Origin of the sequence: Arthrobacter pityocampae (assembly GCF_002927275.1) — a bacterium.
Taxonomy (GTDB): domain Bacteria; phylum Actinomycetota; class Actinomycetes; order Actinomycetales; family Micrococcaceae; genus Arthrobacter_D; species Arthrobacter_D pityocampae.
The window spans coordinates 1-55425 of sequence record NZ_PRKW01000003.1; the positions used below are offsets into that span (position 1 = coordinate 1).

Sequence of the window (55425 nt, forward strand, 5' to 3'; positions counted from 1 at the left end):
CAATTCAACCAATCAACAAACAATCGGTATCAACAAACTTGGCACACTATTGAGTTCTCAAACAACAGGAACAACCGATTACTCACGAAACCCGGCCCACAACATGCGACCCATTCGGCTTCGTTTTCCCTCGCCGTTATGTTTACAGCTTATTTCACTTTCATTTCCCCTGTCAAATCCGCTTCCCGGCCTGATAACCGTGAAAACACAAAAGACAGAACAATCCCATGACAAATAGAAGGCCTAATCCGGTACCGCCCGAGAGCGCACGAACCGACCAAAACAATTGGAAGGGGTTGGCAGCCCTCACCGGGGCAACTCAGAAAACACTACACCCACCACCACCCCCGAGCAAACCCAACCAGTGTCTACCCGATCACGCCCGACAGCAGGAGAGCCGGCACACCCTCGTAGGGCGTACCGGCTCTCCTGCTGAAGGCCGCGTGCGTCAGGCGACGTCCACCATGGCGAGATTCCGCTTGCCGCGGCGCACCAGGAGGTAGCGACCGTGGAGCAGGTCCTTCTCGCCGACGGTGTGGTCGACATCGGTGATCTTCGTGTTGTTCACGTACGCCCCACCCTCCCCGACCGTGCGGCGGGCGGCGGAGTTGCTCGCGGACAGACCGGACGCGACCAGCAGCTCGATGATGCCCAGCCCGTCGCGGGACAGGGCGGCGGAGTCCAGTTCGGCCGTGGCCGCCTCGAGGGTCGCGAGGTCGAGGGACCGGAGATCGCCCTGGCCGAAGAGGGCCGCGGAGGCGGCGATCACCTTCTCGGTCGCATCGACGCCGTGCACCAACGATGTGACGTCGTAGGCCAGGGCTCGCTGCGCGGACCGCTCGTGCGGCCGGTCGGCGGTCGCCTGCTCGAGCGCCTCGATGTCCGCCCGGCTGCGGAAGGTGAAGATGCGCAGTCGCTCGGTCACGTCGGCGTCCGAGGTGTTGAGCCAGAACTGGAACATCGCGTACGGGCTGGTCATGGCGGGATCGAGCCAGATGGCATTGCCCTCGCTCTTGCCGAACTTCGTGCCGTCCGAGTTGGTGATCAGGGGTGTGCCGATGGCGTGGACACTCCTGCCCTCCACCTTCCGGACCAGATCGGTGCCGCTGGTGAGGTTGCCCCACTGGTCGGACCCGCCGGTCTGCAGGACGCAGTCGTAGTCGCGGTACAGCTGCAGGAAGTCCATGCCCTGCAGAATCTGGTAGCTGAATTCGGCGTAGCTGATTCCCTCGTCGGAGTTCAGCCGCTTGGCGACCGTCTCCTTCTTGATCATCGTGCCCACGCGGAAGTACTTCCCGACGTCGCGCAGGAAGTCGATGGCGCTCATGGGGGCGGTCCAGTCGAGGTTGTTCACCACCCGTGCCGCGGCGTCACCCTCGAAGTCGAGGAAGCGTCGTACCTGGGCCTCGAGGTATCCGACCCACTCGGCGACGGTCTCCTTCGTGTTCATGGTGCGCTCCGCCGTCGGGCGCGGGTCGCCGACCAGACCGGTGGAACCGCCGACCAGGCCGAGAGGGCGGTGGCCTGCCAGCTGGAGCCGGCGCATCGTCAGCAGCTGCACCAGATTGCCGAGGTGGAGACTCGGGGCGGTGGGGTCGAACCCGCAGTAGAACGTGATGGGCGGCCCGCCCAGCAGTTCCTTCAGCTCCCCCTCATCAGTGGAGACATGGATCAGACCACGCCACACGAGCTCGTCGTAGATGCCGTCGAAGGACGGATCGTTGCGCTGGCCTGCGAGGCCACTGACCGGGATCTCTGTTTGCTGGGACACGAGTCCAAATTATCAGTCGGCGATACCGGCGGGCATCCGGCCGCCGGAGATGACGCGGAGGCGCTGCGTGGGGCGGGTCATCGCGACGTAGAGGTCGCCGACCCTCGCGGTCGCGGAGTCGAGCATCTCCTGCGGCTCGAGGATCACCACGCCGTCGAACTCCAGGCCCTTCGATTCGCGCGGACTGATGACCACGATGTCCTGGCCCGGCCCGCCCGCACCGGAACCGACGCGGTCCCGGTAGGTGGGCGCCAAGGCGTCCCGGACCGCGGTGAGCAGGTAATCCGGCGCGATGACGGCGAGCAGTCCGCCGTCGATGGCTGCCAGTTCCTCCGGCATGGCCTGCACCAGGGCGGTCACGGCGTCGCCCACCGTGTCCAGGACCGGCGGGAAACGTCCCTCGCGCACGGCCTTCGGGGCGGACACGACGAGCCCTGCCGCGTTGGCCATGCGGACGGCGGCCTCCGCGATCTGCGCGGGGGTCCGGTAGTTGACGGTGAGTTCCTCGAGCTGCCAGCGATCCCGCACGAAGGGTTCGAGGGCCTGCTGCCAGGACCTCGACCCGGCTGCCGAGCTGGTCTGCGCGATGTCCCCGACGATGGTGAAGGACTTCAGCGGGCAGCGCCGCATCAGCAGCCGCCACTGCATCGGGGAGAGCTCCTGGGCCTCGTCGACCACGATGTGCCCGTAGGCCCAGGTGCGGTCGACGGAGGCGCGCTCGGCGGCCGACAGCCGCGTGGCGGTCACGGCGTTGTGCTGCGCGAGGTCCTCGGCGGTCAGCACGCCGTCCACCCCGGAATCCTCCAGGGAGGCGTTGACGTTCTCGAGGGCACGCTCCGCATTGGCGAGATCCCGCTTCTGCTCCTGGTCGCGGGCCGCGGTGTCTCGACCGGCCGAGGGGTCGAGATCGCCGAGCAGTTCCGCGGCCTCGTCGAGCAGCGGCACATCCGCCTCGGTCCAGGGTGCCCCGACGGGCCGGGTGAGGACGGCCAGCTCGTCCTCGTCCAGGTGGGGGGCCGCCGCACGCAGCAGTTCCGGGCGGGCGAACAGCTCGGACACCAGCTTCTGCGGCGTCAGGGGCATCCAGGCGAGATTGAGGGCGATCCTCACGTCGCGGGAACTGCGGACGTCCTCGGCGAGGTACGAGCGGTCGGCGTTGTTGCCGCCGCCGGAGGATTCCTCCAGCTTGTCCAGCAGCTGCTCGGTGAGCTCGCGCAGCAGGATCTTGACGAAGGTGACCCGCGCTTCGTTGTGCGGCTTCCCGGTGGCCCGGGCCCGCTCGCGGGCGCGGGAGACCTGACGCGGGGTGAGGGTGAGCATGGTGCCCTCGACGTTCAGTCGCTTGTTCTCCGCGGGCACGCGCTCCCGGTTCGCGACGGCGTTGCGGATCACCTGCGCCATCTCCAGCCGGCCCTTGAGGGCCGCCGCGGTCTCGTCCGCCTCCTGCACGGTATGAACGCCGGGCATGAGGGTGCCGATGCCCGCCATGACGACGCCGGTCTCGCCGAGCGAGGGCAGGACGCGCTCGATGTACTTCATGAAGGCGTCGGTGGGACCGACGAGCAGCACACCGGCGGACTTCAGCCGGTCGCGGTGCGTGTAGAGGAGATAGGCGGCGCGGTGGAGCGCGACCGCCGTCTTGCCGGTACCCGGGCCGCCCTGGACCACGGTCACACCGGGCAGCGGTGCCCTGATGATGCGATCCTGCTCCGCCTGGATGGTCCCCACGATGTCGGACATCTGGCCGGTGCGCCGCGTGTTCAGCGCGGCGAGCAGGGCGCCTTCGCCCTGCAGGGAGTCGTCGTCGCCGAGGAGGTCCGCATCGAGGACGTCGTCCTCGATGGCGACGACGTCGCGCCGCGAGAGGATCAGGTGCCGGCGACGACGCACGCCCATGCGTTCGAAGGCCGTCGCCTGGTAGAACGTGCCGGCCTCGGGGGCCCGCCAGTCGACCATGAGCTGGCGGAGGTCCTCGTCGGAGAGTCCGATCCGGCCGATATACCGCTGGTCGCCGTCGTCGAGATCGAGGCGCCCGAAGACGAGGCGGTCGTCGACGGCGTTGAGCTGGGCGAGGCGGTCCTCGTACATGGTCGCGAAGGCGTCCCGCTCGGAGCGGTTCTGGTGGGATCCGGCCGCCTGCGTGCGCCGCACTTCGGCGAGCTGCCGGGCCTTCTCCGCTCGGAGTTCGTCGAGACGGTGGTACAGGCCATCGACGTAGCCGCGCTCGTGCTCCAGCTCGGCCTTGGCCTGGGAGGTCTCGTGCATCGGACATTTCCTTCCATCAAAGGCAGACCGTCAATCCTAGCGGAGTGGACGCTACACGGTTTCGAGCGCGTGCACCCGTCGGCCCGCCAGGGCGGCGCGTCCGGTGAGATCCGCGAGTTCCAGGACCACGCCGCACCCGACGACGACGGCGCCGGCCTGTTCGAGCAACGCACCCGCGGCGGCGAGTGTTCCCCCGGTGGCGAGGACGTCGTCGAGCAGGAGGACGCGCGTCCCGGCGGGCAGGTCCGCCTGGTGGATCTCGAGGGAGGCCTGGCCGTATTCGAGGTCGTAGGACTCCCGGTACACCGCGCGGGGCAGCTTGCCCGCCTTGCGGACGGTGACGACGCCAGTGCCGGTCGCGTAGCCGACGGCGGCGGCCAGGAGGAAACCGCGGGCCTCGACCCCGGCGACGGCGTCGAACTGGCCCGCGAAGGCGTCGGCGAGCGCGTCGACGACCGCGCGGAAGGCCTGCGCGTCGGAGAACACCGGTGTGAGGTCCCTGAACATGATGCCGGGCGACGGGAAGTCGGGGACCCGCGCGCAGAGGCGGTCGACGGCGTCCCGGGCGTGAGCGGCCCGTCCGGACGCGTCGGGGGTCCGGGCCGGGAGGCGGTCCGTTTCGCTGATAATCACGGATCAACCTTACGGGCTGCGCGGGGCTTCCCCGGACGGTAGCGGGAGACGGTGGGCTCGTCCGGCAGCCAGAAGCGCCACGGGTACTCCTCCGTCCCGGCCACGCCGCTCACGCCGACGCGCGGTCCGCGGAGGACCGCCGTCGCGGGCAGGTCCGGCAGGACCAGCCGGAAGGGGTCCGCGAGGACGTCCGCGCCGTCCTTCCGCCGGTCGAGGCCGAGCGCCTGTGCGAGGCGGGCCGGCCCCCGGGCGAGGTCGAGGTCCGTGGCCGGGTGCGAGCGCCGGTCGCGGGCGAGGCCCGCGCCGTCGACGACCTCCCCCGCCCGCAGGAGCAGTCCGGTGGCCCATCCCTCGTCGCCGCACACGATGTTGGCGCAGTAGTGCATGCCGTAGGTGAAGTACACGTAGAGGTGCCCTGCGGGCCCGAACATCGTCGCATTGCGTGCGGTCCTGCCACGGAACGCGTGCGAGCCCGGGTCATCCGGGCCGAGGTACGCCTCGACCTCCGTGATGCGGACGGTGACGTCGCCGTCGTCGGTGCTGTGCGTCAGGTGCGCGCCCAGCAGCGAGGGGGCGACGTCGAGGGCGCTGCCGCCCAGCCGCGCGCGGAGATCCGGGGCTGTCGCGTTCTGGTGGTTCACGCTTCGACCGTAGCAAAGGCCGCTCCGGCGCTCCCCACCGTCGTGTCCGAATCCCGCTAGGACGGTGCCCGTCAGGGTGGCAGGATGACGGCATGGACTTCTGGCAGCGCTACAGGGCGATCGACGCCCGGGACGCCCGCTTCGACGGGCAGTTCGTGACCGGCGTCTCCAGTACGGGGATCTACTGCCGGCCCTCCTGCCCCGCCCGGACGCCGAAGCCCGGCAACGTCACCTTCTTCCGCACCTCGGCCGCCGCGCACGACGCCGGGTACCGCGCCTGCAAGCGGTGCCTGCCCGAGGCCGTTCCGGGGGACCCGGAGTGGAATCTGCGCAGTGACGCCGCGGCCCGGGCCATGCGGCTCATCGCCGACGGCGAGGTGGACCGCGCCGGTGTGCCCGGCCTGGCGGCGCGGCTCGGATACTCCACCCGGCAGCTCAACCGCATTCTCAAGGAGGAACTCGGGGCCGGTGCGCTCGCGCTGGCCCGCGCCCACCGCGCCCAGACGGCGCGGACCCTCCTCACCGGCACGACGCTGCGTTTCGCGGACGTGGCGTTCGCCGCGGGCTTCGGGAGCATCCGTCAGTTCAACGACACCGTCCAGCAGGTCTTCGACCTCACCCCCGGGCAGCTGCGGGACGCTTCGCCACGGCGGGCCGGGACGAACGGCCCGCCCACTGATGGATCCGGTGGGCCGCTCCGGCTCTCACTGTCCCTGCCCGCGCGACTGCCGTACGACAACGGCATCTTCCGCTTCCTCGCTGCCCGTGCCGTCGCAGGCCCGGAGCTCGGTACGGCCAGCAGCTATGAACGCCTGCTCCGCCTGCCGGCCGGACCGGCCTGGTTCAGGGCGGAGGCCGTCGTGCCGCAGGGGGACGGGAGGGCCGCCCTGCCCGTGACGGTCTCGGTGGCGGGGCTCGGGGACCTCCCGACGCTGCTCGGCCGTATCCGGCGCTTGTTCGACCTCGACGCCGACCCCGTGGCGGTCGACACCGCACTGTCCAGCGACGCCCGGTTCGCGGACCTGGTCGCGGAGAAGCCGGGCCTGCGTCTTCCCGGGTCGCTGGATCCCGAGGAGACACTGATCCGGGCGATCGCGGGCCAGCAGGTCACGGTGGCCGCCTCGACGACGGCCCTCGGCCGCCTCGCCACAGCGTGCCCCGCCATCAGCGTTCCGGGCACAGGACTGGACCGGATCTTCCCCTCGGCCGAGGATCTCACCGAGGCGCCCGGGCCGCTCCTGCGGGGGCCACGCCGCCGTGATGCTGCCCTGCGCGCGGCCGCCGGGAAGCTCGCCGCCGGGGGGCTCGCACTCGGCATCGGCTCCGACCCTGCCGAGCTGCGGGAGGACCTCCTGCGGCTGGACGGCGTGGGCCCCTGGACGGCGGACTACGTCGTCATGCGGGTGCTCGGCCACCCGGACATCCACCCGCCGGGCGACGCCGCCGTCCGCACCGGGTGGGCACGGCTCACGCAGGCGTCCGCGAGCGCCTCCCCCGCGACCCTCGAGGCGGCCATGGCCGGCCTCCGGCCCTGGCGCTCCTACGCAACCCTGCATCTGTGGCGGACCGCCGCGTCACCACCAGGGGCCGAAGGAGCCGTCGATGACGCGGCCTGAGGACCTTCCCACGCACCCTGGACCGACCCACCGAACGGATACTTCCGCCATGAACGCAACCCTCACCCCGCCGGCCGTCCTGAAGGGCGCCACCACGGAGACCGTCGACACGCCCGATGGCCCCTTCAGCGTCATCGAGGCGGAAGGGGCGGTCCTCTCGTCCGGCTGGACCTCCCTCCCGGAAGACCTGATCGGGCAGATCCACCCGAGCCTCCGGGCGGCCCGCTTCGACCCGGCGGCGTCCGCGATGGGCCCCATCCTCGAGGCCGTGGGCCGCTACTACGACGGCGACGTCGACGCCATCACGGCGGTGCAGGTGCGCCAGGTCTCGGGGCCCTTCCGCGCCCACGCCTGGGACGTCCTGCGCACCGTCGCCCCCGGAGCACCGGTCACCTACCTCGAGTACGCCGCCCGGGCGGGCAATCCGTCCGCGGTCCGCGCCGCGGCGGGAGCATGCGCCAGGAACGCGGCGGCGCTCTTCGTCCCCTGCCACCGGGTCATCAGGACGGACGGCTCCCTGGGCGGCTTCCGCTGGGGACTGCCCCTCAAGCAGCGGCTCCTCGACCGGGAGGCGAGCCGGGTGCCCGCGAGGTGACCGGCGAACGTCAGGCGTGGGCGACCAGCCGCTGCCGGGCCGCCATGTCGCGGTAGAGGTCGCTGCTCTCGAGGAGCTCGTCGTGCGTGCCGACGGCGGCGACCCGCCCCTGGTCCAGCACCACGATCTGGTCGAAGTCCGCCACCGTGGACAGGCGGTGGGCGACGACGACGACGGTGCGGTTCCGCGAGGCCTCCCCGAGGGTCTGCTGGAGCAGCTGCTCGGTCCGCGAATCGACGGCCGACGTCGGCTCGTCCATCAGCAGGACGGGACGGTCGGCGAGGATCACCCGGGCCCACGCCAGGCGCTGCCGCTGGCCACCCGAGAGCCGGATCCCGTCCTCCCCCAGGTTGAGGTCCAGGCCGTCGTCCGACCGGTCCCCCAGCGCGTCGAGGCCGACCGCCGCGAGCACGCGGCGCAGGTCGTCGTCCGTGGCGTGCGGTGCTGCGAGCCGGAGGTTGTCCGCCAGGGTGCCACTGAGGACGGGTGCCTCCTGCTCGACGAGGCCGATGCGCGAGCGCAGGTCGGAGCGCGGAATGCCGGGCAGGGCGACGCCGTCGAGCAGGATGCCGCCCGACGTCGGCTCGTAGAACCGCTCCAGCAGCGCCAGCACCGTGGACTTGCCGGCGCCGGAAGGACCCACGAGGGCCGTCCTGCTCCGCGCGGGGACGGTGAAGCTGACGCCGTCGAGGACCGGCCGGCCTGCATCGTCCGGCCCGTGCCCCTCCGAGGTGCCTGTCACCGCGGGCGACACGGGCGATCTCGGTTGGTCCGCCGAGGCTGGTGGTCCGTCCGCGGCGTCCGCGCCGTTCCCGCCGTCGTCGTCGCCGTAGGAGAAGCTGACGTCGCGCAGTTCTATGCTGCTGCCGTGGGCCGCCCGGGTCGCGGGCGCGGGCCGTTCCGGGCGCTCCTCGTCCGCCCGTTCCGGATCGAGCCGGGCGATCTCCTGGATGCGGTCCAGCGCCGCAAGACCGGACTGGATCTGCACGAACGCGCTCATGGCGGATCCGATGGGCATCACGAGCAGGAACAGGTACAGGATGAAGGCGATCAGGTCGCCGAGCAGCAGTTCACCCGCGGCCACCTGGATCCCGCCGACGGTCAGGACGACGATGAAGGCGCCCTGGATGCAGATGGACATGATCGGCTGGACGGCGGCCTGCAGGCGGGCCATGGCGATGCCGGCGTCGTAGGCCCTGGTCGCTTCGACGTCGATCACCGCGGCCTCGCGCTGCTCGGCGACCGACGCCTTGATGGTGCGGATGCCGGAGAGGCCCCGCTCGACGGCGGCGGTCATGGAGCCGACGGCGTCCTGGACGTCGCGGCTGCGCTTGCGGATGAGGCGCCCGAGGAACACGACGCCGCCCGCGCCCACCAGGACGGCGGTCAGCGTGATCCCGAACAGCAGGGGGTCGATGAGGACCATGAGGACGACGGCGGCGCAGAACATGAGGACGGACGAGACGATCTCGAAGAGGCCGGAGGTGATGACGCTGCGCATGAGGGTCGTGTCGGAGCCGACCCGCGAGATGAGGTCGCCGACGCGCCGGCGGTCGAACTCCCGCACGGGCAGCGCGAGCAGCTGCCCCACGAGGGAGCGGCGCACCCCGAGGACCACGGATTCCGCGGTCCGCTGGAGGAGATAGGACTGCGCCGCCCCGAAGACGGCCCCGGACAGGGTGACGGCCACCAGGAGCCAGACGAAGATCGTGGCGGGGCGGCTCGCGGAGACGGCGTTGACGAGCTGCTGGACCATGAGCGGCTGCGCGATCGACAGGCCCGTCGAGACGAGGGAGACGACGGCGACCAGGACGAGGACGCGCACGTGCCCCCGCAGGTAGGGGAAGAATTCCCGGAGCGTGGCGCGCGGGGCGGTGGGCTGCATGCTCACACGATGCGCCGGGCGGTGCACCGTGTCAAAGCACTTCGCGACGGGCGTAGCGGACCGTCCGACGAGCTACGCCCTGAGGCGACGACGCGCTAGCTGGTCCGACCGTCGACCTCCGGGGACCCGGCGTCGTCGTCGTGCTCCTCCCCGACCCGACCCTCGTGGACACGCTTCAGCGAGCTGCCCTCGAGGTAGGTGGGCACGGGAGGGTCCTTCTCGTCATCCCATGTCATGGCCCGCGGTCGTCGGTCTTGCCGGTGAGGTGGCGAGCCGTGGATGAGGGTGTGCACAGCCAGGGAGCCGCTCGCGATTCGTTGGGTGACTCGGCGCCGTGACCTGTCGTAGGCGGCCAACGCGCTCCCGACGTCGTCGTGGGCCTCGAGATGCTGCACCAGGGACATCGCGTCGAGAATCGCTTCATTGGCACCGCGCCCGAGATCGGGCGTCATGGCGTGGGCTGCATCACCGATGAGGGCCACGTTTCCCTGGTGATACCGCGGCAGCCGTCGCGCCAGATGATGGATCTCGTGCCGGAGGATGCTCCCCTCGCTGATGCGTGCAACAGTCGCCGCCACCGCCCCGCCCCAGTGCCCGAACAGCCGTCGAAGCTCCTCGAGGTCCGACGGCGCCGGCGCGAGCCCTGCCGATGGCAGCGTAGCCGTCGCGTACCAGTTCGTCCCCCCGCCCGGTCGGCTACTGATCCCGAAGCGGCGTCGCCGACCCCAGGACTCGGTCAGGCCCGACGTCGACACCTCCGCCGTTCCCCGCCACACGGTGGTGCCGGTCGAGGCCGCGCGGTACGCAGGACCGAACAACTGCTGGCGGAGGGCGCTGTGGACGCCGTCGGCCCCTACGACGACGGCGGCCTCGCCGCAGGCGGCTGAAAGGTCGCGTGCCGCCAGAGGGTGACCGAGAACGAGTGCGGTGCTCGGCAGCGAGTCCCGGAGAAGGCCGATGAGGTCCGCCCGCTCGATCAGGACGGAACCGGAGGCGGGCCACGACGGTGGTGAGAGAGGAAGACCTGTGCGCGTGCGCAGTCGGAGACCGGTGAGCGGGAGCGCCAAGGCATCGATACCCGGGCCGAGGCTGAGCGAGCGGAGCTCCCGCACTGTGGCCCGGTGCAGGACGACCGCCGTCCCTGAGGTGCGCACCTCCGCCTCCTGCTCCAGGACCTGCACCGCCCACCCCGCACGGTGCAGACGGACCGCGACCGCAAGTCCTGCAATGCCCGCGCCCACGACCGTCGCCTTCACCATGCCGAGACCGTACTACATTTGTAGTACGGTCTCACAACAGATGTAGTTTCATCGGGTGGAACGTCGAGAACTGCTCTGTACGGCCGCGGTGTCCCTGCTCGCATCGGGCGGACCGCGTGCCCTCACACACCGTGCCGTGGACCGCAGGGCAGGCGTGCCGCTCGGTTCGACGTCGAATCTGTTCAGGACGCAGGAGGCACTGGTGGGTGCTGTTGTCGACTTCCTGGTGCAGGTGGACTACCGCGGGCTGAGACATCTCCGACGCGAGACCCCGACAGGCGCGAACGATCTGGCGACGGCGCTCGCCCGCTTCGCCTCGGCAGCCCGGACCACCGGGCGGGAGCACGCGCGGGCCCGGCACGCACTTCTGGTGCACGCCTCGGACGCCCCGTCATCCGCAGCAGTCCTCGCTGAGGGCCGACTGCGCCTTGTCGCATGGGGTACGGACGCGCTGCGATCCATCGGCGCCACGCGTCCGGAGGAGAAGTCCGCCCTCATCGTCGGGATGATCGACGGAATGATCAGCGCCACGGTCTTCATGAATCTCCCCATCGAGGAGTCCGCCCTGGCCTCCGCCATCAAGGCCATCATCACGGACCCCTGAGTAGTCTTTTCCAATTCTCGAGTAGTGGATAAACAAGTACACAGTAGTAACTACTTAGTTTTCTCAGTCACGCTGATAATTCACACGTAGTTGCTGCTCGTGCTTCCTTGTCTCATGATTCGTAGGTTGGGTTCTGTACGACTGGATACTTTGCGCGAGGGGACCGCGCCTTCTGCATTCATTGGAAAGTGATCGCAGTATCCGCGGCCTCCGATGCGGCTCCGAACAACCTGAGCGGAAAAGACCGATCCGACCATTCGGATGTCGGTTCCCGACCACGTTCCGCAGAGCGCTGCAGTACGCCAGTGCCATCGATTCCGCGCAGATCCCCTCGTCGTACTCGACGTCGAGCTCGATGGACACATCGAGGGGCGCTACCGAGCGCCGGATCCGCGCCAGGACACATCAGAAGGAACAACAGGTACACATGAACAAGCGCACAGGGCTACTCGCCCTCGCCGTCACTGCCGGTCTCAGCACGTTCTCCACCGCACCCGCGTTCGCCACAGGGGGCATGACCGACCCGGTCCAGCAGGTATGCGACGAAGGGACGAGCGGCAAGCAGGACGTCACCGGGGCACGCCCCACGCTCACCATCACTGCCCCGGAGGGCCAACTGATCGCGAGCTACTGCGTCAAGGCCGGTTCCTCCAATCAGGGTGACGGTCCTGAGACCGTCGTCCTCACTCCCGCCGAGTCCCAGGTGACGATCAGCCACTCCACCGGGAAGGACATCTCCCACTACTCCTACACGGCGATTCCCGCGCCGGTCGTCGTTCCGCCCGTCCCGGAGACCCCGGAAGTGCAGGTGCCCCCGGCCCCCGAGGCGCCGGACACCCCGGCGGAGCCCGCTCCGGAAACCCCCGAGGTCCCGGAGTCCCCCGCAGAGCCCAACCCGGAGACCCCCGAGAGCCCGGAAACCCCCGCAGAGCCCGGACACCCGACCCCCGAGGTCCCGGAGGAGTCGACGCCTGAACTCCCTGCGGAGGAAACCCCTGTGGAGGAGGCGCCCGTCGAGGAAGCGCCTGCCGAGACCCCCGAGGAGATGCCCATCGAGGAGACCCCCGCCGACGGGACGCCGGCCGAAGGCAGTCCCGTTGTGGGGAAGCCCGTCGTCGTGGACACTCCCGGCAAGGTCCTCCCGGTCGTCGACAAGGCAGCGGTGGAGGCCCGTTACGAGAACTGCACCGAGGTGCGGGACGTACTGGGCCGCCCCATCCTGCTGGGTGAGGAAGGCTTCCGTGCCGGTCTCGACCGGGACAACGACGGCGTCGGCTGCGAGCTCGACACCGACGGCACCGTGACCGACAAGGGCACCGACAGCACCACCGGCACCCAAACGGTCGTCGTTGCCGATGATGGCGAGACCGCTGACCGCACAGGGCAGCTTGCCTACACGGGCACCGATGACAGCATGAAGGTCGCCGGGGGCATCGGCGCCGGTCTTCTGGCTCTCGGTGCGGGTATGGTCCTCGCGGGCCGTGGCCGCCGCCGTGCCGTCAAGGCGTAGCACAATCCAGTAGCACACATGTAGGGGCCGGTCCTGACGGATCGGCCCCTACATGGCGTTGCCGAGGCTCAGGACGGTGCCATCCCGGCCAACTCGTGCCGTTCAGCGGACGATCTTGACGTTGAAGACGGGCGTGCCGAGAGCACCCCAGAGGCGGAGCCATACGGGCAGCAGCATCTCGGGGCCGCGGGCGGTGGTGATATCACCGAGGTCGATGACGTCCTGATGGCCGAATTCAGTCAGCAGCGCAGTGACGGTGTGCTTGGCGTCGATGTCGTTCCCGGAGACGAAGACGGTGCTGGCCTCGGGCAGGTTCCCGGGATGGGCCATCAGTTCTGCAGTAAGAGTGTTCAGGGACTTCACGACGCGGGCGGCGGGAAAGGCGCGTTGGATTTGCTCGCCGAGGGAGTCTGTGTCCTTGACGAACAGGGTAGGCGGCATGCCGCGGCTGAAGTCGAGCGGGTTGGCGAGGTCCAGGACGATCTTGCCGTCGAGGCCCCGGTTCCCGACCTCGGTCAGGACATCCAGGGACGCTCCACCGTTCGTGGCATTGACGACGAGTTCGGCTCCCGCTGCGGCGTCGGCGAAGCCGGTCAGGGTGATGGCGGGGTTCTTGGCAACCCAGTCGGCGAAGTGTGCGTCACCCCCACCGCCCGCGTCCGTGCGGGCCAGTGTCGCTTCGACGTCGCGGGTACCGATGGTGACGTCGTGGCCCAGTCCGGCGAGCCGCACGGCGAGGGTTCGCCCCACGGATCCGGTTCCGAGGATGGCGATCTTCATGGTGTGGTCTCCTTGATCAGTCTTCCGAGCCGGGATGCGCCCCGAAGTGACGCATTGTCCTCGACAGTCTGTGCCGGATAGATCCGCCTGTCGAGGCACGGCGACCAGCCTTCAGGTGAGGCGGTCGGCGCTTCTGTCGTCAGTCCCCGCCGCCGTACGCTGGGCGGCATGGACATCGCGTCGACAGTTGCGCACCGAGGACCGATCGGATGATGCGGGCACTCCTCCTGGACCGGCCCGGCCCGCCGTCGTCCCTGCGCCTGGGCGAGGTCCCCCGGCCTACTCCCGGCGTCGGCGAGGTCCTCGTCCGCGTCGACGCCGTGGGCCTCAACCCTGTCGATTACCAGATTGCCTCCGGCGGGCACTCGGCTTGGACGTACCCGCACATTCCCGGCCTGGACATCGCCGGCGTGATCCAGGACACGGGATGCGCGCCGGATGGGCGCGTGCCGGCGGGCACCCGTGTGGTGTGGCACCAGGACCTGCGCCGACCCGGCGGCCTGGCAGCCTTCGTCACTGCTCCGGTCGACGTCCTGGCGGTAGTGCCGCCACGGATCAGCATGACCGTGGCGGCGAGCCTTCCGTGCGCCGGCATGACGGCCTACCAGGCCGTGGTGCGCAGGCTCCAGGTACGGCGCGGCCAGTACGCATTGGTCCAGGGCGGCGCGGGCGGCGTCGGCGGATTCGCGGTACAACTCTTGGCCGCAGCCGGAGCCAGAGTGGTAGCCACCGCCTCCCCGTCCAACCACGCCTACGTTTGCGGCCTCGGCGCCCACACGGTGCTGGATTACCGTCGGGCTGATCTTGCCGCAGCGCTCCGGGCCGCCACTGCGGAGCGGGGTTTCGACGCCGTGGTGGATACCGTCTCGCCGTCATCCGCAGCCCAAGGACTCCTACTGCTGCACCATGGGGGCGGGCTGGCGGCGGTTGCGGGGCGGCCGTCACTGGATACCGTCGAGCCGTTCGGCATCGCCCCGAGCCTGCACGAGATCGCGCTCGGGGCGGCGTACGCGCATGGTGATGCCGAGGATCGGGTCGAGTTGGCCGGCATGCTCACGGAGTTGTTGCGGCTCGTCGACGAAGGCACGTTGATCCCTCTGCCGATCGAGACCGTCCAGTTGGCGGACACGCCTGACGCCCTTGACCGTCTGGCCCAGCGCCATGTGAGGGGGAAGATCGTCGTCCGGATGGAACGGTCCCGGGAATGATCGACTGCGGCGCGGCCCCGTTCAGGAGCCGCGCCGCAGTCGACGGTCAGCCCGCGGCGTACGCCTCGACGCCGTCGAGCTCGGCACGCAGCGCGGTGAGCTGCCGCCGGACGGCGGCCGGAGCCGTGCCGCCCTGCGCGTCCCGGCTCGCCAGTGATCCCTCGACCGTGAGCACCTCGCGCACCGCGGGCGTCAGCTGCGCGGAGATCCCGGCGAACTCGTCGTCCGTCAGGTCCCACAGTTCGACGCCTCGCTGCTCGGCGATGCGGACGGCGGCGCCCGAGAGCTCGTGCGCCTCCCGGAACGGCACGCCCTGCCGGACGAGCCATTCGGCGATGTCCGTCGCGAGTGCGAAGCCCTGCGGGGCGAGGGAGGCCAGGCGCTCCGTATCGAAGACGAGGGTCGCGATCATGCCGGACACCGCGGGCAGCAGGACCTCGAGGGTGTCGACGGCGTCGAACACCGGCTCCTTGTCCTCCTGCAGGTCGCGGTTGTAGGCGAGGGGCAAGCCCTTGAGCGTGGCGAGCAGCCCCGTCAGGTCGCCGATCAGGCGTCCGGCCTTGCCGCGGGCGAGCTCGGCGACGTCGGGGTTCTTCTTCTGCGGCATGATCGACGAGCCGGTCGAGAAGGCGTCGTCGAGCGTGACGAAGGAGAACTCCTTCGTGGCCCAGATGATGATCTCCTCGCTCACGCGGGAGAGATCCACCCCGATCATCGCCGCGACCCAGGCGAACTCCGCGTACACGTCGCGCGAGGCCGTTCCGTCGATCGAGTTGTGCGTCGCGGAGAAGAAGCCGAGATCCGCGGCGACCGACTCCGGGTCCAGACCCAGCGAGGACCCTGCGAGGGCACCCGATCCGTAGGGTGAGATCCCGGCGCGGCGATCCCAGTCCTGCAGCCGCTGCACGTCCCGCAGGAGTGCCCACGCGTGGGCCAGCAGATGGTGGCTCAGCAGCACCGGCTGCGCGTGCTGCAGGTGCGTGCGCCCGGGCATGGGCGCGTCGAGGTGCGCCTCGGCCTGCTCCACCAGAGCGCCGATCGTCGCGAGGACTCCGCGGGCGATGATGCGGGCATGGTCCCTGAGGTACATGCGCCCGAGGGTCGCCACCTGGTCATTGCGGGACCGGCCCGCGCGCAGTTTGCCGCCGAGCGCCGGTCCGGTGCGCTCGATGAGGCCGCGTTCCAGCGATCCGTGCACGTCCTCGTCGCTCTGCGCCGGCACGTAGGCGCCGGAGCGTACGTCGGCGTCGAGTCGGTCGAGGGCGTCGATCATCCCGGCGAGTTCGCCGTCGTCGAGCAGGCCCGCACGGTGGAGCACGCGGGCGTGGGCGCGCGAGCCCTCGATGTCGTAGACCGCCAGCCGCCAGTCGAAGTGTGTCGACTTGCTGAGCGCGGCGAGGGCGTCGGCGGGGCCGCCGGCGAACCGGCCGCCCCACAGCGAGCCCTCGTTCGTCCCCGGGCGCCCCGAAGGCCCTGCAACCCCGTGCTCTGGCGCCATCAGGCGCCCGCCCGCTGGTCCCGGCTCGAGGCCACCTTGGAGGACAGGCCGAAGATCTCGATGAAGCCGCGGGCCATCGACTGGTCGAAGGTGTCCCCGGAGTCGTAGGTCGCGAGGTTGAAGTCGTAGAGCGCGACGTCGGAGCGGCGGCCGGTGACGGTCGCGCGGCCACCGTGGAGGTCCATGCGGATATCGCCGGTGACGTACTTCTGCGTGTCGTCGACGAACGTGTCCAGCGAGCGCTTCAGCGGGGAGAACCACTGGCCGTCGTACACCAGCTCGGTCCAGCGCTGGTCGACGGTCTTCTTGAAGCGGGCCTGCTCGCGCTCGATGGTGACGTTCTCGAGTTCGCGGTGCGCGGCGATGAGCGCCATGGCGCCGGGGGCCTCGTAGATCTCGCGGCTCTTGATGCCCACCAGGCGGTCCTCGACGATGTCGATGCGGCCGATCCCCTGGGCTCCGGCGCGGCGGTTGAGTTCCTCGATGGCCTGCAGCGGCGTGACGGCGTTGCCGTCGATGGCCACGGGGATGCCCTCCTTGAAGGAGATGACGACCTCGTCGGCGGCGGGCGGGAACTCGGGCGACGCCGTGTACTCGTAGACGTCCTTGGTGGGCCCGTTCCAGATGTCCTCGAGGAATCCTGTCTCGACGGCGCGGCCCCACACGTTCTGGTCGATGGAGAACGGGTTCTTCTTGGTGGTCTCGATCGGCAGGCCCTTCTCCTCGGCGAAGGCGATGGCCTTGTCGCGGGTGAGGGCGAGGTCGCGGACGGGGGCGATGCACTTCAGGTCGGGGCCGAGGGTCTGGATCCCCACCTCGAAGCGCACCTGATCGTTGCCCTTGCCGGTGCAGCCGTGGGACACGGTCGTGGCGCCGAACTCGCGGGCGGCGGCGACGAGGTGCTTGACGATCACGGGCCGGGACAGCGCGGAGACGAGGGGGTAGGCGTCCATGTAGAGCGCGTTCGTCTTCAGGGCGGGCATGCAGTAGTCGGTGGCGAACTCCTCACGGGCGTCGGCCACGTAGGCTTCGACGGCACCGCAGCCGAGTGCGCGCTGGCGGATGGTCTCGAGGGACTCGCCGCCCTGTCCGACGTCGACGGCCACGGCGATCACCTCGGCCCCGGTGGCTTCGGCGATCCAGCCGATGGCGACAGAGGTGTCGAGTCCGCCGGAGTAGGCGAGGACGATGCGTTCGGTCACGGGAGGTGCTCCTTCGATTGTCCGGGCGGTGCGCCCGTGGGGGTACAGGTGTGTGGATATTCAGGGTGTCATGCCGCCGGCGGGCGTGGGGCCGGGCGTCACGACGGGGTCAGGACGGCTCGGCGGATCCCTGCGGTTCCTGCGCGAGGCCGAGGAACCGGTCGGCGACGGCGGCCCCGCCGTCGGGGTCCCGGCTCACGAGCATCACGGTGTCGTCCCCGGCGATCGTGCCGAGGATCGAGGGCATCACCGAGTGGTCGATGGCCAGGGCGAGGAAGTTCGCGGCTCCCGGCGGCGTCCGGAGGATGACGATGTTGCCGGAGGCCTCGGCCGTCACCAGCAGTTCGTTGCAGAGCTTCGCGAGCCGGGCGTCGAGGATCTCCTGGGACACGCCGCTGCGCGCGTGCCGGCCGCCGCCCTCGACGGGCACCGCGTAGATCAGCGCGCCCTCGGCTCCGCGGACGCGTACGACGCCGAGCTCAACGAGGTCCCGCGACAGCGTCCCCTGGTTGACCTGGACACCCTCGGCGGCGAGCAGGGTGGCCAGTTCCACCTGCGAGCGGACGGACTGGGCGGTCAGGAGGTCCGTGATGCGGGCGTGGCGGGCCGTCTTCGTGGTGAGGCGGACGGAGTCGCGCTGCACGGTCATGAGCCGCTCCTCCGCCGGTCCGGCCGGCCGGACTGCTGCACGAGCCACGTCATGAGGGCCTTCTGGGCGTGCAGCCGGTTCTCGGCCTCGTCCCAGACGAGCGACTGCGGGCCGTCGATGACGTCGGCGGCGATCTCGTAGCCGCGGTAGGCGGGAAGGCAGTGGAGGACGACGGCGTCCGATGCGGCCTGCGCCATGGCGGCGGCGTCCACGGCATAGGAGCGGAACAGCTCCTGCCGGGCCGCCTTCTCGTCCTCCTGACCCATGGACACCCAGGTGTCGGTGGCGACGACGTCGGCCCCGGCGAGCGCGACGGCCGCGTCCGTGGTGACGAGGACGGACCCGCCGGTCCCTGCGGCCCGCTCCTCGGCGGCGGCCACGACGGCCGGGTCGGGGAGGTAGCCCCCGGGCCCGGCGATCCGGACGTGCATGCCGGCCGTGGCTCCCGCGAGGAGGTAGGAGTTGGCCATGTTGTTGGCGCTGTCCCCCAGGTACGTCATGGTGAGGCCGGCGAGGGTGCCCTTGTGCTCGCGGATGGTGAGCAGGTCCGCGAGCAGCTGGCACGGGTGGTAGTCGTCCGAGAGGGCGTTGATGACCGGGACGCCGGACGCCGCGGCCATCTCCTCGAGGCCGGCCTGCGCGTAGGTGCGCCAGACGATCGTCGCGACCATCCGGTCGAGGACCTTCGCGGTGTCGGTGATCGACTCCTTGTGCCCGAGCTGGGAGTCGCCCGCCCCGATGATCAGCGGCACTCCGCCGAGGTCCGCGATCCCGGCGGCGAAGGACACCCGGGTGCGGGTCGAGGTCTTGTCGAAGATCACGGCGACCGTCCTGCGGCCGGCGCCCTCCCCCGCGAACGGCGCGTGCGAGTAGGGCTTCGCCTTGAGCTCGGCGGCGAGGTCGAGGACCTCGGCCTGCTCGGCGGGCGAGAGATCCGTGTCGACGAGGAAGTGGCGCGTCATGGGGTTGCCTCCCGGGCTGTGGTGAGGATGGCGGGCAGGGCGTCCAGGAACGTCCGGGCCTGGTCGGGGGTGAGGATGAGCGGCGGCGCGAGCCGGATGGTGGAGGGGCCGGTCGCGTTGATGATGAAGCCTGCGGTGAGTGCAGCCTGGACCGCCGCCGGTGCGTACCCGCCGTCGACGTCGAACCCGATGAGCATGCCCTGTCCCCGCACGGCGGTGACGCCCTCGGTGGCGGCGAGGCCTGTGGTGAGGACGCCGCCGACGTCGGACGCGTTCTGCAGTGCGCCCGTCGTCTCGAGGACGTGCAGGGTGGCGAGGCCCGCGGCGGTGGCCACGGGATTCCCCCCGAAGGTGGTGCCGTGCTGTCCCGCGCCGATGAGGGAGGAGACGTCCTCGCCGAAGGTGACGAGGGCGCCGATCGGGAAGCCGCCGCCGAGGCCCTTGGCGAGCGTCATGGCGTCAGGGAGGACGCCGTCGACCCACTGGTGGGCGAACCAGCGGCCCGTCCGGGCGACGCCGGACTGGACCTCGTCGAGGATGAGCAGGGCGCCGTGCTCGCGGGTGAGCTCCCGGGCGGCCTGCAGGTAGTCGGGCGAGAGCGGCCGGACGCCGGCCTCACCCTGGATGGGCTCGATGACCAGTGCTGCCACGGAGGAGTCCATGGCGGAGCGGAGGGCCTCGATGTCGTCGAAGGGGATGTGCTCGACGCCGCCGGGCAGGGGCTCGAACGGTTCCCGGTAGGCCTTCTTGGAGGTCAGGGCGAGCGCGCCCATGGTGCGGCCGTGGAAGGCGCCGTCCAGGGCGAGGATGCGCTGCCGTCCCGGTGTGCTGTTGCGCCGCGCGAGCTTGACCGCGGCTTCGAGGGCCTCGGCTCCGGAGTTGGTGAAGAACACGCGGGACCCGGCGGGCGCCTCGGCGAGGCCGAGCAGCTTCTCGGCGAGCGCCACCTGGGTGGGGCTGGTGAAGAAGTTGGAGATGTGTCCGAGGGTCTCGAGCTGGCTCGTGACGACGGAGGTGACGAAGGGGTGCGCGTGGCCGAGGGCGTTGACCGCGATGCCGCCCAGGAGGTCGAGGTACTCGCGGCCGTCGGCGTCCCACACGTGACAGCCGGAGCCGCGCACGAGGACGCGCTGCGGCGTCCCGAAGACGCCCATCAGCGAGGTGTTGTAGCGGGCGAGCCAGTCCGCGCCCGACGCGCCTCCTGTGAGCAGGTCGGCGGTCTCGGTGGTGGCGGTGTCGCTCATGTCGTCCCTCCCGGGGTTGGGGGCTGGGTACCTGCGGCGTCGTCGGGGACCACCTGCGTGCCGATGCCCGCGGCGGTGAAGGTCTCGAGCAGCATCGAGTGGGCCAGCCGCCCGTCGACGATGTGCGCGCGCTCCACGCCCGACTCCACGGCCTGCAGGCACGCGGCCATCTTCGGGATCATGCCGGATTCGAGACCGGGCAGGAGTTCGCGGAGCTCGCTCACGGTCAGCGAGGAGATGAGGGAGCTGCGGTCCGGCCAGGCTGCGTAGAGCCCCTCGACGTCGGTGAGGATCACGAGCTTCGAAGCCCCGAGGGCGGCGGCCAGTGCCGCGGCGGCCGAGTCGGCGTTCACGTTGAGCACCTGCTGCACTGCCTCGTTGTCGGCGTCGTACTCCGGCGCGACGGTCGAGATGACGGGGATGCGCCCGGCCTCGAGGAGGTCGAGGATCGCGCCGGGGTGAACCTCGGTCACGTCGCCGACGAGCCCGAGGTCCACGGTCTCGCCGTCGACGACGGTCCCGGTGCGTACCGCACGGAGCAGCCCGCCGTCCTCCCCGGACAGGCCGACGGCGTAGGGGCCGTGGGAGTTGATGAGGCCCACGAGTTCCCTGCCCACCTGGCCGGTGAGGACCATCCGGACCACGTCCATGGCCTCGGGGGTCGTCACACGGAGGCCGCCGCGGAACTCGGACTCGATGCCGAGCCTGCCGAGCATGGCGTTGATCTGCGGGCCCCCGCCGTGCACGACGACGGGCCGGATGCCGACGTGGTGCAGGAAGACGACGTCCTCGGCGAAGGCCCGGCGCATCTCCTCGTTCACCATGGCGTTCCCGCCGTACTTGATGACCATCGTGGTGCCCGCGAACCGCTGGATCCACGGCAGCGCCTCCACCAGGGTGGCGGCCTTGTCCTGGGCCTTCAGGGTCGACGCCGACGGCGTCGCCGTCGAGGGTGTGTCGCTCTTCGTCATGGCGTCTCCCGTCAGCTCGAGTAGGCGGAGTTCTCGTGCACGTACTCGTGCGTGAGGTCGTTGGTCCAGATGGTGGCGCTCGCAGATCCGGCCGCGAGGTCGATCTCGACGCTCACGTTCCGGTCCGTGAGGTCCACGAGGTCGCGAGGGTCCCCGATTCCGCCGTTCCGGCAGATCTGAACACCGTTCATCGAGACGTTCAGCGCATCCGGTTCGAACACGGCGTCCGTGGTGCCGACGGCTGAGAGGACCCGGCCCCAGTTGGGGTCGTTGCCGAAGATGGCGGTCTTGAACAGGTTGGACCGGGCGACGGCGCGGCTGACCACTTCGGCATCGCGCTCGGTGGCGGCGTTCACCGTGGTGACGGCGATGGTGTGGCTCGCGCCCTCCGCGTCCTCGATGAGCTGCGCGGCGAGGTCGAGGCAGACCCGTGTGAGGGCCGCGGTGAACTGCGCCTGCTCCGGCGCGACACCGGCTGCACCGGAGGCCAGCAGCACCACGGTGTCATTGGTGGACATGCAGCCGTCGGCGTCGGTCCGGTCGAAGCTCACGCGGGTCGCCTCCCGCAGGGCGGCGTCCAGGGCCTCGGCGTCGAGGGCGGCGTCCGTGGTGAGGACCACGAGCATCGTGGCCAGGCCCGGCGCCAGCATGCCGGCACCCTTGGCCATGCCACCGATCGCGTACCCCTCGCTCGGGGCGTCGGCCGACGCCGGGTAGCGGGCCTCCTTGGCCACCGTGTCCGTGGTCATGATCGCTTCGGCGGCAGTGGGGCCGCCGCCCCTGCCCAGCGAGCCCGCGGCGTCCGCGACCCCGGCGAGCAGCCGCTCCATCGGGAGCTGCTCACCGATCAGGCCGGTGGAGCAGACGAAGACGTCCGTCGCGGAGACCCCGAGCAGCTCGGCGGTGACCTCGGCGGTGCGGTGGGTGTTCTGGAAACCCTCGGGACCGGTGCAGGCGTTGGCGCCACCGGAGTTCAGGACGACGGCGTCGACGCGGCCGTCCGAGACGACTTGCCGCGACCAGTGCACGGGCGCGGCCGCCACGCGGTTGGAGGTGAAGACCGCCGCCGCGTTGTGCAGCGGTCCGTCGTTGGTGACGAGGGCGACGTCGGGCTTGCCGGTGCTCTTGAGGCCGGCGGCAACGCCCGCAGCGCGGAACCCGCCCGGGTAGGTGATGCTCACGGTGCGATCCCCTGGATGGTCAGGCCCGCGGTCTCGTCGAGTCCGAGGGCGATGTTCATGGACTGCACGGCGCCGCCGGCGGTCCCCTTGGTGAGGTTGTCGATGACGCAGCTGACGATCACGCGGCCGGCGTGGTCGTCGAAGGCGAGCTGGAGGTTCGCGTAGTTCGAGCCGAGGACCGCCTTGGTGGTGGGCCACTGACCCTCCGGCAGGACCCGCACGAACGGCTCGGCCGCGTAGGCGTCCTCCCATGCCTGCCGCAGCTGCCCGTACCCGACGCCGGGCTTCACGCGGGCGGTCGCCGTCGTCAGGATGCCGCGCGCCATGGGGGCGAGGGTGGGCGTGAAGGACAGCGAGACGCGCTCGCCGGCCGCGCGGCTCAGGCCCTGCTCCATCTCGGGGGTGTGGCGGTGTCCGCCGCCCACGCCGTAGGGGCTCATGCCGCCCATGACCTCGGACCCGAGGAGGTTCGGTTTGACGGCCTTGCCCGCCCCGGAGGTGCCGGACGCGGAGACGACGACGACGTCGTCAGGCTCGAGGAGTCCCGCGGCGAAGCCGGGGGTGAGGGCGAGGAGGACGCTCGTGGGGTAGCAGCCGGGGACGGCGATGCGGCGCGCTCCGCCGAGACCGGCCCTGTGGCCGGGAAGTTCGGGCAGTCCGTAGGGCCAGGTGCCCGCGTGGGCCGAGCCGTAGAACTTCGCCCACGCCGCCGGGTCCTGCAGGCGGTGGTCGGCGCCGGCATCGATCACGAGCGTGTCCGCGGGCAGCTGGGCGGCAACCTCGGCGCTGGTGCCGTGCGGCAGGGCCAGGAAGACGACGTCGTGCCCTGTGAGGACCTCGGGGGTCGTTTCCTGCAGTACCCGGTCGGCAAGGGAATGCAGATGGGGCTGGACATCACCGAGGCGTGCTCCGGCACTGCTGTGGGCCGTGATCGCCCCGATCTCGATGTCGGGGTGGTTGGCGAGGAGGCGCAGGATCTCTCCCCCGGCATAGCCACTGGCGCCGGATACGGCTGCGGTGAACGTCATGACATCAGCCTACAACAACATGATGCACGTCTACACATAGTTATGCACTCTTGCGCCGTGTGATCGCCGGGTCTAGGCGATGATGCCACCACTGTGGACGGGGCGGACCTCGACGCCGCCCGTGCTGGTGCGCACCGCCGGATTCTGGCGGGCGATCGCGATGGCTGCGTCGAGGTCCGGAGCGTCCACGACATAGAAGCCGGCGACGAACTGGTCGGCCTGCACGAACGGGCCCGCCGCGGTGCCGTCCCGTCGGATGGACACCGCCTGGGCGCGGGGTGTCAGGGCGTAGGCCAGTGACATGGTGCCGGTGGAGGAGAGGTCCCGGGCGTGCTGATCGTTCTTTTCGAGGTCGGTCGCCGGCGCGTCCGTCGCATGGAGGGATTCGTCGGCGTAGATGAGGATGGCGAACTGCGGCATGGGGCGTCCTTTCGAACCGGTCGGTCGCTCAGGCTTGGGGCTCGTACCCGATGAGCCAGCGGAGGCCGTGGCGGTCGGTGACCTGGCCGTCCGAGGCTCCCCACGGTTTCGGCGTCAGCGGGTCGATGTTCGTTCCGCCGACGGACAGGGCGTCGAACCAGGCGTCGAGAACCGCCGGCGCGGCGGTTCCCAGCAGCGACAGCAGAAGGCCCTGGAACCGTACGGCCGGCTCCCCTGGTGCGGCATCCGATCCGGCGAGGGCGACGACGCCGTCGAGCACCCCGTGGGCGACGGCATCCGGCGGGCCGTCGGTCCTGCCGAACTCCTCGTAGGAGTGCAGGGTCAGCTCGCCCCCGAAGACGTCGGCATAGAAACCCAGGGCCTCCCGCGCGGTACCGGGGAAGCTGAGGTAGACGAGGGGTGCGGCTGTGGTGGGCATCACGTCAGCCTGCCATACCCCGGCCCGGACGGACAGGGACCGCCGCGGGAATAGCATGAGGGAACGCCACCGAAAGGAACCACCATGCCGTCAGCCATCGTCGTCACCGCACCGGGCGGTCCGGACGTCCTCACCGTCGCGACCGTCGACCGCCCTGCACCCGGTCCGGGTCAGCTGCTGGTGAGGGTCGCCGCGGCCGGGGTCAACTTCATCGAGACCTACCAGCGCAGCGGCGCCTACGCCGTCGACCTCCCGTTCACCCCGGGCGCCGAGGCTGCCGGGACGGTAGAAGAACTGGGTGAGAGCGTCACGGACTTTGCCGTCGGTGACCGCGTCGCGTTCGCGGAAGGGACGGGGACGTACGCGGAGTACGCGCTCGTGGCGGCCGACCGGGCGCTTCCCGTGCCCGAGGGCGTGGACCTGGAGACCGCGGCCGCGCTCCCGCTGCAGGGCATGACCGCGCACTACCTGATCAACTCCACCTTCCCGGTCCGGCCGGAGCACGCAGTCCTCGTCCATGCGGGTGCGGGCGGTGTGGGCCTGCTGCTCATCCAGCTGCTCAAGGCCAAGGGCGCCCGGGTGATCACCACGGTCTCGACCCCGGAGAAGGAGGAGCTCGCGCGCGCTGCCGGCGCCGACGAGGTGCTCCGCTACGAGGGATTCGCCGAGGCCGCGAAGACCCTGACGGAGGGGGTGGGTGTGGACGTGGTGTTCGACGGCGTAGGCCGGGCGACGTTCGACGACTCGCTGCGCTCACTGCGGATCCGTGGCACCCTCGTGCTCTTCGGGGCGGCATCAGGTGCGGTACCCCCGCTCGACCTGCAACGCCTCAACAGCGGCGGCTCACTCTTCGTCACCCGTCCCACACTCGGGCACTACCTGCTCACTCCCGAGGAGCGGCGGTGGCGGTCCGAGGAGCTCTTCGGCGCGGTAGCGTCCGGTCAGCTCGACGTTCGTATCGGGGCCCGGTACGCCCTCGCCGATGCGGCCCGTGCGCACGAGGACCTGCAGGCTAGGCGCACCACGGGCAAGGTGCTGCTCATCCCCTGAGGCGGACGCGCCTCGGTGGATGACGGCGGCTGAACGGACGGCGCATGACGGACAAGGTGCTGCTCATCCCCTGAGCCCTGCGTGGGTCGGCAGGCTGACTGTGGTTGGAGCGGTGGGCCGAGTGTCGGTGAGTCTCAAGGACCGTCAGGGAGCCTTACGCGTACACGAAGTCGACCCGCAGGCTCCGTTGTACGTGAGGATATGCCTGAGTGCTGCGACCATCGGGTGCGTGGCTCGGCGATGGGGGCGGCGCCGAGGAACGGTGTTGCGTCCCGGCTTCCTGCTCACGGCCCCTCCCGCTGGGCCTGCTGCCGGGCAGCGGTGGCGCGGTGGAGTGGTAGATGTGCCCCGTAGGCGTGGTGACCTTCAGGCCATGCCGTCGCCGGGGGTCCGCGTGTGGTCGTGCTCTCCAGCCGTCGAGTTCCTTGGTGTGGTTGCACGCCTCGCACAGCCCGGCCCCGTTGGCCAGGCTGGTGGGTCCGTTGGTGTGCCAGGGGATGATGTGGTCGTAGTGGCGGATCGGCGCGTCGCAGTACGGGGTCCGGCAGAGATCGTCGCGGGCCTGGAGGAACCGGCGCTGCCCGGTTGTGAAGAGCCGTGACCGGGAGTCGACGCCGACCAGCTCCCCACTTCCCGGGGCGGTGTAGAGCCGCCGGAGCCAGACCTCAAAGCCTCGCTTTGGCTCGATCGATGACCCGCTTGCCCCGCCGGAGACCTGACCAGTTGCCTGGTCGACTGGGAATTCCTTGAATTGCCCTGGGTTCGTGGTGGTGAGGAGGTCCCGGGCCCAGCCGGCGGGCACGATCCCGTACCCAGTCAGCCGGGCCGGTTCGCTGTCGCCCTGCAGCAGGGTCCTATCCGTCATGATCAGCTGCACCTCGACGCGGGAGAACCCGCCCGAGGTGCCGGTGGTCCGCTCCACCAGGGCATCCGCCATCAACTGGCCCCTGCTGCGCTCATCCCCGATGGCACGGCAGGTGTCGGCGTGCCGGGTCAGCTCCGCATGCACCGCCACCCCCTGGGCGACCGGCAGCAGGGCGGTCAGATACGTCATGGTGTCCGGGGCCGGGCGCAGACTCACATGCCGGTCCCTGGCGGCGTGGCTGGCCCGCTGGGTGACGCTGCGCGGGTCCCGCCGGTACGCCGCCGCCCGCGCCGCGGCCACCAGCTGCCGGTCCCCGGCGCCGTCGAAGGCGCCCGTGTCGGGGCTGAGTTCCTCGTCGACCGCGCACCGGTCCGCAGCCGACAGGCACGCGGTCTCCCGGACCAGCAGGGTCGCCCGCCACTCATTCAGGCGACCCGACTCCAGGGCTGCGAGGGTGTGCGGCATCTCCGTCACCAACGCCCTGGCCAACCCCAGCAGCCGGCCGCCCCGGGCCGGGGACTCCCTGCGGGCCAGGGCGAGCTGCGCGCCCAGTCCACGACCCTGCTCCGCCACCGGGACACCAGCCCGTGCCTGGACCCGGCGCTGGGCCAGATCGAACGCGACCGCGGCCCGCGCCTGCCGACCGGCAATCGCCGACTTCAACTCCTCCAGGGCACGCACCTCATCGATCAGCTCCAGATCACCCGCGCTCAAAGGCAAGGAGGCCATTCCGTCGATGAGATCCCGCGTGCGGCCAATCTGCACAGGACCAGCCGGTCCCGCACTTTGCCCAAGAGCGCTACCGCCAACGATGACTACTTTGAGCGGAGCGTTTCGGCTGCTGTCCATACCGAATTTTCCCAACCGCCACCGACATTTTGAGGACCGCTACGAGCCACTTCCTGTGAGGGCTCATTACAATGCCAACGGCTTGTCGACAGACTCGGTGGGACCAGGAACCGCTCCCTCGGCCAACGCCCGCAAGAGGATTCGTATACACGGCCGTCGGATTGCAAACCTGCACCCAGGCCAGGCCAAGACTGATGCCCGGGACGCCATGACCATCGCCGAGGCGGTCCGGTCCATGCCGCACACCCGCGCTCGATCGCCCTGGATGATGAGACGCTGGCCGAACTCGGCGTGCTCTGCGGCTTCGACGACGACCTCGCAGCGCAAATCACCGCGGCGTCGAACCGGATCCGCGGACTGCTCACCCAGGTCCATTCCACCCTGAAGCGAGCCCCAGGCCCGCACCTTTACCACCCAACCGTGGCCAATCTGCTGACCCGTTATCCGACACCGCCCGCGCTGAAGACCACTGGCCGCGGGCACATCCGCGCCCGGCTGAAGAAACACGCACCCTGCACCGCCGACCGCCTCACCGCCTCACCGCCTCACCGCCTCACCGCCTCACCGCCTCACCGCCTCACCGAGGCCATCTTCACCACGCTCGGGGAAAAATTGTCGTCGTCACGGGCACCAGTGCGAAGCCATCGGAGCCCAGGTTGAAACCCTCGTAGAGGCCCACCCTCTTCACAAGGTCCTGACCCCGATGCCCGGCATTGGCGTCAGGACCTGCGCCCGCATCCTCACCGAAGTGACCGGCAAACACTTCGCCAGCTCCGCCCACCTTGCCTCCTACGCTGGAATCATCTCCGTCACACGGCGCTCGGGAACATCCGTACGCGGCGAGCACCCGAGCCGCCGCGGGAACGAGAAACTCAAACGCGCCCTGTTCCTCTCCGCCTTCGCAGCACTGCGCCACCCACCCTTAAGGACCTACTACTACCGGAAACGAACCGAAGACAAACGCCACAACCAGGCCCTAGTCGCCCTCGCACGGAGGCGCTCTGACGTTGTCTTTGCCATGCTCCACGACGGAAACCTCAACCAAGACCCGACACACAAGCAACCTGACCTCAGCTGGCTGACGAAAACTATAGAGGCACCACCTGACCAACGCGGCGATCGACGTGCGTCGGGACAATCCCACGTTCACGTATCGGTTCGTCGCCGACGAGTTAGACGACCGAGGTCTCGGCACTAACGCCGGTTCAGAGCCCACCGCGATGCCTGAACGAACGTTCGAGAGCGTCGAGCCACGAAAAATGCCATGCCCAAGCTTGGATAGAAAGCAATGCCTCGGGGAACAGGTCGACGTGCTCTTGCATTATCGGCATCGGGAGTCCGACACCGACCGCGCCGGCGATGACCGTCACGGACACCTTCAGAGAGCAATGGGCAGCCGTCGTGGCGGGTGGATCAAAGTCTCTGAGCTCCGAATGCCGCGGCTGCTGTTCGGCTTCGGTCTGTGTTCGTCTGCGCGCCGTAACCGGCGGCGGCGGTTCCCAGCATCTGAAGCTGAACGGTGCGATCGCGCCTCGATCGTTACTCCTCGCGCTGCCGGCTTACATTACCCCACCACTCCTAGAACCAGGCAGCTTCAGGTCTCAAACGCACCCTCATTCGTGACGAGCTTCGTGAGTCATCCTTCTGCCTCAGCTGGGTTTTGACGCACCTGCTGTACACACAATTTCTCACTAGCTTGTATCGAGCTATTCCGCGTCCAAGTCATCGCGCGCCACATGCGCCGCTGAAAGCCTTCGGTCCGCGATTTTCTTGCATAGCTCTTCGACTATTGATGCGATCTGTTCCTGGAAATCATTGGCTCGATCAAATGTAAGACCACCAACCTTGCGACTCTCATCGAACATGCCTGGCGAAGCGTCGGCGAACCAGACAGGAATCACGTCGTTTGTCCCGAAGCGGGCCTTGAAAGCGTCACTCTCGAATTTGGTCCAAACTTTATTCGGGTATTCAGGGCCGAGGAGGCAGACCACGAAGCTGGCTTCTGTTCGGTAGATAGGTCCGAGATACTCTTCTACATTCTCGGCCAAAATCCGTGACTGCTCATTCTTGTCGTAGAATACTTCAAGTTCATTCTCGGTCAGAGCGTCGAAAAGCGCTTCGGCGACGTCCCGGTCCGCGCCTGCGAAACTGAGTGCAAAGTCCTTGGTTTGACCAAACGATATGTTTAGATAACCGACTTGAATGGCCAACTTGCTCCATGCAAGGTTTCGGATGAAGTAGTAGAACTTTGGGTCTTCAACCGAAACGACTTTAGTCGTGGGTTCGTAGTGAAGGAGGTCACTTAACTGCTTAGTGGGGTCGTTGATGAGGTCGGTGAGGTACCCCTTTTTCACAACTTGACCGATGCTGCCTCGAAGTTCCGAGTGCAGCGCGAGAACTCTATCGACGTCGATAGACCATTCGTCGGCTTCTCCTAGCCATTTAAGTAGATGTAGATAGGGAGCTCGACCTTCGCGTTTTAGCTTTGTACCTTTTGCGAAAGCAATAGCAGCGCGGCCGAACTCCGCCTCGAACCGATCCATAATGCGCCCGTTCACCAGTTCGAAACTGATGTCCAGTGTCGCTTTAGGTCCTGCAACAGTCTTTGTAATGCCTTTCGCCAAGCAGGCGTCATGGCAAAGGAACTGCACAAGGTTGAAGCTGCCATTGGCTGCAGCGATGATCTCGTCTGAGATCGGTATCGACATGTTCAATGACTCTTCGCCAAGTCGGACAACCTCTCTCAGATGATCGTCGGGTTCACGTTGAAAGCGAATTACCTCCATACGCGCTGCCACGTCTCGTCCAAATGAGATTAGCGATTCGCCAGCCTTGTTAATCCCCAAAATCACAAGCTTGGTTGTTTCAACGCTCTCGTCAGCCAATGTCTTCAGATAGTCAGCCACCTTTTGGCTGACGCGGCTGGGTAACCGATGAAAGTCGTCGACCACAACGACGCCGGCATCGGGAAAATCGGGGAGCGACTCAATTACTTCGACGTCACCAAGTTTTCGGGCGCTTAGTTCAGTCACACTTTGCTTGATCCCAAGTTCTTCGATTGCTCGACGAACAGCCGTAGTCTTTCCTATTCCCGACGGACCCTCAATGACTATACCTCTCCCCTTTGCTTCCAAGGCGACCTTGAGCCTTGCATACTCGACGGGTTCCACAAAAGTGATTGTCGGGACACCGGATAGTGGAAAGACATCGCTCAAAGAGGGCATACCCCAACTCTACATTTGAAATCGAGTATGCCTCGCATGCGCGGTGTCGTGTCCCCAATGTTGGAACACATTGTCCGACAAGTCACAGCCACTCCTTCCGTGTGAGCTGCAGCGGTCAATCGCACGAATCCCGCCGCCCTATGTGGCGGGTCAAGGAGTCACGTAAGGCCGGCCTGCGACCGGAATCCTACTCGCCGACCTGCGGAAGAAGGACACGCCCGCCCGAATTCCGATCGCGGTGATTCCCATAAGACCCGCCCGAGAGAATACCCGGTAAAGGTGCCCTGAGCGTCAGCCGGCATGCTCATCGGGTACCCCAGGTTTGGACCCCCGAACAAGACCTGACCGCCCAACGCGTTGGAATCTGAACCCTCGGAGCCTTCGACGAAAGTGCCCGCATCGTTCGCGGCCGAATCGGCACGGACTGCGCCCGAATACGACGCGATGCCCTCGCTGCCAGCCCCGCAGGAAGAATCCGCGTGGCCGCGAACTCAAGCAGTATGCGCATACCCTGCCTGCGGCCTGGGACCTCGCCGTGGAACCCACGGGGAGGGGCGTCGTCGATTGGGATCCCCCCGGTCAGGGAGAAGGCCCGCTCCCACCGGGGGAACGGGCCTTCCGTCGGTCGCGCTGCTACAGGATCAGCGCTGCACGGCAGCGTGCCGCTCGGCCGCGAGGGCCACCGCGGCGTCCCGCGCCGCGCTGGCCTCGTCCGCCGTCAGGGTGCGGTCCGGAGCGCGAAAACGCAGCGCGAACGCCAGGGACTTCCGCCCCTCGGGGATGCCCTGTCCGATGTAGACGTCGAACAGGCTGACGTCCTCGAGGAGCTCCCCCGCGCCCTCCCTCAGGGTCTCGAGCACGTCGCCCGCAACCACGGCGGAGTCGACGACGAGCGCGACGTCCTGCGTGGCCGGCGGATAGGTGGACAGCGACCGCGCGACGATGACGTCGGCGGCGGCCTCGAACAGCAGGTCCACGGTGATCTCCAGGGCCACCGTGCGCGCGGGGAGATCCTGCGCGGCGATCAGCTTGGGGTGCAGTTCGCCCGCGTAGCCCAGCACCTCACCGCTGCGCAGCGAGAATTCCGCCGTGCGGCCGGGGTGGAACGCCTGGTGGTTGCCCTGCCGGACCACGACGTCCACGCCGGTCACCTGAGCCATGAGCTGCACGACGTCGACGGCGTCCGCCCAGTCCCAGGCGCGTGGGATGACACCGGCGGACGGCGCCGTCTCGTGGCCCGTGAACAGCGCGGCGACCACCAGCGGCTGGTCCGGGATCCCGGAGTGCAGTCCGTCGAGGACGGCGTCGTCGGGCTTGATGCCCAGCGGCGGGATCGACTCGGAACCGAGGGTACCGCCGTCGGGCAGGAAGACCGATCCCGCCTCGAACAGGGCCAGGTCGCGGAAGCCGCGTGAGTGGTTCCGCTTCGCCAGCTCCACGAGGCCGGGCAGGATCGACCGCCGGAGGAAGCCCAGCTCGGCGCTGAGCGGGTTCGCGAGCTTCACCGACGCCGGTGGCGCACCCTCGTCGGGCGTGCCGAACACGGAGTTCGACGCCTCGCTGACGAACGGGTAGGACAGCACCTCGGTCAGCCCTGCCGCCGCGAGGGCGTTCAGGAGCCGACGCCGCTGCTGCTGCACGCGCGTCAGGCCGCGCCCTGGCGGGGCGACCGGCAGCGACGACGGGATGGTGTCGTAGCCGACGAGCCGGATGATCTCCTCGGTCAGGTCTTCTCGGGTTTCAAGGTCGCTGCGCCAGCTCGGCGCGGTGACGCGGTAGCCGCCGTCCATCTCCTCGACCGTCGCACCGAGGTCCGTGAGCGTGCCCCGGATCTGCTCGTCGGTGAACTCGCGTCCGATCAGGCGGGCCGGGAAGTCGGCGGCGAGCTCGATGACCCGCGGTTCCGGTGCCTGCCCGACGTCGGTGACGGCGTCGTCGACGGTCCCGCCGGCGAGCTCGATGAGGAGGTCGACGGCGCGCTGCGCGGCGATGTCCGCGACGGTCCAGTCCACACCGCGCTCGAAGCGCTTGGACGCCTCGGACGGCAGCCGGTGGCGGCGGCGGGACCGGCCGATGCTGACGGCGTCGAAGTGCGCGGCCTCGATGAGCACGTTGTCCGTACCCGCAGAGACCTCCGTGGAGGCGCCGCCCATGACGCCGGCGATGCCGATGGGTCCCGACGCGTCCGTGATGAGGAGGTCCTCGGCGTCGAGCGTGCGCACCTTGTCGTCGAGGGTCCGGAGCGTCTCGCCTGCTGCGGCACGCCGGACCACGATGTCGCCCGAGAGCGTGTCGAGGTCGTAGAAGTGGAGCGGCTGGCCGAGCTCGAGCATCACGTAGTTGGAGATGTCGACGACGAGCGAGATGGAGCGGATGCCGGCGAGGCGCAGCCGCGCGGACATCCACGGCGGCGTGGGGCGCGTGGGATCCACGCCGCGGACCGTGCGCGCCACGAACCGGTCGCAGCCGGGCGTGCCGTAGACGGGAGCGGTGTCCTCCAGTCGCACCGGGTATCCCCCGGGCGCGGCGGGCGGGACGACGACGGCGTCCGCCGGGTCGGTGAAGGCCGTCCCGGTGGCGTGCGCGTACTCGCGGGCGGCGCCGCGGATGGAGAAGCAGTACCCGCGGTCGGGAGTCACGTTGATCTCCGCGGCCTGGTCGTACAGGCCGAGGAGCTCCAGGGCGTCGGTGCCGACGTCGGGGTCGAGTCCGAGGGTTGACAGCACGAGGATGCCGTCGTGGTCCTCGCCGATGCCGAGCTCGCGGACGGAGGCGATCATGCCCGCGGACACGTGGCCGTAGGTCTTGCGGGGGCTGATGCGGAAATCGCCCGGCAGCACCGCACCGGGCAGGGTGACGACCACCTTGTCACCCTCGACGAAGTTGTGCGCACCGCACACGATCCCCTGCACGCCCGAGGGATCGATGCCGTCGCCCGCGAGGGTCTGCTCGGCGCCCTCGGGCACCACGCGGACCTCGCACCAGTTGATGGTCTTGCCGTTGGACTGCGGTTCCTTGACGATGCTGAGGACCTGGCCCACCACGATCGGGCCGGTCAGCTCGTCCGTGGGACGGTGGACGTCCTCCTCCTCGAGGCCCACCTTCACCAGCTCGGCCATCACGTCTTCCGCGGTTGCATCCGCAGGCACGGCTGCGTACTCGCGCAGCCAGGACAGTGGGATTCTCATCTAGATCTCCATCCCGAAGTGTTCGCTGAAACGTACGTCGCCCTCGATCATGTCGCGCATGTCGACGACCTCGTTGCGGAACATGAGTGCCCGCTCGATCCCCATGCCGAAGGCGAACCCGGAGTAGACGTCCGGGTCGATGCCGGTGGCGCGCAGCACGTTGGGGTTGACCATGCCGCAGCCGCCCCACTCGATCCAGCGCGGACCACCCTTGGCGCCCGGGTGCCAGATGTCGAGCTCCGCGCTCGGCTCCGTGAAGGGGAAGAAGTTGGGACGCAGGCGCACCCTGGCGTCGTCACCGAACAGCTGCTGCGTGAAGTGCTCCAGCGTTCCCACGAGATCCGCCATGGTGAGCCCCTTGTCGATGACGAGGCCCTCGAACTGGTGGAAGACCGGCGTGTGGGTGGCGTCGAGCTCGTCCGTGCGGAAGACCTTGCCCGGGCACAGCACGTAGAAGGGCAGGTCGCGCTCGAGCATGGAGCGGACCTGGACCGGGGAGGTGTGGGTGCGCAGCACGAGGTGCGCCTCGGGCGGGTCGACGAAGAACGTGTCCTGCATCTCGCGGGCCGGGTGGTCGGGCTTGAAGTTCAGGGCGTCGAAGTTGAACCACTCGGACTCGAGCTCGGGGCCTTCGGCGATCTCCCAGCCCATGCCGACGAAGACGTCGATGACCCGCTCCTGCAGCGTGGACAGCGGGTGCCGGGCGCCGGTCCGACGACGGCGCGGGGCAGCGGTGACGTCCACGGCCTCCTCCACGAGGATCCGCGCGTCGCGCTCGGCCTCGAGCTCGACCGTGCGGGCGGCGAGCGCCTGGTTGATCCGTCCCCGGGCGGGGCCGATGTTCTTGCCGGCCGCCGACTTCTGCTCCTTGGGCAGGGCGCCGATGCCCCTGTTGGCGAGGCTCAGCGGCGACTTCTCACCGGTGTGCGCGATCCGGACCGCCTTCAGGGCGTCGAGGTCGGCCGCGGCCGCGATGTCGGCGAGCGCTGCCTCGACGGCTGAGGCCACCGACGCGGCGTCCAGCGGATCGGGGACCTGGGCATCGCGGCCGGTGGGCGCGGCGTGCTCTGGGGTTTCGGCCATGGGGTTCTCGTACCTTGCACTCTCGAAGCGTGCGGCGGGCGGTTCGCTGCTGCGGGCCACGCCGTGGACAGGAAAACGCCGGGACGCAGCAGGGCGCACCGGCGTCTCAAGTCTAGGCGACGGGTTCGGCGGAGGAGCAACAGCCTCTACGATGGCGGCATGAACCGGAGGCTCGTGCCGTTCCTCAACTGGATCAACCTGTCGACGCCGTGCGGCCTCGCGGTCGCGGCGCTGTCCGGCTGCCGCGTCTCGTCCGGGCCGTACGGCATCCTGCTCGCGGAGGGCTACCGCCGTCGCCTGCCGAAGGCGCGGGCCTTCACGGTGGGCAGCGTGGTGCTGCTGCGGGGCACCGCACCCCGTCCCCCGTCGCGGGCGTTCCTCCGGCTCCTCGAGCACGAGGCGCGTCACGCACGCCAGTACGCGGTGTGTTTCGGCCTGCCGTTCCTCCCGGCGTATCTGGCGGCGGCGGGCTACTCGCTCCTGCGCACCGGGGACCCCGCATCGCGGAACCTCTTCGAGCGCGGGGCAGGGCTGGCCGACGGCGGCTACCGGGAGCGCCCGGTGCGTCCGCTACGCGAGACGGCCGTGGCAGCGATCAGGCCCCTGGCCGGTGCCGGCCGCCTTCGCTCCGGCTCGCGGTGACGCCGGTCAGTGCTCCGCGCCCGCGGTGACCCGAGCGTCGACGGGGGTGTCCGCCGTCGTCGTCGCGATCATCGCGAGGGCCTCGGCCATCGCCTCGACGGCGAGTCCGGGCTGCCCGTGGGCCGCTCCCTGCTCGGAGGAGTAGGGCACGTGGACGAACCCGCCGCGGGTGCTCCGCCGATCCCCGAGCAGATCCATCAGCCCGTAGAAAAGGTGGTTGCACACATAGGTACCCGCGGTCTGCGAGACCTCGACCGGGATACCCAGCCCGGCGACGGCCTCCCGGCAGGCCTTGATCGGCAGGGTGCTGAAGTACGCGGCGGGGCCGGACGCGACGACGGGTTCGTCGATCGGCTGGTTCCCGGCGTTGTCGGGGATGCGGGCATCGTCGACGTTGATGGCCACGCGTTCCAGCGAGATGCTCCCCCGCCCTCCGGCCTGCCCGACGCACAGGACGATCGCCGGTTCGTACTCCCCGAGCGCGGCCTCCAGTGCCTCGATGCTTCGCCCGAACACGCACGGCACCTCGACGGCGACCGCAGCCCGACCCTGCGCACACAGCAGGTCCGCCGCACGCTCCGCGGCCTGCCAGGACGGATTGGTCGATTCTCCCCCGAAGGGTTCGAAGCCGGTCAGGAGGATCATGCCCCCAGCCTAGACGCTTCATCGACCACCTGACGGAGTATTAGTACGCGTGTTCTAATAGATCCATGCGATGGGAAGGCCAGAGGATCACGGGCGACGACGGTGCGCCGGAGTCGCCGCCGCTGCTGCCGCTCGCGGGGCTCGTCCGGACGGTGCGGACGCCGGACTTCGCCGGGATCACGTTCCACGAGGTCGCCGCGAAGTCAGTCCTCAACCGGGTCCCGCCGACGTCGTCGATGCCCTTCTCCTGGACCATCAACCCGTTCCGCGGCTGCTCCCACGCCTGCGTGTACTGCTTCGCCCGCAAGACCCACAGCTATCTGAACCTGGACACGGGACTCGACTTCGACGCTCAGCTCGTCGTCAAGATCAACGCCGCCGAGGTGCTCGCCCGTGAGCTGGGCAAGCCCTCCTGGACGCGTGAGCACGTGGCCCTGGGCACCAACACCGACCCCTACCAGCGGGCCGAGGGTCGCTACCGGCTCATGCCGGGCATCATCTCCGCCCTCGCGGACTCGGGGACCCCCTTCTCCATCCTGACCAAGGGAACCCTGCTCGCCCGCGACATCCCGCTCCTGACGGCGGCATCGCGGTCGGTCGGCGTGGGCATGGGGATCTCCCTCGCGCTGGTGGATCCGGTGCTCGCCGAAGCCATCGAACCGGGCACGCCTGCCCCGAAGGCGCGGCTCGCGCTCATCTCCCGGCTCCGCGAGGCCGGGCTGCCGTGCGGGGTCATGGCCATGCCGATCCTCCCCTGGCTCACCGACGGCGACGCATCGCTCGATGAGCTGTTCGGTGCCCTGGCCGGCGCCGGAGCCACGGGCGTGACGGCCGGGCCACTGCACCTCCGGCCCGGTTCCCGCGAATGGTTCATGCAGTGGCTCGCAGCGCACCACCCGCAGCTCGTCCCGCGGTACGAGGAGCTCTACCGGGGCGGGAGCTATGCGTCGAAGGAGTACCGGGAGTGGCTGTCCGGGAGGATCCGGGTCTTCCGCCGCAAGCACGGCCTCGTGGCGGGCGCCGGGTTCTTCCGCAACCTGTCGGCGGAAGGATCGCCGGGCGCTGACGCCGTCGTTCCGATCGCTCCCGCACCGGATCCCGTGCAGGCATCGCTCTTCTGAGAGAGGGGCGGCGTACTCGTCAGGGGATGGCGGGGGACGCGGTGGCCGCCCGCAGCGCTGCGAGGATGGGCCGGTCGGCGGGGATCCACGGCAGCGCCTCGAGGTGGTCGCCCGGGCTCAGCGGCAGCCAGCGCAGGTCGTCGTGGTCCTGCAGCGGCTGCGCCTCCCCGACTGCCACCTCGGCCAGCCAGACGCGCATCGCGGCCCGCTCGTTCAACGGCCACCCCTGCGGCCCGGGCCCGGTGATCTCGGCGCCGAGCCGGGCGGTGACCCCGAGCTCCTCCTCGAGTTCCCGCAGCAGGGCGTCCTCGCAGCTCTCGCCGGCCTCCACTTTCCCGCCGGGGAACTCCCACATGCCGGCGAACTGCGGCGGCGCCGACCGCCGGGCGACGAGCAGGCGGGCGGGATGCTCGAGGGAGTCGACGAGGGCCGCCCCCACGATCTGGAGGAGCTGGTGGGGAGGTGGTTGCGTCACCCGCCGAGTCTATCGACGACGGCCGGCACCCCGGACCGCAGCAGCCGCCCGGGAAGCCGGTTCAGCTCTCCTCCGGGGACGCGAGCCCGTCTCCCGGTTCCGTCCGGTGCTCGGGGTTGTCGCCGCGGCGGTACTCCCCGTGCGGGCTCAGCCCGGGCACCTGCTGGCCGGCGTTGAGCTCGGTGGACGTATAGCCCTCCTCGGAGAACTCCGCTGCGCTCTCGGCCTCAGGCTCCTCCGGCAGGTTGATGTCGTCGCGCAGATGCTCGCTCTGCGGCAGCTGGTCGGGGGACGGTGTCCAGCCCATGGTGTGCTCCCATCAGTCGGTCGTCGATCGTCGTCCACGTCGACGATCGCCTCCTCACCATGGACCCGACGACGATCGCAACACAAATCCCCTCGTGCCGCTCCGCCCGGTTGCATTTCGGGGCCGCGCCTCATCGTCACCTAGGCTGGAACGGACGACGGCGTCCGCGTCGCCGTCCCTCTCCCCCTCCGGGGTATCCCCGGCGGCCGATCCTCCCGTTCCCGAGATCCAGCCGCAAGGACACCCATGACCGCTTCCGCTCCCCCGTCGACGCCGAACCGGCTCACCGGCCGGCCGCTCCTCCTCGCCATCGGCGCACTCGCGGTGGGCGGCTTCGCCATCGGCACCACCGAGTTCACCATCATGGGTCTGCTGGAGGAGATGCGGGCGGATCTCGGCGTCGACTACGCGCAGGGCGGGCACGTGATCTCCGCCTACGCCCTCGGCGTCGTGGTCGGCGCGCCGGTCCTCGCCACGCTGGGCGCGAAGAGGCCGCAGCGCGCCGTCGCCCTCGCGCTCATGGCCCTCATCACCGTGGCCAACCTGTCCTCCTACTTCGCAACCGGTTTCGGCTGGATGCTCGCCTCGCGCTTCCTCGCGGGCCTCCCGCACGGAGCCTATTTCGGTGTGGCCGCCGTCATCGCCGCGTCCCTCGCGGACCCCGCGCGCCGGGGACGCGCCATCGCCATGGTGATGCTCGGCCTCAGTATCGCCAATGTGGTGGGTGTCCCGTTCGCCACCTGGCTCGGCCAGCAGTTCGGCTGGCGTTCCATGTTCCTGTTGGTGGGACTGATCGGGGCGACGACGCTGGTGCTCGTCCGCGCCTTCGTCCCTGACGTCCCTGTCAGGCCCGGCGCGAGCATCCGCACGGAACTCGGCGCCCTGCGCCGCCCGCAGCTCTGGATGACCCTGCTGATCGGGATCGTCGGCTTCGGCGGGTTCTTCGCGGTCTACTCGTACATCTCCCCGACCATGACCGAGGTGGCGGGCCTCAGCGCATCGCTCCTGCCCCTCGTGGTCGCGCTGTACGGCGTGGGCATGGTGGTCGGCAACATCGTGGGCGGCCGCCTCGCGGACAGGTCCATCATGGGCAGCATCTACGGCGTCATGGTGGCCATCACGGTGGTGCTGCTGCTGTTCCCCCTCGCGGCGACTCTTCCCTGGACGGCCTGCCTCTTCGTCTTCCTGGTCGGCACGAGCGGATCGGCGCTCATCCCGCCCCTGACGGCCCGCCTCCTGGACGTCTCGCCCGGAGCGCCGTCGCTCGCGTCGTCGATGAACCATTCGTCGCTGAACACGGCCAACGCGCTCGGCGCGGCGCTCGGCGGCGCGGTCATCGCCGCCGGCTGGGGCTTCACCGCACCCGCCCTGGTGGGTGCCGTGCTCGCGGTCCTGGGGCTCGGCATCGCGCTGCTCAGCGGCAGGATGGATCGGCGCAGCACCGAGCGCAGAGGGCGCCCGGAGGCAGGATCGTCGGAGCCGGCGGACTCAGCGGACGCGCTGCGCGCGGGCTGAGGCGTAGAGGCACACGGTGGCGGCGGTGCCGACGTTGAGGGACTCCGCGCTGCCGTAGATGGGCACGGCGACCCGCGCATCCGCAGCAGCGGTGGCCTCGGCGGGGAGGCCCTGCGCCTCGTTGCCGAACAGCCAGGCGCCGGCGTCCTCCAGGTGCACCGGGGAGCCGTCGGTCCTGGCGTCGTCGGTCCGTGCCTCACCGGCCACGGCGAACCGGCGCTGCGCGCTGGCGTCCTGCAGGTCATCGAGGCTGGTGCTGCCGTAGCCGTCGGCGGCGAGGACGGTCATGCCCGCGTCCCGCAGACGCTCCGGGAGCCCGTCGAGGTCGACGCCGAGCACGAGCGGCAGGTGGAAGAGGGAGCCCACGGTGGAGCGCACGGTCTTCGGATTGTAGGGGTCCACGCTGGCGCCGGTGAGGATGACGGCGTCGGCGCCGGCGGAGTCCGCCGCCCGGATGATGGTGCCGGCGTTGCCCGGGTCCCGTACCTCCACGAGGACGGCGACGAGGCGCGGGGCGGCGGAGAGCACGGCCTCGAGGGGGACGTCCACGAACCGGCACACCGCGATGAAGCCCTGGGGCGTGACCGTGGAGGACATGGCGGCGAGGACCTCGGCGGTGACCAGCCGCACGGCCGGAACGCCGTCCTGGTGGGAGAGGTCGGCGATGTCGGGGTGGCGCTCGAGGGCGTCGGCCGTGGCGTACACATCGACGACGACGCCGTCCTGCCCGTCCGCGTGGCGGGCGAGATGCAGGCGCAGGGCCTCCCGGACGGCCTGGGGCCCCTCGGCCAGGAACTCCCGTCGCCTTAAACGCGACGGACGCCCGGCCAGGCGGGCCACCTCCTTCACCCGGTCAGCATGGGTGTTGGTCATCAGTGGCGCCTGGGGGCGTCCGTTCACAGTCATCGTCATCCGGTGCGCGGGCTCGAGGGCCCGCAGCAGCCGATGCGCCTAGGCCGAGGCCTTGAGCGGGGCCGAGGTGTCCGCCGGAAGGGCGTCCTTGGCGAGCTGCACGAGGGCAGCGAAGGCCGCGCCGTCGGTGACGGCGAGATCGGCGAGCATCCGGCGGTCGACCTGGATGTCGGCGGCCTTGAGGCCCTGGATCAGGCGGTTGTAGGTCAGGCCGTTGGCGCGGGACGCAGCATTGATGCGCTGGATCCAGAGGCGACGGAAGTCACCCTTGCGCTTGCGGCGGTCGCCGTAGCTGTAGACGAACGAGTGGAGCAGCTGCTCCTTCGCCTTGCGGTACAGGCGCGAACGCTGGCCGCGGTAACCCTTGGCGCGCTCGAGGATGACCCGACGCTTCTTGTGGGCATTGACTGCCCGCTTCACACGTGCCACGTGCGTACTCCTTCAGTTCTTCTCCGGTCACGGCTGGAGCCGTGAGCGTTGCACCGTGAGTGCCGACGCTTTCCCGGGAGGGGGTGGATTGGTGGTTAGACGCCCAGCATCTTCTTGATGGTCTTGGTGTCGGCCTTCGAGACGATCTTGTCGCCGGCGAGACGGCGCGTCACGGTCGAGGACTTGTGCTCGAGGTAGTGGCGGCGGTTGGCCTGCTGGCGCTTGAGCTTGCCGCTGCCGGTGAGCTTGAAGCGCTTCTTGGCGCCGCTGTGGGTCTTCATCTTCGGCATGGGAACCGATCTCCTTTGGATAGCCGGGGCAGGTGCACCCGGAGTTCGGCACCCGGGGGTGCCTGCTGGTTTGTCGTACCCGGTAGGACAGGGCCGGAGCCCTAGTCCGTGCTTCCGGGCTTGGGGCGGCTGGTCGGGCTCTTGGGAGGAGTTGTCCGTCCGGCTGGCTTGGGGGCCGGTGGCCTGGGCACTCCGGGCTTCGGCATCGCCATGGGCTTTGCCGACACGGCCGGCTTCGGCGCAGGCGCCGCTTCCGGCGAGGCTGCCGGAGCGGCGTTCTCGGTCCGTGCCGCGGGGGCGGAGGAACGGGACGGCGCAGGGCGCTCGGCCGCGGGCCTCGACGATGTGGACCGCGGGGCCGACGAGGTGCGGGCGGGAGCCGCCGAACGGGCCGGTGCGGCCTGTCGGGCGGGTGCAGCCTGAGTCGGGGCAGACGCAGCCGGTGCCGCCGCGGCCGGAGCCTCGGTGGGCGCCGGTGCAGCCTCCTTCACAGGAGCCTCGGGGGCTTCCTGCACGGGAGCCTTCACGGGCGCCGGCTCGCTCCTGATCTCGTAGCCCTCGGGCAGCAGGTCCGCGAGGGACTGCGTCAACGGTGCACCGCTGGAACCGGAGGTGTCGACCCGCTTGGGCTCGCCACCGGCCTTGGCGACCTCGTTGGCGGCCTTCGCCTCGGCACGCTGGGTCTCCCGGCGCGCCTCCGCCTTGGCTTCGGCCTTGTTCTTCGTGGGACCGATCACCATGACCATGTTGCGTCCGTCGATGCGCGGCGAGGATTCGACGATGCCGACCTCGGCGACGTCGTCCGCGAACTTCTGGAGCAGGCGGATGCCCATCTCGGGGCGCTGCTGCTCACGACCGCGGAACTGGATCATGGCCTTGACCTTGTCACCGGCGCCGAGGAAGCGCATGGCGTGCCCGCGCTTGGTCTCGTAGTCGTGGGTGTCGATCTTGAGGCGGAAGCGGATCTCCTTCAGGACCGTGTTGGTCTGGTTCTTCCGTGCCTCGCGCGCCTTGACGGCCGCTTCGTACTTGTACTTACCAAAATCCATGAGCTTGGCGACCGGCGGCTTGGCCTGCGGTGCCACCTCGACAAGATCCAGGTCGGATTCGGCGGCAAGTCGGAGGGCGTCTTCGATACGGACGATTCCTACCTGTTCGCCGGCAGGTCCGACCAACCGCACCTCGGGAACGCGGATACGATCGTTGATTCTTGGCTCGCTAATGTGTGACTCCTGTGGATTCTCGAGCTGAAAACCGCCTGCGGACGAAAGAAGGCCTCCCATCGCATGCGCAATAGGAGGCCTCGACGATCGATCATCGGTGATGCGCGGAAGCCGGAGCTTCCTGCACGATCGCCGGCAGGACCGACCAGGGACCCGGCTACCTGCAATGCGACCTGAGGTCGCACCAGGCAAACGCGGGTGGGAGAGGACTCCGCTTGCATACCGGCATCTGAGTCTGCTCGAAGAGCACAGCGACTAACAGCGACCGGTTGGTCTATGCCAAGCTTACCAGCATGGACACGCCACACGACAACCCGCAGCACTCCCCCTCCGACGGACCGGCCACGCCCTCGCGCCGCAGCTTCTCCGAGGAGCAGGACCACGCCTCCGGCCCGTCGGAGGAGGCCGAGCAGGGCGTCCGGCAGCAGATGCGGGACATCTCCGAGGTGGCCGCGGTGGAAGTCATCGTGACGTCGGCAGTACACCTCATGAGCGCCGCCGCCGTGAAGTGCGGCCTCGGCCACGAGGAGAACGCCGAGCAGCTCAAGGACCTCGACGAGGCCCGGAAGCTGATCACCGCGCTGGCCGGATTCGTCACGGCCGCCGCGCCGGAGATCGGATCCCAGCACGCAGGACCGCTGCGTGACGGGCTCCGGTCGCTGCAGCTCGCGTTCCGCGAGGCCTCGATCATCCCGGACGCACCCGGCCAGGGCCCCGGCGAGAAGTACACGGGTCCGGTCAACTGACCCGCCCCTGACCGGCAGGCACGGGAACGGCCCGCACCCATCCGGGTGCGGGCCGTTTCCATCGGAGTCCCGACCGCGCCGCCGACCTACCGGGAGAGGCCCGCGGTGTCCGTCGCCTTCGTCCTACTGCCCAGGTTCCGCGCCAGGAAGCCGGCGGCGCCGAGGAGCGCCCCGACGAGGCCCACCGCGGTGAAGCCGCCCCAGGGTCCGACGGCATCGATGAGGAGTCCGGCGACCGGCGCCCCGAGGGCGACCCCGGAGGTCAGCGCCGAGCCGTACCAGCCCATCGCCTCGCCGCGTCGGTCCTCGGCCACGAGGTCCGCCACCTTCTCGGAGGCGGCGGAGAGGACGGGCGCGCAGAGCAGACCGGCCGGGATGGAGAGCAGGGCCAGCGACAGCGTGGTCTCGGCGAAGCCCATGGGCAGTGTCAGCAGCGCCATCCCGAGCAGCAGGAGCGACGGCGGGATCGGCCGGTGCAGCGCGCCATAGACGAGCCCGCCGACCACCGATGCGGCGCACCACGCCACGAAGACGAGGCCGAGGCTGCTCTCGTTGCCCGTCTGCTCGAGCGCCGCGACGATGCCCACCTCGGTTCCCGAGAGGAGGAGTCCGGCACCCGCGGCGGTGATCATGACCATGACCAGCGGCACCGTCAGCCAGGGCAGCGCCCTCCGGATCCCCCTACGCAGTAGCGACGCCGTACGCCGCTCCGGGGCACCGGCGCTCCGGGCACCGATGAGATCGGCCGCTGCCTCGTTCATGCCGGCCGGGGCGGACGCCGCGACCGTGACGGCGTCGGGGAGCTGGTCCGATCGCGTGGGCGGGTTGAACCACATGAGGAAGAGGCCCGCGGAAGCCGAGGCTATCCCGACCAGGGTCAGGCCGAGCACGGTGGACACCTGGGTGGCCAGGACCACGCCCACGGCAGGGCCTGCCATGAAGATGACCTCGGTGGAGATGGCGTCGAGCGTGTACGCGGTGCGCCGCCGGTCGCCGTCCACGAGGACGCCGAGTGCCTGCCGGATCACGGAGAAGGCCGGCAGGGTGAAGAGCCCGCCGATCAGCGCCGCGACGAGCAGCCACTGGTAGGACAGGTGCGGGGCGACGGACCAGATGACGGCCTCCGCGACGACCGACGGGATGAGCGCGCGGCGCAGTCCCGCACTGTCGATCCGCCGGCCGCGCCAGGGCGCACCCACGGCGATGCCGATCGTGACGACGGCGGCGACGGCGCCCGCTTCCGCATAGCCGCGGTCGAGGGTCTGGACCACGTGCAGCGTGAGCAGTACCCCGGCGGCCGAGTGCGGGAAGCGGGCGATCATCCCGACGAGGAGCAGCCTCCGGACGGAGCGGATGCGCAGCAGGTCCCGGTATACGGCGAAGTTCACTGTTCGACTTTCTGGCCGACGACCCCGTCAGCGGGTGAGTTTGATGTCGAGCGAATCGACGCGGTCCACGAAGTCGGTGAGGTCCAGGAGCTTCCCGCGGAAGGACGCGACGGCGTCGCGCACCCCGTCGGGAGACAGGCCCGGGCGGAGCTGGAGATCCATGCGGAGTTCGGGGCCCGGTCCCCCACCGGACGCAATGCTACCGTCGGCGGTCCGCGTCAGCACTCCGCCGGCCGGGCGCAGGCCCACCGTGAGGACCTCCTCCTGCCGGCCGGCCGCCTCCTCGACGAGGAACGCCACGGCCGGGTCCTCGTACGACGGCGTCCAGGGGACCTGCTGGGCCAGGGCCCAGACGGCGGGGCGCCGCACAACGAAGGTGAGGTCGGCCCCGGGGTCGAGCACCATCAGCTGCGCGTCCTCGGCGGCCGCCGCGAGGGCCGCACGCGACGCATACGCCGCGACGGGCCGCGCCTCGCCGTGCCAGCGCGCCAGGGCCTCGGTCGTGGAGAAGACCGGAAGTGCCTTCCGGCCGTCGGGCGACGTGAGCGTGACGAGCGCCATCTCGGCCTCCTTGTCGGCGTGCAGCCCGGAGGCACCCTCGGCCTGCTCGCTGAGCAGGGCGACGATCGGGATGAACACCCGGGCCGTGGTGAGGGCCTCGACCACTGCCCGCTCGGCAGTCCCGCTCCCTGTTCCGGGCTGCAGGAGCCCGGCCAGCGCTGCGACGAGCCCTGGGTCGGCCGAGCCGTCGTCGTCGTCGAAGGCGTGCAGCGGGTTCTCCGGACCGGACAGGTCGCGGCCCGCCCAGGGCCGCCCGGCGGAATCGGTCGTGTTGCCGGCGAGGGCCGCGGCGATGTGGGCGGGGAGTTGCCGGCCGCTCACGCGTCCGAGGCGGGCAGCCCTGCCACGTCCAGTGCCTGCGGCAGGGTGAAGGCCCCGGCGTAGAGGGCCTTGCCCACGATCGCGCCTTCGAGCCCGAGGGGCGCGAGCTCGCGGAGGGCGGCGATGTCGTCGAGGCTGGAGATACCGCCCGAGGCGACGACGGGGCGGGTGGTCTTCGTGAGGACCTCCCGCAGGAGCGCGAGGTTCGGGCCCTTCAGCGTGCCGTCCTTCGTCACGTCCGTCACGACGTAGCGCGCGCAGCCGGCGTCCTCGAGTCGCTGGAGGACCTCCCACAGGTCCCCGCCCTCCTCGGTCCAGCCGCGTGCTGCGAGCGTGGTCCCCCGGACGTCGAGCCCGACGGCGACGGCGTCCCCGTACCGGGCGATCACCCGCTCCGTCCACTCGGGGTTCTCGAGGGCCGCGGTGCCGAGGTTGACGCGCGTCGCACCGAGTTCCAGCGCCGCGTCCAGCGATGCGTCGTCGCGGATGCCCCCGGACAGTTCCACCTTGATGTCGAGGCTCCGGACGACGCGCTCGAGCAGGTCCTTGTTGGACCCGCGGCCGAAGGCGGCGTCGAGGTCCACGAGGTGCACCCACTCGGCGCCGGCGTCCTGCCAGGCACGGGCGGCGTCCACCGGATCCCCGTAACCGGTCTCGCTGCCCGCCTCTCCCTGGACCAGGCGGACGGCCTGGCCGTCGGCGACGTCGACGGCGGGGAGGAGCTCGAGGGTGGGCGTTTCAGTGAGGGGGCTCATGGTCTGCTTTCGTACGGGCGGCGGGGCCGCGGTGGGTTGTGGCGGTGGGAGGCTGGGTCAGTCGCCGGGCAGTGTGAACAGGTAGGCGGCCAGGAGGGCCAGACCGGCGAGGGCGAGGAATGCGATCCACACCCAGCGCGGGAATTCCTGGCCGCGCAGGGAGAAGGCGCCGCCGATGAGGAGACCGGCGACGCCCATGAGCACGAGGCTCAGCATCGGTTCACCACTGGATCAGCGCAGCCCGTCGATCCAGTTGCGCAGGAGCTGCGCCCCCGCGTCACCGGACTTCTCGGGGTGGAACTGGGTGGCGCTGAGCGGGCCGTTCTCGACGGCGGCGATGAACCGGCCGCCGTGGTCGGACCAGGTGACCTGCGGGGGCTTCATGGCGGGCTGGGTGACGTCGAAGGACCAGTCCTGCACGCCGTAGGAGTGCACGAAGTAGAACCGCTCGTCGGCGAGGCCGTCGAACAGGACGGTGTCCTCCGGCGGTTCCACGGTGTTCCAGCCCATGTGGGGCACGACGTCGGCCTTGAGCCGTTCGACGGTGCCGGGCCATTCGCCCATGCCGGGCGTGCGCACGCCGTGCTCCACGCCCTCGTCGAACAGGACCTGCAGTCCCACGCAGATCCCCAGCACGGGGCGGCCGCCGGCAACCCGGCGCCCGATCATCCGGAGGGCGTCGACGTCCTTGAGGCCCTTCATGACGGCGGCGAAGGCCCCGACACCGGGGACGAGGAGTCCGTCGGCGTTCAGGACGTCGTCGGGCTTGGCACTCAGGACGACGTTCGCGCCCACGTGTTCGAGGGCGCGCACCACGGAGTGGACGTTGCCCGATCCGTAGTCGAGGACGGTGACGGTGCGCGCTGTCACAGGGCTCCCTTCGTGGACGGGATGCCCTCGACCCGGGGGTCCGGTTCGACGGCGGCGCGGAGCGCACGGGCGAGTGCCTTGAACTGCGCCTCGACGATGTGGTGCGGGTCGCGGCCGGCGATGACGGTGACGTGCAGGCAGATCTGGGCGTGCAGGGCGAGCGCCTCGAAGACGTGGCGTGTCAGCGATCCCGTGAAGTGCCCGCCGATGAGGTGGTACTCCTGGCCGGCCGGCTCCCCGCCGTGCACGAGGAAGGGGCGGCCCGAGATGTCGACGACGGCGTTGGCGAGTGCCTCGTCCAGCGGGACGGTGGCCTCGCCGAAGCGCCGGATCCCGGCCTTCGTGCCGAGGGCGATCCGCAGGGCCTCGCCGATCGCGATGGCCGTGTCCTCCACCGTGTGGTGGACGTCGATGTGGGTGTCCCCGGAGGAGGCGATGGTCATGTCGATGAGCGAGTGCTTCGACAGGGCGGTGAGCATGTGGTCGTAGAACGGCACCGTGGTGTCGATCGACGACACCCCGGTGCCGTCGAGATCGAGCTCCACGAGGACCTTGGACTCGCTCGTGACGCGCTCGATACGGGCCGTACGGCCGCGGGCGGCATCAACTGTCATGGCTTCTTCCTTCTGTGTGCACCATTCCGGCGCGGATCGTCGTGGGACCAGGACGGGCGGCGCGAGCCGCCCGGCGGTCCTGCCCTTCAAGTCTAGGCGCAGCGGGTCGAGAGGTTCGCGTCAGCGTGCGCCGGTCCCTCGACGGGGACCGAACCGGTCCTCGGCGGTGAGGGCGGACGCCCCCACGTAGCGGGCCAGCCACTCGTGCAGCGCTGCGGGTTCGCGCAGGAGGTCGTCGATCCCGGCCGAGGCGGAGGGAACATCCGCCCACGCGGGCCGGCGGACGCGGTGATTGACCTCGATCCCCTTCCACCGCAGCAGATCCGCCCTGGGGTGGTCCGCGGGGTAGCCCCGCGGGACGCCCTTCAGGGGCTGGGCCCGTCCGGGCCGGATCATCATGCCCCGCACGGTGAGCGCACTGATGACCGCGATCAGGGCCGGGCCCGAGGCGTCGTCGGCCACCGCGGCCCGGAACGCGGCGAGCTGGTCCGCCGCGGGGAACGGCAGGCCGGTCGCGACGAGCAGGCCGAGGCTGCCCACACGGAGGAATGCCCCCACCCCGTCGGGCCGCTCGGAGACCGCGCCGATGAAGGTCTTGTAGGGCGGACTGTCCGCCCGGAAGCGGACGTCGTTGTGCGGGCGGTAGATCCGCCAGTCCGAGAAGGTCGTCAGCGCTGCGCACACCGCGGCGAAGACCGGCCGGATGCCGGTGTCGTACAGCGTTCGCCGGCGCGCCCAGGCCTCGCGCGTGTTCTCCGCCTCCAGCTGGGCGAAGAACGCCTGCGCCTCATCGAAGATCGGGCGATCCATGCGAGCCATGCGAGCCATGATGGGTGATCGCCCTGAACGGCGCAAGTGCCGACGGCACGGCTCCGACAGGGCTGCGGCAGGGCTTAGCCAGGGCTCCGGTCGGGCTGAGTGCGTCCCGCGTCAGGCGTCAGAGCAGCGTCGCCAGCGCCTTCAGGAATGCCGTCGTCTCCGCTTCCGTGCCGGCGGTGACCCGCAGGGATCCCGGGATACCGACATCCCGGATGAGGACGCCTGCGTCCAGGAGGCCCTGCCAGACGCGGTGGGGATCGTCGAGGCCCGTGAAGAAGACGAAGTTCGAATCGGACGGCGCCGGTGAGAGCCCGAGGGCCTCGAGTTCCCGCACGATGCGATCGCGCTGCACCTTGATCGCCTCGACGTTCGCCAGGAGGGTGTCCGCGTGGGTGAGCGCGGCGTTGGCGGCAGCCTGGGTGATGGCGGAGAGGTGGTAGGGCAGCCGAACCAGCCGCAGGGCGTCCGTGATCTCCGGCGCCGCCGCGAGGTAGCCGATCCGCGCCCCGGCGAGGGCGAAGGCCTTGCTCATGGTCCGGGACACGAGCAGGCGCGGGCGTCCGGGCAGCAGGGTGAGGGCACTGGCGGTGCCCTCCTGGGCGAACTCGCCATACGCCTCGTCCACGATGATGATGGCGCGCGCGTCCTCGCCTGCCTCGTAGGCCGCCTCGACGACGTCGAGTCCCAGCGCCGTCCCGGTGGGGTTGTTCGGCGAGCACAGGAACACGATGTTCGCTCCCGAGTCACGGACCGCCCGGGCGGTGCCCTCCGGCGTCATGGTGTAGGCCGCGCCGCGGGCGGCGGTGACGTAGCGCGTACCGGTTCCGCTGGCGAGCAGGGGGTACATCGAGTAGGTGGGAGGGAACCCGATCGCGGTCCGACCGGGCCCGCCGAACGCCTGGAGGACCTGCTGCAGCACCTCGTTGGATCCGTTGGCGGCCCACAGCTGATCCGGTGTCAGACCGTGCCCGAGATAAGCGGCGAGATTCTTCCGCAGCTCCGTGAATTCACGGTCGGGGTAGCGGTTGAGGCCCTGGGTCGCCTCCGCCACGGCTTCCACGATGGCCGCGTGCACGTCTGCCGGAACGCCGTAGGTGTTCTCGTTGACGTTGAGCAGGATCGGGACGTCCAACTGCGGGGCGCCGTACGGGTGCAACCCGACGAGGTCGTCACGCAGGGGAAGGTTGGCGAGGGCTTCGACAGAGGAGGGCACCCCGCCAGTTTAAGGGACGCCGTCTTCCAGGGGCGAACGGGCCGGGGCGAGCGCGCGATGCTCATCCCGCGGCAGTTCCGCTCATCCCGCGGCGGGTACCGCGATACTCTGCCCGGCCTGCACCACGGAGCTCCGGAGGTCGTTCAGCTCGACGATCTCCGCGACGACGTCCCGGGGATCGCGCTCCGGTGCGTAATGGACGGCGAGATCCCACAGGGTGTCGCCGCTGGCGACACTCACCTCGACCGTGGCTGTGGACGCCGGCGCCGACTCCCCGGCCTGGGCCTGCGACGTCAGGAAGGCCGCGAGGAGGATCAGGGCTGCGACGCCCAGCGCGATCGGCAGGCCGACCAGCAGCAGGCGTCCCCGCCGGGTAAGGGTCAGGGGACGGTCCGCACTCCGCTGCGTGGAGGTACGGGGCTGCATGGAGGTACGGGACTGCGTGGAGGTACGGGACTGCGTGGAGGTGCCGGCCGCGAAGGCCGGTGGGGTCGGGGTCGTGGGCCAGGACGGATCGGGCGCGGAGACGAGCCGGAGGTGGTTCTCGGGGCGAGCGGGCGTCCACAGCGAGCTGCCATGCAGTACGGGTGTAACCATTGCCGTTCCTCTTTCCTTCGAATGCTCTGACCGGACGAACATCCCGGTTAGAACACACGTTCTAATAAGCCTCTGCCTATTTCTAGCATCTACGATCGACCCGTGTCGAGACTCGCTCGAACATATGTTTGAAAACTGCCTCCGTCTGTCCTAGCGTAGAAAGATCAGGACATCGTCGGCGGATACTGCCCTCCGAGGGCGGTCCACTGGTCGATGCATCTCACACAACCAGCCGCCTCTGACAAAACGGCTTCCGATCCACGGAAGCGCACCGGCGGTGATGACGGGATCAGCGATCCCAGGCGAAAGGCGCAACAGTGGCGGAATCACCAGAGGCAGCCCGGCAGGAATCGAACACTGCCGATGTGTCGGCAGACGCCGTGCCCATCTCCGCGGGCCGGGGCAGGCCGCGCGGCCGCTCGGCGTCCAAGGGGCTGACCGCCCGGCAGCTGACGATCCTCGAGACGATCCAGCGGTCGATCGCCGACAAGGGCTATCCGCCGTCCATGCGGGAGATCGGCGACACCGTGGGCCTCGCGAGCCTGTCCAGCGTGACCCATCAGCTGTCGCAGCTGGAACGGCTCGGCTACGTACGCCGGGACCCGAAACGCCCTCGCGCCATGGAGGTCCTCCTCCCCCTGACCCTCGCCCCGGACACCTCGAACGCCCAGCCCGGGACGTCCGCGGACGGCAAGCCCGCCGAGCACCGGATCGCCGTCGACACCGCCCTGGTGCCGCTGGTCGGGCGCATCGCCGCGGGCGGACCGATCCTCGCGGACCAGGTGGTCGAGGACGTCATGCCCCTCCCGCGCCAGCTCGTGGGTCACGGGGATCTGTTCATGCTCCGGGTCTCTGGGGATTCGATGGTGGACGCCGCCATCTGCGACGGCGACTGGGTAGTGGTCCGCCGGCAGCAGAGCGCCCAGAACGGCGACATCGTGGCTGCGCTGCTCGACGAGGAGGCCACCGTCAAGACCTTCCGGCAGCGGGACGGGCACACGTGGCTGCTGCCGCAGAACACCCGCTACGAGCCCATCCTCGGTGACCATGCCAGCATCATGGGCAAGGTCGTCTCGGTGATGCGCGCGCTGTAGCCCGCGCAGGGCGGGCCCGCCCGGCGCGGGCACGCCCGGACGTGTCAGCGCCCGGAGAGCCGTTCCAGGATGCCCGTGACGGTCGCGCGGTCCGTCGTCGCCCAGAAGGGCGGGAGGGCGGAACGGAGGAAGCCCCCGTACCGTGCGGTGGCCAGGCGGCTGTCCAGGACGGCGACCACGCCGCGGTCCCCCGTGGCCCTGATCAGGCGCCCGGCGCCCTGCGCCAGCCGGACCGCCGCATGCGTCGCGGACACGCTCATGAAGCCGTTGCCCCCGCTACGGGCCACCGCCCGGGTCCGTGCGGTCATCAGCGGATCATCGGGCCGCGGGAACGGGATGCGGTCGATCACGACGAGGCGGCACGAGGACCCCGGCACGTCCACGCCCTGCCACAGTGACATGGTGCCGAACAGGCAAGTGTCCGGTTCGTCCGTGAACTGCGTGACCAGGGCGTTGAGCGAGGACTCCCCCTGGCACAGGATCTCGAAGTCGACCTTCGGACGCAGCGCCTCCGCGGCCTCCTCGGCGGCGCGCTTCGACGAGAACAGGCCCAGCGCGCCTCCCCTGGACGCGGTGAGCAGGCGCAGGAGCTCCTCGAGCTGGGCCTCCGAGGTGCCGCGCTCGGGCTTCGGCAGGTCCTTCGCCACGTAGAGGACGCCCTGCCGGGGATAGTCGAAGGGGCTTCCGACGTCGACGCCGCTCCAGGCGGGCGCTCCGGGGCCGCTGAGTCCCAGTGACCCGGCCACGGGACCGAACTCGGAGCCGATGGCGAGGGTCGCGGAGGTCAGGATCACGGTGTGGTCCTCGAACAGTCCCTCCCGCAGACGCCCGGCGACGGACAGCGGCGCGACATTGAACGTGGCGGGCGCGCTCTCGTCGGGCTGGGCGTAGCCGGAGCCGGGCGTGAAGGTGCTGGGCCGCGACGCCCACACCACCTCGCCCAGGTCCGATGCCGCGAGGATCCGCTCGGCGAGCTCGAAGACCAGGGTGGTGCGGGAGCGGGCGACCTGCCGGCCGCCGTCGACGTCGGCCTCGGACTTGCCGTCCGTCTTCGTGTCCGACAGCGCGGCGCGGCACGCGTCCCGGACCTGGGCGAGGGCCTGCTCGAGGTCCTCCGGGAGGCCGCCGGGCAGCAGGCCCGAGGGGACGAGCTCCGCGGCCGCCTCGAACGCGTCGGCCGCCGTGTCGAGCGTGCCCGTGGTGATCGAGGCGTGGCGGCGGAGGGCCGCGGCGGCCGCGCTCACCATCGAGGCGGAGAGCTGGCCGGAGACGGCGCCGGTCACGCGGTCGTGGAGTTCGTGCGCCTCGTCGATGACCACGACGTCGTACTCCGGCAGCACTGCGAGCCCCTCGAAGGCGCTGATTGCGAGCATCGCGTGATTGGTGATGATGATGTCGGCGTCCGCCGCGGCCGCCCGCGCCTTCTCGCTGAAGCACTCTGCGGCCATCGGACACCGGGCAGCACCGAGGCACTCCATGCTGGAGACGGAGACCTGGCGCCAGGCGCGATCGCTCACCCCGGGCACGAGATCGTCGCGGTCACCCGTGGCGGTCTCCTCGGCCCAGTCCCGCAGCCGTACCACCTCCCGACCCAGGGCCGAGGACGGTGCGTCCGCCGCCGGGGACGGATGCGGCGCGGCGTCCTCGCCGAGCGTGAAGAGGGTGCCGGGGGCGTCCTCCTCCGGGAATCCGCCGCCGGTCTTGTGGAGGCAGACGTAGTTCGACCGCCCCTTGAGCAGGGCGACGTCGACGGGCCGCGTCAGCGCGGGCCGTACGGCGTCCAGGAGGCGCGGGAGGTCCCGGCCCACGATCTGCGCCTGGAGGGCGAGCGTCGCCGTCGAGACGACCGAGGGCCGGTCGCTGTCCATCGCGTGGGCGATCAGTGGGACGAGGTACGCGAGCGATTTTCCGGTGCCCGTGCCGGCCTGGACGAGCAGGTGCTCGCCCGAGCGGATCGACTCGCTGACCTGGCGGACCATCTCGTGCTGGCCGCCGCGCATCTCCCCGCCCATGGCGCCTACTGCGGCGTCGAGCAGTTCGAGGGCCTGCCGTGCTTCGTCCGAGTGGCGGGACGCGTCCGGCGCCGCCACGGCGCCGGACCGCGTGCTCTCACTCATGCCGGACGTACGCCTCCAGCTCGGCGGCCAGGCCCTCCCGGACCATCACTTCCAGACGTGTCCCCTCACCGATGTGCTCCAGGCCGAGGATCTCGACGTCCTCCTCGTGGAGGCGGCTGAGGATCTCCCCGCGCTCGTACGGCACCATGAGGTCCAGCTTCACGCCGGGGCGGGGGATGCTCGTGCTGATGAGCTGGCGCAGCTCCGTGAGCCCCTCGCCGGTGCGCGCGGAGACGACGACGGTGCGGGGTTCGCGCTGCCGCAGCCGCTCGATGACGAAGGGATCGGCGGCGTCGGCCTTGTTCAGCACGATGATCTCGGGCACCCTGCGGGCGTCGACCTCGGTCAGCACGGCGCGGACCGCGGCGATCTGCCCCTCGGGATCGGGGTGGGAGGCGTCGACGACGTGGAGGATGAGATCGGAGTCGGCGACCTCCTCCAGGGTCGAGCGGAACGCCTCGATGAGCTGGGTGGGCAGCGAGCGGACGAACCCGACGGTGTCGGCGAGGGTGTAGCCGATCCCGTCCGGGGTCTCCGCCCGGCGGACCGTGGGATCCAGTGTCGCGAACAGCGCGTTCTCGACGAGCACCCCGGCGTCGGTGAGCCGGTTCAGCAGGGACGACTTGCCGGCGTTCGTGTAGCCGGCGATGGCCACGGACGGCACCTGATTGCGGCGTCGGTTGGACCGCTTGGTCTCCCGGGCCGGCTTCATGCCCGCGATCTCACGGCGGAGCTTCGCCATGCGCGTGCGGATCTTGCGCCGGTCGAGTTCGATCTTGGTCTCGCCCGGACCACGCGAGCCCATGCCGGCGCCCGCACTGCCGACCTGGCCACCGGCCTGGCGGGACATCGATTCGCCCCAGCCGCGGAGGCGCGGAAGGAGGTACTCGAGCTGCGCGAGTTCGACCTGCGCCTTGCCCTCGCGGCTCTTCGCGTGCTGGGCGAAGATGTCGAGGATCAGGGCGGTGCGGTCGATGACCTTGACCTTGACGATGTCCTCCAGCCCGCGGCGCTGCGACGGCGAGAGTTCGCTGTCCACGATGACGGTGTCCGCACCGGTGGCCTGGACGATGCCCTTGAGCTCCTGGGCCTTGCCCGAGCCGAGGAAGGTACCCGGGTCCGGCTTGAGGCGCCGCTGCACGATGCCGTCGAGGACTTCCGACCCGGCGGTCTCGGCCAGTGCGGCGAGTTCCTGGAGGGAGTTCTCGGCGTCCTGCGCCGTCCCTTCGCTCCACAGGCCGGCGAGGACCACGCGCTCCAGGCGGAGCTGCCGGTACTCGACCTCGGTGACGTCCTCGAGCTCCGTGGACAGGCCGGCGACACGCCGCAGAGCCCGGCGCTCGGCCAGGTCCTGCTGGTCTCCGTCGGCGTCCGACGGCGTGTCGTCGTGGGACAGCGCCTGGGCCCGTGCTCGCCAGGTCTTCTCGGTCGGGGCGGGGCTGTCCCCCGCTCCCGGTGTGTCCTTCGTTGCCTTCGCCACGGCAGCTTCATCGCTGGCGAGGATCCGGTCGATGACGGCTTGGATTTCCTCCGGGCCCATGTCGGCGCCGGTGGAATGTCCGTGATTCTCGGTCATAGTCTCCCTAGATGGATGTCGTCCAATCCTACGGCGGGCGCCCGGCGGGCTCCAGCGTATTCTCCCAGCGCGAAACCCGCTCGCACGGAGGTCCCTCCGGCGTGCCGATAGGCTTCTGTCCATGGAGTCCCAGCACTATTTCAGCGCCCAGCCCGCAGGGCCGGACACCCGCCGACCGCTCTCCGTCGTCCTGGGCGGGGTGCGCCGGGACCTCGTGACGTCGTCGGGCCTGTTCAGCCCCGACGGCGTGGACAAGGGCACCGCGATCCTGCTCGACGCCGTCCCTGATCCCCCGGGCGGCCGCCTGCTGGACATCGGCTGCGGATGGGGGCCGATCGCCCTCACGATGGCCCTGAAGGCGCCCGACGCCGAGGTCCACGCCGTGGACGTCAACGAGCGCTGCATCGCGCTGACTGCGGAGAACGCGGCGCGCCTCGGACTGCGCAATGTGGCGGCCGGCACCCCGGACACCGTGGACGACGCCCTGGAGTTCGACACCATCTGGTCCAACCCGCCCATTCGCATCGGCAAGCAGGAACTGCACGCGCTGCTCCTGCGGTGGCTTCCGCGCCTCG

Annotated in this window: 52 protein-coding genes and 2 pseudogenes (1 of these 54 only partly in view); 15 read left to right on the forward strand and 39 right to left on the reverse strand. The window is 70.0% G+C overall.

Translation table 11 applies throughout. The annotated features are described in order from the left end of the window. Positions 1–238: hypothetical protein (locus C4K88_RS17600; RefSeq protein WP_206604355.1), on the forward strand; the 238-nt coding region annotated here is incomplete at its 5' end. A 210-nt stretch (positions 239–448) separates the two neighbouring features. Here C4K88_RS17600 and tyrS read toward each other — a convergent pair. From tyrS to C4K88_RS06480, 4 genes are read right to left on the reverse strand one after another with little or no spacing between them, the layout of a single operon-like run. Further along, the gene (gene tyrS / locus C4K88_RS06465) at positions 449–1771 is read right to left on the reverse strand and encodes a tyrosine--tRNA ligase (protein WP_438502331.1); all 1323 of its coding nucleotides are present in this window, start codon (positions 1769–1771) and stop codon (positions 449–451) included. Positions 1772–1783: 12 nt separating this feature from the next. Next, positions 1784–4036, reverse strand: coding sequence for a HelD family protein (locus C4K88_RS06470; RefSeq protein ID WP_104120836.1), 2253 nt, complete (start codon positions 4034–4036; stop codon positions 1784–1786). Positions 4037–4087: 51 nt separating this feature from the next. After that, a complete protein-coding gene (locus tag C4K88_RS06475) occupies positions 4088–4663 on the reverse strand; it encodes an adenine phosphoribosyltransferase (RefSeq protein WP_104121268.1) in 576 nt (191 codons plus the stop codon). A gap of 2 nt (positions 4664–4665) precedes the next feature. Then, positions 4666–5310: a DNA-3-methyladenine glycosylase gene (locus tag C4K88_RS06480; RefSeq protein WP_104120837.1), complete on the reverse strand. Its 645-nt coding sequence runs from the start codon at positions 5308–5310 to the stop codon at positions 4666–4668. A gap of 92 nt (positions 5311–5402) precedes the next feature. On the opposite strand from C4K88_RS06480, the gene C4K88_RS06485 reads away from it, so the two are divergent. Both C4K88_RS06485 and C4K88_RS06490 read left to right on the forward strand, forming a co-directional pair. Beyond that, positions 5403–6926 (forward strand): DNA-3-methyladenine glycosylase 2 family protein, encoded by a 1524-nt coding sequence (locus C4K88_RS06485; RefSeq protein WP_104120838.1) that lies wholly within the window; start codon positions 5403–5405, stop codon positions 6924–6926. A 49-nt stretch (positions 6927–6975) separates the two neighbouring features. After that, on the forward strand, positions 6976–7521 hold the full coding sequence (locus C4K88_RS06490) for a methylated-DNA--[protein]-cysteine S-methyltransferase (protein ID WP_104120839.1): 546 nt from the start codon (positions 6976–6978) through the stop codon (positions 7519–7521). Between the two features lie 10 nt (positions 7522–7531). Here the strand turns inward: C4K88_RS06490 and C4K88_RS06495 are convergent, their stop codons facing one another. Continuing rightward, positions 7532–9406 (reverse strand): ABC transporter ATP-binding protein, encoded by a 1875-nt coding sequence (locus C4K88_RS06495; RefSeq protein ID WP_104120840.1) that lies wholly within the window; start codon positions 9404–9406, stop codon positions 7532–7534. A 95-nt stretch (positions 9407–9501) separates the two neighbouring features. After that, complete coding sequence (locus C4K88_RS06500; protein ID WP_104120841.1) at positions 9502–10665, reverse strand: FAD-dependent monooxygenase; 1164 nt, start codon at positions 10663–10665, stop codon at positions 9502–9504. Between the two features lie 55 nt (positions 10666–10720). Here C4K88_RS06500 and C4K88_RS06505 point away from each other — a divergent pair, with 55 nt between their 5' ends. Both C4K88_RS06505 and C4K88_RS06510 read left to right on the forward strand, forming a co-directional pair. Further along, positions 10721–11269 (forward strand): TetR/AcrR family transcriptional regulator, encoded by a 549-nt coding sequence (locus C4K88_RS06505; RefSeq protein WP_146065633.1) that lies wholly within the window; start codon positions 10721–10723, stop codon positions 11267–11269. A 427-nt stretch (positions 11270–11696) separates the two neighbouring features. Beyond that, on the forward strand, positions 11697–12779 hold the full coding sequence (locus tag C4K88_RS06510) for an excalibur calcium-binding domain-containing protein (RefSeq protein ID WP_104120843.1): 1083 nt from the start codon (positions 11697–11699) through the stop codon (positions 12777–12779). A 102-nt stretch (positions 12780–12881) separates the two neighbouring features. Here C4K88_RS06510 and C4K88_RS06515 read toward each other — a convergent pair whose 3' ends face one another. After that, positions 12882–13559 (reverse strand): NADPH-dependent F420 reductase, encoded by a 678-nt coding sequence (locus C4K88_RS06515; protein ID WP_104120844.1) that lies wholly within the window; start codon positions 13557–13559, stop codon positions 12882–12884. A 209-nt stretch (positions 13560–13768) separates the two neighbouring features. Between C4K88_RS06515 and C4K88_RS06520 the strand changes: the two genes are divergently transcribed. Then, positions 13769–14767: a zinc-binding dehydrogenase gene (locus tag C4K88_RS06520; RefSeq protein ID WP_104120845.1), complete on the forward strand. Its 999-nt coding sequence runs from the start codon at positions 13769–13771 to the stop codon at positions 14765–14767. Between the two features lie 46 nt (positions 14768–14813). On the opposite strand, the gene argH is transcribed toward C4K88_RS06520, so the two are convergent. The 10 genes from argH to C4K88_RS06570 form a co-directional block, all read right to left on the reverse strand. After that, positions 14814–16265, reverse strand: a complete 1452-nt coding sequence (argH, locus tag C4K88_RS06525) for an argininosuccinate lyase (protein WP_104120846.1) — start codon at positions 16263–16265, stop codon at positions 14814–14816. After that, positions 16265–17467 carry an argininosuccinate synthase gene (locus C4K88_RS06530; RefSeq protein ID WP_104120847.1) on the reverse strand — a complete coding sequence of 401 codons (1203 nt, stop codon included), beginning with the start codon at positions 17465–17467 and terminating at the stop codon, positions 16265–16267. The genes argH and C4K88_RS06530 overlap by 1 nt, the downstream gene beginning before the upstream one ends. 109 nt (positions 17468–17576) lie before the next feature. Next, positions 17577–18116 carry an arginine repressor gene (locus C4K88_RS06535; protein ID WP_104120848.1) on the reverse strand — a complete coding sequence of 180 codons (540 nt, stop codon included), beginning with the start codon at positions 18114–18116 and terminating at the stop codon, positions 17577–17579. After that, positions 18113–19078, reverse strand: a complete 966-nt coding sequence (gene argF, locus C4K88_RS06540) for an ornithine carbamoyltransferase (RefSeq protein WP_104120849.1) — start codon at positions 19076–19078, stop codon at positions 18113–18115. Before argF ends, C4K88_RS06535 begins: the two co-directional genes overlap by 4 nt. After that, on the reverse strand, positions 19075–20322 hold the full coding sequence (locus C4K88_RS06545) for an acetylornithine transaminase (RefSeq protein ID WP_104120850.1): 1248 nt from the start codon (positions 20320–20322) through the stop codon (positions 19075–19077). The genes argF and C4K88_RS06545 overlap by 4 nt, the downstream gene beginning before the upstream one ends. After that, positions 20319–21293, reverse strand: a complete 975-nt coding sequence (gene argB / locus C4K88_RS06550) for an acetylglutamate kinase (protein WP_104120851.1) — start codon at positions 21291–21293, stop codon at positions 20319–20321. The genes C4K88_RS06545 and argB overlap by 4 nt, the downstream gene beginning before the upstream one ends. Before the next feature lie 11 nt (positions 21294–21304). Further along, positions 21305–22474: a bifunctional glutamate N-acetyltransferase/amino-acid acetyltransferase ArgJ gene (argJ, locus tag C4K88_RS06555; protein ID WP_104120852.1), complete on the reverse strand. Its 1170-nt coding sequence runs from the start codon at positions 22472–22474 to the stop codon at positions 21305–21307. Then, on the reverse strand, positions 22471–23502 hold the full coding sequence (gene argC / locus C4K88_RS06560) for an N-acetyl-gamma-glutamyl-phosphate reductase (RefSeq protein ID WP_104120853.1): 1032 nt from the start codon (positions 23500–23502) through the stop codon (positions 22471–22473). The genes argJ and argC overlap by 4 nt, the downstream gene beginning before the upstream one ends. A 72-nt stretch (positions 23503–23574) precedes the next feature. Next, complete coding sequence (locus C4K88_RS06565; protein WP_104120854.1) at positions 23575–23922, reverse strand: YciI family protein; 348 nt, start codon at positions 23920–23922, stop codon at positions 23575–23577. Positions 23923–23950: 28 nt separating this feature from the next. Beyond that, positions 23951–24361, reverse strand: a complete 411-nt coding sequence (locus C4K88_RS06570) for a VOC family protein (protein WP_104120855.1) — start codon at positions 24359–24361, stop codon at positions 23951–23953. 84 nt (positions 24362–24445) lie between these two features. Here C4K88_RS06570 and C4K88_RS06575 point away from each other — a divergent pair, with 84 nt between their 5' ends. Continuing rightward, positions 24446–25411, forward strand: coding sequence for a quinone oxidoreductase family protein (locus C4K88_RS06575; RefSeq protein ID WP_104120856.1), 966 nt, complete (start codon positions 24446–24448; stop codon positions 25409–25411). Between the two features lie 154 nt (positions 25412–25565). Here the strand turns inward: C4K88_RS06575 and C4K88_RS06580 are convergent, their stop codons facing one another. Then, positions 25566–27005 (reverse strand): HNH endonuclease, encoded by a 1440-nt coding sequence (locus tag C4K88_RS06580; protein WP_241521751.1) that lies wholly within the window; start codon positions 27003–27005, stop codon positions 25566–25568. Positions 27006–27279: 274 nt separating this feature from the next. Here C4K88_RS06580 and C4K88_RS18225 point away from each other — a divergent pair. Both C4K88_RS18225 and C4K88_RS18230 read left to right on the forward strand, forming a co-directional pair. Beyond that, positions 27280–27639: pseudogene (locus tag C4K88_RS18225) on the forward strand (IS110 family transposase); the annotation flags it as partial. Between the two features lie 135 nt (positions 27640–27774). Next, a pseudogene (locus C4K88_RS18230) lies at positions 27775–28158 on the forward strand (transposase); the annotation flags it as partial. 673 nt (positions 28159–28831) lie between these two features. Here C4K88_RS18230 and C4K88_RS06595 read toward each other — a convergent pair. From C4K88_RS06595 to pheS, 3 genes are all read right to left on the reverse strand, one after another. Then, positions 28832–30349, reverse strand: coding sequence for a TIR domain-containing protein (locus C4K88_RS06595; RefSeq protein ID WP_104120860.1), 1518 nt, complete (start codon positions 30347–30349; stop codon positions 28832–28834). 641 nt (positions 30350–30990) lie between these two features. Beyond that, positions 30991–33537 carry a phenylalanine--tRNA ligase subunit beta gene (gene pheT, locus C4K88_RS06600; RefSeq protein ID WP_104120861.1) on the reverse strand — a complete coding sequence of 849 codons (2547 nt, stop codon included), beginning with the start codon at positions 33535–33537 and terminating at the stop codon, positions 30991–30993. Continuing rightward, positions 33538–34620, reverse strand: coding sequence for a phenylalanine--tRNA ligase subunit alpha (gene pheS, locus C4K88_RS06605; RefSeq protein ID WP_104120862.1), 1083 nt, complete (start codon positions 34618–34620; stop codon positions 33538–33540). Positions 34621–34779: 159 nt separating this feature from the next. Here pheS and C4K88_RS06610 point away from each other — a divergent pair, with 159 nt between their 5' ends. Then, positions 34780–35262, forward strand: a complete 483-nt coding sequence (locus C4K88_RS06610; protein ID WP_104120863.1) for an eCIS core domain-containing protein — start codon at positions 34780–34782, stop codon at positions 35260–35262. A gap of 6 nt (positions 35263–35268) precedes the next feature. On the opposite strand, the gene pcp is transcribed toward C4K88_RS06610, so the two are convergent. Then, entirely contained in the window at positions 35269–35907 is a 639-nt protein-coding gene (gene pcp / locus C4K88_RS06615; protein WP_104120864.1) for a pyroglutamyl-peptidase I, read from the reverse strand. A 65-nt stretch (positions 35908–35972) separates the two neighbouring features. Between pcp and C4K88_RS06620 the strand changes: the two genes are divergently transcribed. Next, positions 35973–37028, forward strand: coding sequence for an Rv2578c family radical SAM protein (locus tag C4K88_RS06620; RefSeq protein WP_146065634.1), 1056 nt, complete (start codon positions 35973–35975; stop codon positions 37026–37028). 19 nt (positions 37029–37047) lie between these two features. On the opposite strand, the gene C4K88_RS06625 is transcribed toward C4K88_RS06620, so the two are convergent. Together C4K88_RS06625 and C4K88_RS06630 are read right to left on the reverse strand one after the other, a co-directional pair. Next, positions 37048–37503, reverse strand: a complete 456-nt coding sequence (locus C4K88_RS06625) for an NUDIX domain-containing protein (RefSeq protein WP_241521752.1) — start codon at positions 37501–37503, stop codon at positions 37048–37050. Positions 37504–37564: 61 nt separating this feature from the next. Beyond that, entirely contained in the window at positions 37565–37810 is a 246-nt protein-coding gene (locus tag C4K88_RS06630) for a hypothetical protein (protein ID WP_104120865.1), read from the reverse strand. Positions 37811–38056: 246 nt separating this feature from the next. Here C4K88_RS06630 and C4K88_RS06635 point away from each other — a divergent pair, with 246 nt between their 5' ends. Further along, the gene (locus C4K88_RS06635; RefSeq protein ID WP_104120866.1) at positions 38057–39325 is read left to right on the forward strand and encodes an MFS transporter; all 1269 of its coding nucleotides are present in this window, start codon (positions 38057–38059) and stop codon (positions 39323–39325) included. Here C4K88_RS06635 and C4K88_RS06640 read toward each other — a convergent pair. From C4K88_RS06640 to infC, 4 genes are all read right to left on the reverse strand, one after another. Further along, positions 39299–40231 carry a TrmH family RNA methyltransferase gene (locus tag C4K88_RS06640; protein WP_104120867.1) on the reverse strand — a complete coding sequence of 311 codons (933 nt, stop codon included), beginning with the start codon at positions 40229–40231 and terminating at the stop codon, positions 39299–39301. The genes C4K88_RS06635 and C4K88_RS06640 overlap by 27 nt on opposite strands. Before the next feature lie 45 nt (positions 40232–40276). Next, the gene (rplT, locus tag C4K88_RS06645; RefSeq protein ID WP_104120868.1) at positions 40277–40666 is read right to left on the reverse strand and encodes a 50S ribosomal protein L20; all 390 of its coding nucleotides are present in this window, start codon (positions 40664–40666) and stop codon (positions 40277–40279) included. A gap of 95 nt (positions 40667–40761) precedes the next feature. Then, positions 40762–40956 (reverse strand): 50S ribosomal protein L35, encoded by a 195-nt coding sequence (rpmI, locus tag C4K88_RS06650; RefSeq protein ID WP_104120869.1) that lies wholly within the window; start codon positions 40954–40956, stop codon positions 40762–40764. 101 nt (positions 40957–41057) lie between these two features. Further along, entirely contained in the window at positions 41058–42239 is a 1182-nt protein-coding gene (gene infC, locus C4K88_RS06655; protein ID WP_104120870.1) for a translation initiation factor IF-3, read from the reverse strand. A 233-nt stretch (positions 42240–42472) separates the two neighbouring features. Here infC and C4K88_RS06660 point away from each other — a divergent pair, with 233 nt between their 5' ends. Next, positions 42473–42925 (forward strand): DUF1844 domain-containing protein, encoded by a 453-nt coding sequence (locus C4K88_RS06660; RefSeq protein WP_104120871.1) that lies wholly within the window; start codon positions 42473–42475, stop codon positions 42923–42925. Between the two features lie 86 nt (positions 42926–43011). Here the strand turns inward: C4K88_RS06660 and C4K88_RS06665 are convergent, their stop codons facing one another. The 9 genes from C4K88_RS06665 to C4K88_RS06700 all read right to left on the reverse strand — a co-directional run bounded on the left by C4K88_RS06665 (position 43012) and on the right by C4K88_RS06700 (position 50063). Further along, positions 43012–44313: an MFS transporter gene (locus C4K88_RS06665; protein ID WP_104120872.1), complete on the reverse strand. Its 1302-nt coding sequence runs from the start codon at positions 44311–44313 to the stop codon at positions 43012–43014. A gap of 27 nt (positions 44314–44340) precedes the next feature. Continuing rightward, complete coding sequence (locus C4K88_RS06670) at positions 44341–45195, reverse strand: SseB family protein (RefSeq protein WP_104120873.1); 855 nt, start codon at positions 45193–45195, stop codon at positions 44341–44343. Next, a complete protein-coding gene (priA, locus tag C4K88_RS06675) occupies positions 45192–45950 on the reverse strand; it encodes a bifunctional 1-(5-phosphoribosyl)-5-((5-phosphoribosylamino)methylideneamino)imidazole-4-carboxamide isomerase/phosphoribosylanthranilate isomerase PriA (protein WP_104120874.1) in 759 nt (252 codons plus the stop codon). The genes C4K88_RS06670 and priA overlap by 4 nt, the downstream gene beginning before the upstream one ends. Before the next feature lie 57 nt (positions 45951–46007). After that, a complete protein-coding gene (locus C4K88_RS17335) occupies positions 46008–46166 on the reverse strand; it encodes a CG2302 family histidine operon protein (protein WP_167398985.1) in 159 nt (52 codons plus the stop codon). 15 nt (positions 46167–46181) lie between these two features. Beyond that, positions 46182–46820, reverse strand: coding sequence for an imidazole glycerol phosphate synthase subunit HisH (gene hisH, locus C4K88_RS06680; RefSeq protein WP_104120875.1), 639 nt, complete (start codon positions 46818–46820; stop codon positions 46182–46184). Then, entirely contained in the window at positions 46817–47434 is a 618-nt protein-coding gene (hisB, locus tag C4K88_RS06685) for an imidazoleglycerol-phosphate dehydratase HisB (RefSeq protein WP_104120876.1), read from the reverse strand. Before hisB ends, hisH begins: the two co-directional genes overlap by 4 nt. Positions 47435–47554: 120 nt before the next feature. Then, complete coding sequence (locus tag C4K88_RS06690; protein ID WP_167398986.1) at positions 47555–48253, reverse strand: DUF2461 family protein; 699 nt, start codon at positions 48251–48253, stop codon at positions 47555–47557. Positions 48254–48371: 118 nt separating this feature from the next. Further along, on the reverse strand, positions 48372–49466 hold the full coding sequence (locus tag C4K88_RS06695; protein WP_104120878.1) for a histidinol-phosphate transaminase: 1095 nt from the start codon (positions 49464–49466) through the stop codon (positions 48372–48374). A gap of 81 nt (positions 49467–49547) precedes the next feature. After that, positions 49548–50063, reverse strand: a complete 516-nt coding sequence (locus C4K88_RS06700) for a LysM peptidoglycan-binding domain-containing protein (protein WP_241521753.1) — start codon at positions 50061–50063, stop codon at positions 49548–49550. A gap of 365 nt (positions 50064–50428) precedes the next feature. On the opposite strand from C4K88_RS06700, the gene lexA reads away from it, so the two are divergent. Further along, entirely contained in the window at positions 50429–51157 is a 729-nt protein-coding gene (gene lexA / locus C4K88_RS06705; protein ID WP_438502332.1) for a transcriptional repressor LexA, read from the forward strand. A 44-nt stretch (positions 51158–51201) separates the two neighbouring features. Here the strand turns inward: lexA and C4K88_RS06710 are convergent, their stop codons facing one another. Continuing rightward, entirely contained in the window at positions 51202–53274 is a 2073-nt protein-coding gene (locus C4K88_RS06710) for an ATP-dependent DNA helicase (RefSeq protein WP_104120879.1), read from the reverse strand. Next, entirely contained in the window at positions 53267–54850 is a 1584-nt protein-coding gene (gene hflX, locus C4K88_RS06715; protein WP_104120880.1) for a GTPase HflX, read from the reverse strand. Before hflX ends, C4K88_RS06710 begins: the two co-directional genes overlap by 8 nt. 121 nt (positions 54851–54971) lie before the next feature. Here hflX and C4K88_RS06720 point away from each other — a divergent pair, with 121 nt between their 5' ends. Next, a protein-coding gene (locus tag C4K88_RS06720) for a class I SAM-dependent methyltransferase (RefSeq protein WP_104120881.1) crosses the window boundary here: on the forward strand, positions 54972–55425 show its 5' portion. The gene runs 155 nt beyond the window's last position; only the first 454 of its 609 coding nucleotides appear in the window; it begins with the start codon at positions 54972–54974; the stop codon falls past the right edge of the window.

What these genes read in the sequence shown, in the direction of transcription:
- C4K88_RS06470 (WP_104120836.1), bottom strand. Translation starts at nt 4,036, where the DNA reads ATGCACGAGACCTCCCAGGCCAAGGCCGAGCTGGAGCACGAGCGCGGC.
- C4K88_RS06485 (WP_104120838.1), top strand. Translation starts at nt 5,403, where the DNA reads ATGGACTTCTGGCAGCGCTACAGGGCGATCGACGCCCGGGACGCCCGC.
- C4K88_RS06490 (WP_104120839.1), top strand. Translation starts at nt 6,976, where the DNA reads ATGAACGCAACCCTCACCCCGCCGGCCGTCCTGAAGGGCGCCACCACG.
- C4K88_RS06495 (WP_104120840.1), bottom strand. Translation starts at nt 9,406, where the DNA reads ATGCAGCCCACCGCCCCGCGCGCCACGCTCCGGGAATTCTTCCCCTAC.
- C4K88_RS06500 (WP_104120841.1), bottom strand. Translation starts at nt 10,665, where the DNA reads ATGGTGAAGGCGACGGTCGTGGGCGCGGGCATTGCAGGACTTGCGGTC.
- C4K88_RS06510 (WP_104120843.1), top strand. Translation starts at nt 11,697, where the DNA reads ATGAACAAGCGCACAGGGCTACTCGCCCTCGCCGTCACTGCCGGTCTC.
- C4K88_RS06515 (WP_104120844.1), bottom strand. Translation starts at nt 13,559, where the DNA reads ATGAAGATCGCCATCCTCGGAACCGGATCCGTGGGGCGAACCCTCGCC.
- C4K88_RS06520 (WP_104120845.1), top strand. Translation starts at nt 13,769, where the DNA reads ATGATGCGGGCACTCCTCCTGGACCGGCCCGGCCCGCCGTCGTCCCTG.
- argH (WP_104120846.1), bottom strand. Translation starts at nt 16,265, where the DNA reads ATGGCGCCAGAGCACGGGGTTGCAGGGCCTTCGGGGCGCCCGGGGACG.
- C4K88_RS06535 (WP_104120848.1), bottom strand. Translation starts at nt 18,116, where the DNA reads ATGACCGTGCAGCGCGACTCCGTCCGCCTCACCACGAAGACGGCCCGC.
- argF (WP_104120849.1), bottom strand. Translation starts at nt 19,078, where the DNA reads ATGACGCGCCACTTCCTCGTCGACACGGATCTCTCGCCCGCCGAGCAG.
- C4K88_RS06545 (WP_104120850.1), bottom strand. Translation starts at nt 20,322, where the DNA reads ATGAGCGACACCGCCACCACCGAGACCGCCGACCTGCTCACAGGAGGC.
- argB (WP_104120851.1), bottom strand. Translation starts at nt 21,293, where the DNA reads ATGACGAAGAGCGACACACCCTCGACGGCGACGCCGTCGGCGTCGACC.
- argC (WP_104120853.1), bottom strand. Translation starts at nt 23,502, where the DNA reads ATGACGTTCACCGCAGCCGTATCCGGCGCCAGTGGCTATGCCGGGGGA.
- C4K88_RS06565 (WP_104120854.1), bottom strand. Translation starts at nt 23,922, where the DNA reads ATGCCGCAGTTCGCCATCCTCATCTACGCCGACGAATCCCTCCATGCG.
- C4K88_RS06570 (WP_104120855.1), bottom strand. Translation starts at nt 24,361, where the DNA reads ATGCCCACCACAGCCGCACCCCTCGTCTACCTCAGCTTCCCCGGTACC.
- C4K88_RS06575 (WP_104120856.1), top strand. Translation starts at nt 24,446, where the DNA reads ATGCCGTCAGCCATCGTCGTCACCGCACCGGGCGGTCCGGACGTCCTC.
- C4K88_RS06580 (WP_241521751.1), bottom strand. Translation starts at nt 27,005, where the DNA reads ATGGCCTCCTTGCCTTTGAGCGCGGGTGATCTGGAGCTGATCGATGAG.
- C4K88_RS06595 (WP_104120860.1), bottom strand. Translation starts at nt 30,349, where the DNA reads ATGCCCTCTTTGAGCGATGTCTTTCCACTATCCGGTGTCCCGACAATC.
- pheT (WP_104120861.1), bottom strand. Translation starts at nt 33,537, where the DNA reads ATGAGAATCCCACTGTCCTGGCTGCGCGAGTACGCAGCCGTGCCTGCG.
- pheS (WP_104120862.1), bottom strand. Translation starts at nt 34,620, where the DNA reads ATGGCCGAAACCCCAGAGCACGCCGCGCCCACCGGCCGCGATGCCCAG.
- C4K88_RS06610 (WP_104120863.1), top strand. Translation starts at nt 34,780, where the DNA reads ATGAACCGGAGGCTCGTGCCGTTCCTCAACTGGATCAACCTGTCGACG.
- pcp (WP_104120864.1), bottom strand. Translation starts at nt 35,907, where the DNA reads ATGATCCTCCTGACCGGCTTCGAACCCTTCGGGGGAGAATCGACCAAT.
- C4K88_RS06620 (WP_146065634.1), top strand. Translation starts at nt 35,973, where the DNA reads ATGCGATGGGAAGGCCAGAGGATCACGGGCGACGACGGTGCGCCGGAG.
- C4K88_RS06630 (WP_104120865.1), bottom strand. Translation starts at nt 37,810, where the DNA reads ATGGGCTGGACACCGTCCCCCGACCAGCTGCCGCAGAGCGAGCATCTG.
- C4K88_RS06635 (WP_104120866.1), top strand. Translation starts at nt 38,057, where the DNA reads ATGACCGCTTCCGCTCCCCCGTCGACGCCGAACCGGCTCACCGGCCGG.
- C4K88_RS06640 (WP_104120867.1), bottom strand. Translation starts at nt 40,231, where the DNA reads ATGACTGTGAACGGACGCCCCCAGGCGCCACTGATGACCAACACCCAT.
- rpmI (WP_104120869.1), bottom strand. Translation starts at nt 40,956, where the DNA reads ATGCCGAAGATGAAGACCCACAGCGGCGCCAAGAAGCGCTTCAAGCTC.
- infC (WP_104120870.1), bottom strand. Translation starts at nt 42,239, where the DNA reads ATGGGAGGCCTTCTTTCGTCCGCAGGCGGTTTTCAGCTCGAGAATCCA.
- C4K88_RS06660 (WP_104120871.1), top strand. Translation starts at nt 42,473, where the DNA reads ATGGACACGCCACACGACAACCCGCAGCACTCCCCCTCCGACGGACCG.
- priA (WP_104120874.1), bottom strand. Translation starts at nt 45,950, where the DNA reads ATGAGCCCCCTCACTGAAACGCCCACCCTCGAGCTCCTCCCCGCCGTC.
- C4K88_RS17335 (WP_167398985.1), bottom strand. Translation starts at nt 46,166, where the DNA reads ATGCTGAGCCTCGTGCTCATGGGCGTCGCCGGTCTCCTCATCGGCGGC.
- hisB (WP_104120876.1), bottom strand. Translation starts at nt 47,434, where the DNA reads ATGACAGTTGATGCCGCCCGCGGCCGTACGGCCCGTATCGAGCGCGTC.
- C4K88_RS06690 (WP_167398986.1), bottom strand. Translation starts at nt 48,253, where the DNA reads ATGGCTCGCATGGATCGCCCGATCTTCGATGAGGCGCAGGCGTTCTTC.
- C4K88_RS06700 (WP_241521753.1), bottom strand. Translation starts at nt 50,063, where the DNA reads ATGGTTACACCCGTACTGCATGGCAGCTCGCTGTGGACGCCCGCTCGC.
- C4K88_RS06710 (WP_104120879.1), bottom strand. Translation starts at nt 53,274, where the DNA reads ATGAGTGAGAGCACGCGGTCCGGCGCCGTGGCGGCGCCGGACGCGTCC.
- hflX (WP_104120880.1), bottom strand. Translation starts at nt 54,850, where the DNA reads ATGACCGAGAATCACGGACATTCCACCGGCGCCGACATGGGCCCGGAG.